This is a genomic window from Paenibacillus sp. MB22_1 (assembly GCF_047200555.1).
Lineage (GTDB): Bacteria > Bacillota > Bacilli > Paenibacillales > Paenibacillaceae > Fontibacillus > Fontibacillus phoenicis.
Genome location: NZ_JBLADV010000002.1, coordinates 577,501 through 633,094, shown reverse-complemented (window position 1 = coordinate 633,094; position 55,594 = coordinate 577,501). Strand labels below are relative to the sequence as shown.

Annotated in this window: 71 protein-coding genes and 1 other annotated feature (2 of these 72 running past the window's edge); of the genes, 68 read left to right on the top strand and 3 right to left on the bottom strand. The window is 51.1% G+C overall.

Translation table 11 applies throughout. The features are described from left to right. A protein-coding gene (gene disA, locus ACL02P_RS14795; RefSeq protein WP_028540159.1) for a DNA integrity scanning diadenylate cyclase DisA crosses the window boundary here: on the top strand, positions 1-242 show its final stretch. 835 nt of this gene lie to the left of the window's left edge; the window shows 242 of its 1,077 coding nt (coding positions 836-1,077); the start codon falls outside the window, past its left edge; its stop codon occupies positions 240-242. Between the two features lie 50 nt (positions 243-292). Beyond that, positions 293-1,027 carry a CDP-diacylglycerol--serine O-phosphatidyltransferase gene (gene pssA / locus ACL02P_RS14790; RefSeq protein WP_412837560.1) on the top strand — a complete coding sequence of 245 codons (735 nt, stop codon included), beginning with the start codon at positions 293-295 and terminating at the stop codon, positions 1,025-1,027. Between the two features lie 124 nt (positions 1,028-1,151). On the opposite strand, the gene ACL02P_RS14785 is transcribed toward pssA, so the two are convergent. Continuing rightward, positions 1,152-1,547 (bottom strand): hypothetical protein, encoded by a 396-nt coding sequence (locus tag ACL02P_RS14785; protein ID WP_009226611.1) that lies wholly within the window; start codon positions 1,545-1,547, stop codon positions 1,152-1,154. Positions 1,548-1,749: 202 nt separating this feature from the next. On the opposite strand from ACL02P_RS14785, the gene ACL02P_RS14780 reads away from it, so the two are divergent. The 65 genes from ACL02P_RS14780 (at position 1,750) to ACL02P_RS14460 (ending at position 53,567) form a co-directional block, all read left to right on the top strand. Continuing rightward, positions 1,750-2,838 (top strand): PIN/TRAM domain-containing protein, encoded by a 1,089-nt coding sequence (locus tag ACL02P_RS14780; RefSeq protein ID WP_009226612.1) that lies wholly within the window; start codon positions 1,750-1,752, stop codon positions 2,836-2,838. A gap of 72 nt (positions 2,839-2,910) precedes the next feature. Next, positions 2,911-3,615: a 2-C-methyl-D-erythritol 4-phosphate cytidylyltransferase gene (gene ispD, locus ACL02P_RS14775; protein WP_412837559.1), complete on the top strand. Its 705-nt coding sequence runs from the start codon at positions 2,911-2,913 to the stop codon at positions 3,613-3,615. Positions 3,616-3,713: 98 nt separating this feature from the next. Then, positions 3,714-4,202 (top strand): 2-C-methyl-D-erythritol 2,4-cyclodiphosphate synthase, encoded by a 489-nt coding sequence (gene ispF / locus ACL02P_RS14770; protein WP_009226614.1) that lies wholly within the window; start codon positions 3,714-3,716, stop codon positions 4,200-4,202. 73 nt (positions 4,203-4,275) lie between these two features. Then, the gene (gltX, locus tag ACL02P_RS14765; protein ID WP_009226615.1) at positions 4,276-5,736 is read left to right on the top strand and encodes a glutamate--tRNA ligase; all 1,461 of its coding nucleotides are present in this window, start codon (positions 4,276-4,278) and stop codon (positions 5,734-5,736) included. 870 nt (positions 5,737-6,606) lie between these two features. Beyond that, a complete protein-coding gene (gene cysE, locus ACL02P_RS14760; protein ID WP_036646399.1) occupies positions 6,607-7,266 on the top strand; it encodes a serine O-acetyltransferase in 660 nt (219 codons plus the stop codon). Positions 7,267-7,589: 323 nt separating this feature from the next. Further along, entirely contained in the window at positions 7,590-8,996 is a 1,407-nt protein-coding gene (cysS, locus tag ACL02P_RS14755; protein ID WP_412837558.1) for a cysteine--tRNA ligase, read from the top strand. Between the two features lie 269 nt (positions 8,997-9,265). Continuing rightward, entirely contained in the window at positions 9,266-9,643 is a 378-nt protein-coding gene (locus tag ACL02P_RS14750; RefSeq protein ID WP_009226618.1) for a Mini-ribonuclease 3, read from the top strand. 31 nt (positions 9,644-9,674) lie between these two features. After that, a complete protein-coding gene (gene rlmB, locus ACL02P_RS14745; protein WP_009226619.1) occupies positions 9,675-10,427 on the top strand; it encodes a 23S rRNA (guanosine(2251)-2'-O)-methyltransferase RlmB in 753 nt (250 codons plus the stop codon). A gap of 4 nt (positions 10,428-10,431) precedes the next feature. After that, on the top strand, positions 10,432-10,953 hold the full coding sequence (locus ACL02P_RS14740) for an NYN domain-containing protein (RefSeq protein WP_016310701.1): 522 nt from the start codon (positions 10,432-10,434) through the stop codon (positions 10,951-10,953). A 158-nt stretch (positions 10,954-11,111) separates the two neighbouring features. After that, the gene (gene sigH / locus ACL02P_RS14735; protein WP_009226621.1) at positions 11,112-11,765 is read left to right on the top strand and encodes an RNA polymerase sporulation sigma factor SigH; all 654 of its coding nucleotides are present in this window, start codon (positions 11,112-11,114) and stop codon (positions 11,763-11,765) included. 404 nt (positions 11,766-12,169) lie between these two features. Further along, the gene (rpmG, locus tag ACL02P_RS14730) at positions 12,170-12,319 is read left to right on the top strand and encodes a 50S ribosomal protein L33 (protein ID WP_009226622.1); all 150 of its coding nucleotides are present in this window, start codon (positions 12,170-12,172) and stop codon (positions 12,317-12,319) included. A gap of 21 nt (positions 12,320-12,340) precedes the next feature. Continuing rightward, positions 12,341-12,532 (top strand): preprotein translocase subunit SecE, encoded by a 192-nt coding sequence (gene secE, locus ACL02P_RS14725; RefSeq protein ID WP_009226623.1) that lies wholly within the window; start codon positions 12,341-12,343, stop codon positions 12,530-12,532. A gap of 23 nt (positions 12,533-12,555) precedes the next feature. Then, positions 12,556-13,089 carry a transcription termination/antitermination protein NusG gene (gene nusG / locus ACL02P_RS14720; RefSeq protein WP_009226624.1) on the top strand — a complete coding sequence of 178 codons (534 nt, stop codon included), beginning with the start codon at positions 12,556-12,558 and terminating at the stop codon, positions 13,087-13,089. Between the two features lie 91 nt (positions 13,090-13,180). Beyond that, positions 13,181-13,606 carry a 50S ribosomal protein L11 gene (gene rplK / locus ACL02P_RS14715; protein WP_036646403.1) on the top strand — a complete coding sequence of 142 codons (426 nt, stop codon included), beginning with the start codon at positions 13,181-13,183 and terminating at the stop codon, positions 13,604-13,606. Positions 13,607-13,755: 149 nt separating this feature from the next. Then, entirely contained in the window at positions 13,756-14,448 is a 693-nt protein-coding gene (rplA, locus tag ACL02P_RS14710) for a 50S ribosomal protein L1 (RefSeq protein WP_009226626.1), read from the top strand. Positions 14,449-14,613: 165 nt separating this feature from the next. Continuing rightward, on the top strand, positions 14,614-15,528 hold the full coding sequence (locus ACL02P_RS14705; protein ID WP_412836711.1) for a DUF4338 domain-containing protein: 915 nt from the start codon (positions 14,614-14,616) through the stop codon (positions 15,526-15,528). Further along, entirely contained in the window at positions 15,521-17,023 is a 1,503-nt protein-coding gene (locus tag ACL02P_RS14700; RefSeq protein WP_412836758.1) for a transposase family protein, read from the top strand. Before ACL02P_RS14705 ends, ACL02P_RS14700 begins: the two co-directional genes overlap by 8 nt. 284 nt (positions 17,024-17,307) lie before the next feature. Next, positions 17,308-17,461, top strand: a sequence feature (ribosomal protein L10 leader region). Between the two features lie 44 nt (positions 17,462-17,505). Further along, positions 17,506-18,009, top strand: a complete 504-nt coding sequence (rplJ, locus tag ACL02P_RS14695) for a 50S ribosomal protein L10 (RefSeq protein WP_016310706.1) — start codon at positions 17,506-17,508, stop codon at positions 18,007-18,009. Positions 18,010-18,076: 67 nt separating this feature from the next. Next, complete coding sequence (rplL, locus tag ACL02P_RS14690) at positions 18,077-18,445, top strand: 50S ribosomal protein L7/L12 (protein WP_009226628.1); 369 nt, start codon at positions 18,077-18,079, stop codon at positions 18,443-18,445. Between the two features lie 145 nt (positions 18,446-18,590). Beyond that, positions 18,591-19,196, top strand: coding sequence for a class I SAM-dependent methyltransferase (locus ACL02P_RS14685; RefSeq protein ID WP_009226629.1), 606 nt, complete (start codon positions 18,591-18,593; stop codon positions 19,194-19,196). A gap of 325 nt (positions 19,197-19,521) precedes the next feature. Beyond that, positions 19,522-23,067 (top strand): DNA-directed RNA polymerase subunit beta, encoded by a 3,546-nt coding sequence (rpoB, locus tag ACL02P_RS14680; protein WP_412837557.1) that lies wholly within the window; start codon positions 19,522-19,524, stop codon positions 23,065-23,067. Positions 23,068-23,112: 45 nt separating this feature from the next. Next, entirely contained in the window at positions 23,113-26,727 is a 3,615-nt protein-coding gene (gene rpoC / locus ACL02P_RS14675) for a DNA-directed RNA polymerase subunit beta' (protein WP_036646409.1), read from the top strand. A gap of 176 nt (positions 26,728-26,903) precedes the next feature. Beyond that, a complete protein-coding gene (locus tag ACL02P_RS14670) occupies positions 26,904-27,155 on the top strand; it encodes a ribosomal L7Ae/L30e/S12e/Gadd45 family protein (RefSeq protein ID WP_028539488.1) in 252 nt (83 codons plus the stop codon). 142 nt (positions 27,156-27,297) lie between these two features. Beyond that, entirely contained in the window at positions 27,298-27,717 is a 420-nt protein-coding gene (rpsL, locus tag ACL02P_RS14665; RefSeq protein ID WP_009226633.1) for a 30S ribosomal protein S12, read from the top strand. Between the two features lie 235 nt (positions 27,718-27,952). After that, complete coding sequence (gene rpsG, locus ACL02P_RS14660; protein WP_009226634.1) at positions 27,953-28,423, top strand: 30S ribosomal protein S7; 471 nt, start codon at positions 27,953-27,955, stop codon at positions 28,421-28,423. A 47-nt stretch (positions 28,424-28,470) separates the two neighbouring features. After that, positions 28,471-30,549 carry an elongation factor G gene (gene fusA, locus ACL02P_RS14655; protein ID WP_260071423.1) on the top strand — a complete coding sequence of 693 codons (2,079 nt, stop codon included), beginning with the start codon at positions 28,471-28,473 and terminating at the stop codon, positions 30,547-30,549. A gap of 83 nt (positions 30,550-30,632) precedes the next feature. Further along, complete coding sequence (gene tuf / locus ACL02P_RS14650; RefSeq protein ID WP_260071424.1) at positions 30,633-31,823, top strand: elongation factor Tu; 1,191 nt, start codon at positions 30,633-30,635, stop codon at positions 31,821-31,823. A 259-nt stretch (positions 31,824-32,082) separates the two neighbouring features. Then, a complete protein-coding gene (gene rpsJ / locus ACL02P_RS14645; RefSeq protein WP_009226637.1) occupies positions 32,083-32,391 on the top strand; it encodes a 30S ribosomal protein S10 in 309 nt (102 codons plus the stop codon). Positions 32,392-32,436: 45 nt separating this feature from the next. After that, positions 32,437-33,060, top strand: a complete 624-nt coding sequence (gene rplC, locus ACL02P_RS14640; RefSeq protein ID WP_009226638.1) for a 50S ribosomal protein L3 — start codon at positions 32,437-32,439, stop codon at positions 33,058-33,060. A gap of 28 nt (positions 33,061-33,088) precedes the next feature. Further along, positions 33,089-33,712, top strand: a complete 624-nt coding sequence (rplD, locus tag ACL02P_RS14635; protein ID WP_016310715.1) for a 50S ribosomal protein L4 — start codon at positions 33,089-33,091, stop codon at positions 33,710-33,712. After that, positions 33,712-34,002, top strand: a complete 291-nt coding sequence (rplW, locus tag ACL02P_RS14630) for a 50S ribosomal protein L23 (protein WP_016310716.1) — start codon at positions 33,712-33,714, stop codon at positions 34,000-34,002. The genes rplD and rplW overlap by 1 nt, the downstream gene beginning before the upstream one ends. 28 nt (positions 34,003-34,030) lie before the next feature. Beyond that, positions 34,031-34,861 carry a 50S ribosomal protein L2 gene (rplB, locus tag ACL02P_RS14625; protein ID WP_016310717.1) on the top strand — a complete coding sequence of 277 codons (831 nt, stop codon included), beginning with the start codon at positions 34,031-34,033 and terminating at the stop codon, positions 34,859-34,861. A 74-nt stretch (positions 34,862-34,935) separates the two neighbouring features. Next, on the top strand, positions 34,936-35,214 hold the full coding sequence (gene rpsS / locus ACL02P_RS14620) for a 30S ribosomal protein S19 (protein ID WP_009226642.1): 279 nt from the start codon (positions 34,936-34,938) through the stop codon (positions 35,212-35,214). 38 nt (positions 35,215-35,252) lie between these two features. Beyond that, positions 35,253-35,585, top strand: a complete 333-nt coding sequence (gene rplV / locus ACL02P_RS14615; RefSeq protein WP_009226643.1) for a 50S ribosomal protein L22 — start codon at positions 35,253-35,255, stop codon at positions 35,583-35,585. A gap of 13 nt (positions 35,586-35,598) precedes the next feature. Continuing rightward, a complete protein-coding gene (gene rpsC, locus ACL02P_RS14610; RefSeq protein ID WP_009226644.1) occupies positions 35,599-36,267 on the top strand; it encodes a 30S ribosomal protein S3 in 669 nt (222 codons plus the stop codon). 2 nt (positions 36,268-36,269) lie between these two features. Next, on the top strand, positions 36,270-36,704 hold the full coding sequence (rplP, locus tag ACL02P_RS14605; protein WP_009226645.1) for a 50S ribosomal protein L16: 435 nt from the start codon (positions 36,270-36,272) through the stop codon (positions 36,702-36,704). Next, complete coding sequence (gene rpmC / locus ACL02P_RS14600; RefSeq protein ID WP_009226646.1) at positions 36,694-36,894, top strand: 50S ribosomal protein L29; 201 nt, start codon at positions 36,694-36,696, stop codon at positions 36,892-36,894. The genes rplP and rpmC overlap by 11 nt, the downstream gene beginning before the upstream one ends. 52 nt (positions 36,895-36,946) lie before the next feature. Beyond that, positions 36,947-37,210 carry a 30S ribosomal protein S17 gene (gene rpsQ, locus ACL02P_RS14595; protein ID WP_009226647.1) on the top strand — a complete coding sequence of 88 codons (264 nt, stop codon included), beginning with the start codon at positions 36,947-36,949 and terminating at the stop codon, positions 37,208-37,210. Positions 37,211-37,246: 36 nt separating this feature from the next. Next, a complete protein-coding gene (gene rplN, locus ACL02P_RS14590) occupies positions 37,247-37,615 on the top strand; it encodes a 50S ribosomal protein L14 (RefSeq protein ID WP_009226648.1) in 369 nt (122 codons plus the stop codon). Between the two features lie 52 nt (positions 37,616-37,667). After that, positions 37,668-38,021, top strand: a complete 354-nt coding sequence (rplX, locus tag ACL02P_RS14585) for a 50S ribosomal protein L24 (RefSeq protein WP_009226649.1) — start codon at positions 37,668-37,670, stop codon at positions 38,019-38,021. Between the two features lie 33 nt (positions 38,022-38,054). Beyond that, complete coding sequence (rplE, locus tag ACL02P_RS14580; RefSeq protein ID WP_009226650.1) at positions 38,055-38,597, top strand: 50S ribosomal protein L5; 543 nt, start codon at positions 38,055-38,057, stop codon at positions 38,595-38,597. Between the two features lie 43 nt (positions 38,598-38,640). After that, positions 38,641-38,826 carry a type Z 30S ribosomal protein S14 gene (locus ACL02P_RS14575; RefSeq protein WP_009226651.1) on the top strand — a complete coding sequence of 62 codons (186 nt, stop codon included), beginning with the start codon at positions 38,641-38,643 and terminating at the stop codon, positions 38,824-38,826. Positions 38,827-38,857: 31 nt separating this feature from the next. Continuing rightward, positions 38,858-39,256, top strand: coding sequence for a 30S ribosomal protein S8 (rpsH, locus tag ACL02P_RS14570; protein WP_009226652.1), 399 nt, complete (start codon positions 38,858-38,860; stop codon positions 39,254-39,256). A gap of 30 nt (positions 39,257-39,286) precedes the next feature. Then, a complete protein-coding gene (gene rplF, locus ACL02P_RS14565) occupies positions 39,287-39,829 on the top strand; it encodes a 50S ribosomal protein L6 (protein ID WP_009226653.1) in 543 nt (180 codons plus the stop codon). A gap of 84 nt (positions 39,830-39,913) precedes the next feature. Then, the gene (gene rplR, locus ACL02P_RS14560) at positions 39,914-40,282 is read left to right on the top strand and encodes a 50S ribosomal protein L18 (RefSeq protein WP_028539490.1); all 369 of its coding nucleotides are present in this window, start codon (positions 39,914-39,916) and stop codon (positions 40,280-40,282) included. Between the two features lie 28 nt (positions 40,283-40,310). Beyond that, entirely contained in the window at positions 40,311-40,808 is a 498-nt protein-coding gene (rpsE, locus tag ACL02P_RS14555) for a 30S ribosomal protein S5 (protein ID WP_009226655.1), read from the top strand. A gap of 12 nt (positions 40,809-40,820) precedes the next feature. Continuing rightward, positions 40,821-41,006, top strand: a complete 186-nt coding sequence (gene rpmD, locus ACL02P_RS14550) for a 50S ribosomal protein L30 (RefSeq protein ID WP_009226656.1) — start codon at positions 40,821-40,823, stop codon at positions 41,004-41,006. Positions 41,007-41,059: 53 nt separating this feature from the next. Next, positions 41,060-41,500 (top strand): 50S ribosomal protein L15, encoded by a 441-nt coding sequence (rplO, locus tag ACL02P_RS14545; RefSeq protein ID WP_009226657.1) that lies wholly within the window; start codon positions 41,060-41,062, stop codon positions 41,498-41,500. Further along, complete coding sequence (gene secY / locus ACL02P_RS14540; protein ID WP_009226658.1) at positions 41,500-42,801, top strand: preprotein translocase subunit SecY; 1,302 nt, start codon at positions 41,500-41,502, stop codon at positions 42,799-42,801. The genes rplO and secY overlap by 1 nt, the downstream gene beginning before the upstream one ends. A gap of 98 nt (positions 42,802-42,899) precedes the next feature. Then, on the top strand, positions 42,900-43,544 hold the full coding sequence (locus ACL02P_RS14535) for an adenylate kinase (protein WP_016310721.1): 645 nt from the start codon (positions 42,900-42,902) through the stop codon (positions 43,542-43,544). A gap of 5 nt (positions 43,545-43,549) precedes the next feature. Further along, positions 43,550-44,302, top strand: a complete 753-nt coding sequence (gene map, locus ACL02P_RS14530) for a type I methionyl aminopeptidase (RefSeq protein ID WP_009226660.1) — start codon at positions 43,550-43,552, stop codon at positions 44,300-44,302. Positions 44,303-44,305: 3 nt separating this feature from the next. Beyond that, positions 44,306-44,620: a KOW domain-containing RNA-binding protein gene (locus tag ACL02P_RS14525; RefSeq protein ID WP_009226661.1), complete on the top strand. Its 315-nt coding sequence runs from the start codon at positions 44,306-44,308 to the stop codon at positions 44,618-44,620. A 2-nt stretch (positions 44,621-44,622) separates the two neighbouring features. Further along, a complete protein-coding gene (infA, locus tag ACL02P_RS14520) occupies positions 44,623-44,838 on the top strand; it encodes a translation initiation factor IF-1 (RefSeq protein WP_007132547.1) in 216 nt (71 codons plus the stop codon). A 165-nt stretch (positions 44,839-45,003) separates the two neighbouring features. After that, positions 45,004-45,117, top strand: coding sequence for a 50S ribosomal protein L36 (gene rpmJ / locus ACL02P_RS14515; protein ID WP_003333770.1), 114 nt, complete (start codon positions 45,004-45,006; stop codon positions 45,115-45,117). 21 nt (positions 45,118-45,138) lie between these two features. Further along, on the top strand, positions 45,139-45,507 hold the full coding sequence (rpsM, locus tag ACL02P_RS14510; RefSeq protein WP_009226662.1) for a 30S ribosomal protein S13: 369 nt from the start codon (positions 45,139-45,141) through the stop codon (positions 45,505-45,507). A gap of 19 nt (positions 45,508-45,526) precedes the next feature. Beyond that, positions 45,527-45,922, top strand: coding sequence for a 30S ribosomal protein S11 (gene rpsK, locus ACL02P_RS14505; protein ID WP_009226663.1), 396 nt, complete (start codon positions 45,527-45,529; stop codon positions 45,920-45,922). 132 nt (positions 45,923-46,054) lie between these two features. After that, positions 46,055-46,999, top strand: coding sequence for a DNA-directed RNA polymerase subunit alpha (locus ACL02P_RS14500; RefSeq protein WP_009226664.1), 945 nt, complete (start codon positions 46,055-46,057; stop codon positions 46,997-46,999). A gap of 37 nt (positions 47,000-47,036) precedes the next feature. Then, complete coding sequence (gene rplQ / locus ACL02P_RS14495) at positions 47,037-47,402, top strand: 50S ribosomal protein L17 (protein WP_009226665.1); 366 nt, start codon at positions 47,037-47,039, stop codon at positions 47,400-47,402. A 116-nt stretch (positions 47,403-47,518) separates the two neighbouring features. Further along, positions 47,519-48,304, top strand: coding sequence for a tRNA pseudouridine(38-40) synthase TruA (gene truA, locus ACL02P_RS14490; RefSeq protein WP_412837556.1), 786 nt, complete (start codon positions 47,519-47,521; stop codon positions 48,302-48,304). Between the two features lie 273 nt (positions 48,305-48,577). Then, the gene (gene rplM, locus ACL02P_RS14485; protein ID WP_009226667.1) at positions 48,578-49,015 is read left to right on the top strand and encodes a 50S ribosomal protein L13; all 438 of its coding nucleotides are present in this window, start codon (positions 48,578-48,580) and stop codon (positions 49,013-49,015) included. Positions 49,016-49,035: 20 nt separating this feature from the next. After that, positions 49,036-49,428, top strand: a complete 393-nt coding sequence (gene rpsI, locus ACL02P_RS14480; protein ID WP_009226668.1) for a 30S ribosomal protein S9 — start codon at positions 49,036-49,038, stop codon at positions 49,426-49,428. Between the two features lie 209 nt (positions 49,429-49,637). Further along, entirely contained in the window at positions 49,638-50,330 is a 693-nt protein-coding gene (locus ACL02P_RS14475) for a phosphoadenylyl-sulfate reductase (protein ID WP_009226669.1), read from the top strand. A 39-nt stretch (positions 50,331-50,369) separates the two neighbouring features. Then, positions 50,370-51,542 carry a sulfate adenylyltransferase gene (gene sat / locus ACL02P_RS14470; RefSeq protein ID WP_412837555.1) on the top strand — a complete coding sequence of 391 codons (1,173 nt, stop codon included), beginning with the start codon at positions 50,370-50,372 and terminating at the stop codon, positions 51,540-51,542. Between the two features lie 94 nt (positions 51,543-51,636). After that, the gene (gene cwlD, locus ACL02P_RS14465; RefSeq protein WP_323077807.1) at positions 51,637-52,407 is read left to right on the top strand and encodes an N-acetylmuramoyl-L-alanine amidase CwlD; all 771 of its coding nucleotides are present in this window, start codon (positions 51,637-51,639) and stop codon (positions 52,405-52,407) included. Between the two features lie 44 nt (positions 52,408-52,451). Further along, a complete protein-coding gene (locus tag ACL02P_RS14460; protein WP_323077806.1) occupies positions 52,452-53,567 on the top strand; it encodes an Mrp/NBP35 family ATP-binding protein in 1,116 nt (371 codons plus the stop codon). Between the two features lie 53 nt (positions 53,568-53,620). On the opposite strand, the gene gerD is transcribed toward ACL02P_RS14460, so the two are convergent. After that, on the bottom strand, positions 53,621-54,415 hold the full coding sequence (gene gerD / locus ACL02P_RS14455) for a spore germination lipoprotein GerD (protein ID WP_339300294.1): 795 nt from the start codon (positions 54,413-54,415) through the stop codon (positions 53,621-53,623). 138 nt (positions 54,416-54,553) lie between these two features. Between gerD and ACL02P_RS14450 the strand changes: the two genes are divergently transcribed. Beyond that, positions 54,554-55,162, top strand: a complete 609-nt coding sequence (locus ACL02P_RS14450) for a KinB-signaling pathway activation protein (RefSeq protein ID WP_009226674.1) — start codon at positions 54,554-54,556, stop codon at positions 55,160-55,162. Positions 55,163-55,184: 22 nt separating this feature from the next. On the opposite strand, the gene pdaB is transcribed toward ACL02P_RS14450, so the two are convergent. Next, on the bottom strand, positions 55,185-55,594 hold the 3' portion of the coding sequence (gene pdaB, locus ACL02P_RS14445; RefSeq protein ID WP_009226675.1) for a polysaccharide deacetylase family sporulation protein PdaB. The gene runs 400 nt beyond the window's last position; the window shows 410 of its 810 coding nt (coding positions 401-810); its start codon lies off the right edge, out of view; it ends in the stop codon at positions 55,185-55,187.

Below are 55,594 nucleotides of genomic sequence, written 5' to 3'. Positions count from 1 at the left end.
CCGCCGCAACTTCAGAGGAGTTGATCTCACCGCGCGGGTATCGGGTGTTGAACAAAATTCCGCGTTTGCCGAATGTCATCATTCACAACCTGGTCGAACGGTTTGGTCGTTTACCCAATGTGATGATGGCCAGCATTGAGGAATTGGATGAAGTTGACGGGATCGGCGAAGTGCGAGCACGCTCCATCAAAGAGGGGCTCAAACGCTTGCAAGAACAGGTATTCATTGACAGACAAATCTAAATCACCTATCATCAATGAATGGTTCAGGAATATCTACTCGAGGTGAAGAGATGATTACAAAATCCCTTCCGAACCTGTTTACCTTAGGTAACATGGTTCTCGGAACGCTGGCGATTCTGCTGGCAATGGAAGGCCGATTTAGCTTGGCCGCCATTATGGTAATTGTCGCGATGCTGCTCGATGGGTTAGACGGACGGGTTGCCCGTGCTCTGAACGCCCAAAGCGAGTTCGGCAAAGAGCTCGATTCCTTATCGGATCTCATTTCATTTGGTTTGGCTCCAGCACTGATTATGTACATGATTTCCTTTCACAGCATTCCTTCCGGCGTCGCTTGGGCAGTGACGATCATCTTCCCGATGTGCGGGGCGTTGCGGCTGGCCCGGTTTAACGTTCAGAAGGGAGCTCCCGGATACTTCATCGGGTTGCCGATTCCGGCTGCAGGCGGGGTTCTGGCAACACTGTCGCTGTTTTACCGGGAAATTTCGGCACCATACTTTGTGGTATCCATGATTCTGTTATCGTATTTGATGATTAGCACGGTAAGATATCCGAATTTCAAAAAGATCGGCTTACCAAAGAGAACCATCGTGTATACGCCGCTGGTTGTAATTTTTGCGGTGGTGATCGCCGTCGTATTTCCGGATCAGACAGCCAAGTTGATTTTTATCCCATTGGTCATTTACGCGGCATACGGTCTTCGGCAGAACATCAACCGGCTGCTTCGCCGCAAACATCAGGACGATGAAGACAATGATGCTCAAGAAGCGTATCGTCCCAAACGATGAGAACAACCAAACAACCCCACCAATAAGAAAAAAGGCATGGATCTCCCGCGGGCGGAAAGGATCGATGCCTTTTTGATTTCCTCTTACGATTGCATTTTCCCCATTACCTAAGTACAAGATACGCTTACGATAAGTTAAAAAACCCCAGCGTGGCGCATTTTTGCGATTCGCGCTCCACGATCTCTTCCATGTTAATATCCAGCAAATTGCAAAGGGCGGACATATAGAAAAGGTTGCGTCCAAGCTCATTAGTAATGACATCCCGGCAATTTTCGCACAGCTCACCATGGACGTGCTTGGCGATTGTTTCTTTCGCTTGCTGCAAATTCATGCCTGGTTCGAAGTCTTGTTTGGTGGCGTGCAGCTCGATGCAACCGCATTCGGTTACGGATTTGGTCACGGAACGGACGGCAGCGGCGTTGGTTTGTCCCATCTTCGACAAGACATCCAACAGGCTGCGGTGACGGAGCAACAGTTCAGAAACTTGGTCTTGAAAAGACTGTAGGCTTGGTGCGCTCATTTTCCATCCACCTCAATATTATGAATTGAATTCATTATATTCCACCTTTTCCTTCAAGATCAACCTGAAATCCCATCGTTATGGGGTGCATTTGGATTTTCGTTGGTACTTTTTTGGAAAAAAGTGAGGGTCCAGGATTAGGTGCTCTGAAATTGGTTCATACTGGCTAAAGAAGATACTTATTCAGGAGGTGAAGAGAGACGTGCTGAAAAAATACTCGATGATTCTAGCTGGTTTATGCGGGGCCTGGTTCGGTTATACGACCGGCGGCTTGTCCGGTGTGTTACCGGGGGCTGCGAGCGACTGGTTTCGCGAAATGAACCCGATCGCAGCTAATTTGATCTGGGCTGCGGCTGGTGCGCTACTGTTCTTGTTCCTGTTCTCTATGGCTGCAGACGTCGTTTCTTCCAAAGTAAAAACATGGATTGCCGCTTTAACGCGGATCCCGATGAATGAAATGGCTGCCGGTGCGGCCGGTTTGACTGCGGGACTTCTTCTTTCCTTAATGGTCTACCCCCTGCTGTCCTGGCTCGGCACGCTGGAGAGCATGGCGCAATTCGCGGTATCGGCGCTGTTTGGCTACATTGGGCTCTACGTTGGGCTGGCGAAGAAGGAAGAGCTGTCCTCGCTTTGGAAGTCCGGTAAATGGGGGGCTCCCGCTCCGGAAGAGGAGCGCTGGGCAGAGGAACACAAAATTTTGGATACGAGCGTGATTATCGACGGACGAATTGCCGACATCTGTAAAACCGGCTTTATCGAAGGAACGATTGTCATTCCGGAGTTCGTACTGGAGGAGCTTCAGCATATCGCCGATTCCTCGGATTTGCTCAAGCGAAACCGCGGGCGGCGGGGGCTGGATATCCTGAACAAAATCCAGAAAGAGCTGGACGTTAAGGTTATGATTTATGAAGGGGATTTCGAGGAAATCTCCGAGGTGGACAGCAAGCTCGTCAAACTGGCCAAGGTCCTGCAGGGGAAGGTCGTGACGAACGATTTTAACTTGAACAAGGTGTGCGAGCTGCAGGGCGTATCTGTGCTGAACATCAACGATTTGGCCAATGCGGTCAAACCGGTCGTGCTGCCTGGTGAAGAAATTATGGTTCAGGTGATCAAGGACGGCAAGGAGCACGGACAAGGGGTCGCTTACTTGGATGACGGGACGATGATCGTCGTCGAAGGCGGACGCGACTACATTGGCACCATTACGGAGGTGCTGGTGACCAGTGTGCTGCAGACCTCGGCGGGACGAATGATTTTTGCCAAACCAAAACTGTTGGAAAAAGCCCAGTAATTCGGTATGATGGAATTAACTGCGCTGCACTAGCTGCGGTGCGGTTGAATTCAGTTAAAGGTGAGGCAGATCATGATAGGGTTGCAAGCAAGCGGCGATACGGGAGTCATCGTGGTGGCGGCAGGCCGCGGCACACGGATGGGGACGGTGGAAAGCAAGCAGTATCTTCTGCTGGACGGGAAGCCGATCTTTATTCATACGCTGGAGGTGTTTCGGCGTCATCCGTTGATCTCGCAAATCGTGCTTGTCACCGGGAAGCAGGATGTGGACCGGTGCCGGTCATGGATTGCCGAATATGGCATAGGCGAACAAATACAAATTATTCCGGGCGGGGCTGAGCGTCAAGACTCGGTGCGCCAAGGCTTGCTGCATCTCAGCACGCCTTGGGTACTGGTGCATGACGGCGTCCGCCCTTTTGTCACGAGTGAGCAAATCACGGCTTGCTGCGAAGCCGTAAGAACGCATGGCGCGGCCGTCCTTGCCGTACCGGTGAAGGATACGATCAAGCAGGCGGACGCGCAGGGCTTTGTCGCAGCGACCCCGGACCGGCGCAGCCTGTGGGCGATACAGACACCGCAGGCTTTTCAGCGTACCGATCTGCTGGCGGCCCATGATCGGGCCGTGGAGGAAGGCTTCGTCGGCACCGACGACGCGATGCTGGTCGAACGGCTGGGCATCCCCGTCAAGCTGGTGGAAGGGGCCTATGACAATATTAAAATCACGACGCCCGAGGACCTGGATTACGCGGAGTTTATCCGGAGGAAGAGGCAGGGGTAAAGTTCATCGCGGAGCGACTGAGTGAATTCAAGATTCAATGTCGAGTTCACCTCCTCGAGCTGCTTCGTGATTAAAAGATGACTGGGAGAGGGTAGAGGATGTTTAGAGTAGGACAAGGCTTTGACGTGCATCAGCTCGTGGAGGGCAGGCCGTGTATTATCGGCGGGGTGCATATCCCATATGAGAAAGGCTTGCTGGGGCACTCGGACGCCGACGTGTTGTTGCATGCGATCAGCGACGCCATTTTGGGGGCGCTGGGGTTAGGTGATATCGGCCGCCATTTCCCGGATACCGATCCGGCGTTTAAAGATGCGGATAGCGTGGTATTGTTGCAGCGAGTATGGGATATGGCTATTGAGAAAGGGTACCGCATCGGCAACCTGGACGCAACGATTATTGCACAAAAACCGAAGATGGCCCCGCACATCCCGCAAATGGTGGAGGTTATTGCCCGCACCCTGGGCGCCGAGCCGGAGCTCATTAACGTAAAGGCTACGACCACCGAGCAGCTCGGGTTTGCTGGACGCGGTGAAGGCATTGCGGCGCAATGCGTTGTCTGTCTGGTTCAGAATGTGTTATCATCATAAGCTTGTGAGGTAGTATTTTCGCTAAAGGATAGAGCCTTGACGGCAACGTCTTAAAACTAGGGAGGGGATTGGAATGGCTGAAGTACGCGTGCGCTATGCGCCGAGTCCAACGGGTCATTTACATATCGGGAACGCCAGAACGGCGTTATTTAATTATTTGTTTGCCAGACATCACGGGGGGAAATTCATCATCCGCATCGAAGATACGGACGTGAAGCGCAACGTGGCCGGCGGTGAGGAGAACCAGCTGACCTACCTCAAGTGGTTGGGCATGGATTGGGACGAAAGCGTAGATGTCGGCGGGAACTACGGACCGTACCGGCAAACGGAGCGTCTGGATTTGTATCGCCCGCTGGTGCAGGATTTGCTGGACCGGGGGCTTGCTTATCGTTGCTACTGTACGGAAGAAGAGCTCGAGAAGGAACGCGAGGAGCAGATGGCTCGCGGCGAGACTCCGCGATACTCCGGGAAATGCCGTCACCTGACGCCGGAGCAACTGGCTGCATACGACGCGGAAGGCCGCCAATACAGCATCCGATTCCGTGTACCGGAAGGCCGTACGTTTACGTTCGACGATTTGGTGAAAGGGCCGATTTCGTTTGAATCCGACGTCAGCGGGGATTTTGTCATTGTGAAAAAAGACGGCATCCCAACCTACAACTTCGCCGTAGTGCTGGACGATCATCTGATGAACATCACGCACGTGCTGCGCGGAGAGGACCACGTGTCCAATACGCCTCGTCAGTTAATGATCTATGATGCGTTTGGTTGGGAACCGCCGGTATTTGGGCATATGACGCTGATCGTCGGGGAGAACCACAAAAAGCTAAGCAAACGCGACGAATCGGTCATTCAATTTATCGAGCAGTACGATCAGCTCGGTTATTTGCCGGAAGCGATGTTTAACTTTATCGCCCTGCTTGGCTGGTCGCCGGAAGGGGAAGAGGAGATTTTCAGCAAGGATGAGCTGATTTCGATCTTCGATGCGAACCGTTTATCGCGCAGCCCGGCGGTGTTTGATACGAACAAGCTGGCGCACCTGAACAATCATTACATCAAGAACGCCGATCCGAAGCGGATCGCTTCGCTGGCTATCCCGCATCTGCAACGGGCTGGACGGCTACCGGCCGAGCTGTCGCCGGAGCAACAAGCATGGGCCGAGGCGCTTGTTGCGTTGTATCAAGAGCAAATGACGGCTGCTTCAGATATCGTGGAGCTGTCGGAGTTGTTCTTCCGCAGCGAGCTGTCGGTGGACGAAGAAGCAGCTGCCGTGCTGGCCGAGCCGCAAGTGCCAAGCGTGCTGTCGACGTTCTTGGCTAAGGTTGAAGGCCTTGCCGACTTCAGCGTGGAGAACATCGGCGCCGCCATCAAAGAGGTGCAGAAAGAGACCGGCAGCAAAGGGAAAGGCCTGTTCATGCCGATCCGCGTGGCGTTGACCGGCCAAATGCATGGCCGTGACTTGAACCAGACGATTTTCCTGCTAGGCCGGGACAAGGTCGTTGATCGGTTGAAGGCGCGGATCGCCGCTTTGTAGGGCGCCGGGCGGCTAGGTCAAAGCTGACTTGGGAGAAGAGTTCACACGGTGCATATCGATATTGCGCTAACGCTTGCCACAGCACTTATTTAGGCGAAACGAACGAGTTTTCTGTTCTAACGCTTGTTAGTGTGCTTATTGTGGCAAATTATGCTCATTTCCTTGCTGAAATCAAGGAATAAGGTGTCTGGCAAGAGTTAGCGCTGAATGTACCCTTTTTTTGCTCGAATAACGTCTGTGATCAGCGTTAGAAGGGATACATTTTTTTCGGGCTACCATTGTCAGTAGGACGTCCATTAGGTAATATTAATGCAGATAGACCTTGCAACTAGAACCATGGCGGCAGACCGCCGTCTTTAGAGCCAAAATGGCATAGATCGGGAGAAGTACGCGATCAGCCGTATCGACCAGAGAGGATAACCGGGACCCTTCAGAGCGGACCACGCAAAGAAGATACCAGGCTGGAAGTTATCCGGATATGTGCTGGCGGAAATGCACCCGGGAGCCGCGAATGCGAACACGCCTTGAATGAGGCGAAGGTAGCTTTCGCCGTTTTGTCCGCGTTAAGGACCTTAAGAGGGAGGAGTCGGCTTAAGACAAAGGCTTGATTGAACCTGTGATGGGCATCAACCGGCCCCTGAGGCTAACTCATCCAAAGCAGAGTGGAACCGCGTCGTCAGGCGTCTCTGCAGCGTAAGCTGCAGGGGCGTTTTTTTTAGATATCAGAAAGTATAAACTTCGGGGGATTGGCATCCTGATATCGCAAGAAAAACTTCCGCTAAACGCGGTCTGTCTACTTTGAATGTACGTCGATAGACGTTTTTCTTATTAGGTATCTGTTTGCGATAGGAAAAGAAGGTGGGGAAGACTATGTTCAAGAGAATCCGATCCGATATCCAGGCGGTGTTCGACAACGACCCGGCGGCACGCAGCTGGTTCGAAGTGATCTTTACCTATTCCGGTCTGCATGCGATTTGGAGCCACCGGATTGCGCACTTTTTCTATCGTCACCGCTGGTATACGACGGCACGCATCATTTCGCAGGTCAGTCGCTTTTTTACCGGCATTGAAATCCATCCTGGAGCGCGAATTGGCAATCGGCTGTTCATTGACCATGGCATGGGCGTCGTCATTGGGGAAACTTGCGAAATCGGGGACGATGTGGTTATCTATCAGGGAGTCACGCTGGGCGGCAGCGGGAAGGAAAAAGGCAAACGGCATCCAACCGTCGGCAACAATGTTGTGATCGGTTCCGGGGCGAAGGTGCTTGGTTCGTTTAAGATCGGAGATCAGGCGAACATTGGAGCGAACTCGGTTGTCCTGAAGGAGGTACCTGCCGGCAGCACCGTGGTTGGCATCCCGGGGAAAGTGGTTCGCCAGGACGGAAAACGTCTGGACCGGCTCAGCCATCAACTGCCGGACCCGGTGGTCGACGCGATGCGCGAAATGCAGCGTGAGATTGAGCAATTGCGCAGCGAAGTTCGAGAGCTCAAGCAACAGCTGCGCGAGAAGCAGCCGACGGAGATGTGAACGGGTGCTGGCGGTCGAGCTTCCCGCGTCTAGCGGACTCTAGAGACGTTAATGTACTGGAATACGGGCTGTCTCAAACCTAACGGACAGAGATGACGTTATTTGCCCAAGATTGCTCGCTCTGTATGGGATTTTGGCGGAATAAGGCCGCTGGAGTCCGTTAAACCGGGAAATCCCCGGGAAATGAGACAATAAGGTCTCTGAGGTCCGTTAGCGATGGGGACCGATTCGACGCCGAGCCCACCCTTTGAGATACATCGTGATGGGAAGCCGATTGGAAAACTACCACAAGAAATCAACCTTACAGGGAAGGAAAGTGTAGTATGGGATTGCAGATCTATAACACCCTCACCCGGGCGAAGGAAGAGTTCGTCAGCCTGACGCCGGGGAAAGTGAAGATGTATGTTTGCGGACCTACCGTATACGGTTATATTCATATTGGAAATGCGCGGCCGATGATCTTTTTTGATGTGGTGCGCAGCTACCTGGAGAATCAGCGATACGACGTGAACTACGTCGTGAACTTTACGGATGTAGATGACAAGCTGATTCGCAAAGCAGAAGAGATGAACCTCACCGTGCCGGAAGTCGCCGAGATGTTCATTAAAGCCTATTACGAGGATCTGGACGGGCTGGGGATTCCGCGCGCCACAGCAAATCCGCGGGTTACGGAGAACATGGATGTGATCATCAACTTTATCCGCGACCTGGAGCAAAAAGGATTTGCCTATGAAAGCGGCGGGGACGTATTTTTCCGTACGCACAAATTCCCGGAATACGGCAAGCTGTCCGGTCAAAATATCGGCGAGCTGCAGTTCGGCATCCGCATCGACGTGGACGAACGCAAGGAACATCCGGAGGATTTCGTGCTCTGGAAAGCGGCCAAGCCCGGCGAAATCCATTGGAGCAGCCCATGGGGCGAAGGCCGTCCCGGCTGGCATATCGAATGCTCGGCGATGTCCCGGCAGCTGCTAGGGGACACGCTGGATATTCACGGCGGGGGCCAGGACCTGCAGTTCCCTCACCATGAATGCGAAGTCGCGCAGTCGGAAGCCGCCACTGGCAAGCCGTTGGCCAGATACTGGATGCATAACGGATATATCAATATCGACGGGGAAAAAATGTCCAAATCCCTGGGCAACGGCGTACTTGTCAAGGATTTGCGCGCACAATATAAACGGGAAGCGATCCGTTACTTCATGCTGTCGACCCACTATCGCAATCCGCTGAATTTCTCGGAAGAGACGATGCGGCAAGCTGAGCGCAGCGTGGAACGGATCAGCAACGCCGCGAACAACCTTCGTCATCGGCTGAATACGGCACCGCAGGGCGGCGAAACGAAGGTTACGCCGGAGTGGGCAGAGAAGCTGGAAACGATCCGCAATTTGTTCCATGCCAAAATGCAGGACGACTTCAACACCCCGGACGCGATTACGGCGGTGTTTGAGTGGGTGAGCGAGGTGAATGCGCTGCTGCAGCAGCCGGTGACGGCACGCGGCGATCTGGAAGCGGCGCTGCAGTTGTTCGAGGAGATGAACGGCGTGCTGCGCATCGCTTTGCCGCCGGAGACCGAACTGCCCGGCGAAGAGATCGAGGCGCTGATCGCGGAGCGGGCCGAAGCGCGGAAGGCCAAAAACTGGGCGCGCGCGGACGAAATCCGCGACCTGTTGGATGCCCGCGGCATCGTGCTCGAAGATACGCCGCAGGGCATGAGATGGCGGCGCAAATGAGCGGGCCGCATGAGCCAAGGGCCGGCGCAGGCGACCGGCATGGCCTAGGCACAGACGCCTGGCCGGGCCAAGACGCCGCCGCAGCGGCGCGGCCAGACCTAGCGGCCGCCGCGCCCAGCGCCGCCGCGCAATCCGCGGCGCCCAGCGCCGCCGCGCAATCCGCGGCTCCCGAGCCGCCGCGCGCCCCAGAGGGCGGTCCTGCGGCCCCCGAGCTCGGCGCACCCGCCGCGCTCTGGTTCCCGGATCCGCCCGCCAAGCCGGCTCGGCTGCTGCCGCCGCTCGCCCTCGCCTACATCGGCGACGCCGTCTACGAGGTCGCCGTCCGCCAGCACGTGATGGCCCGCCCGAACTTGCGGCCCCATCACCTGCATGGCCAATCGACGAAGTACGTCTCGGCCAAGGCCCAGGCGCGGCTGCTGGAGCGAATCGAGCCGCTGCTCACAGAAGAAGAGAAAGACGTTGTCCGCCAAGGGCGCAACGCCAAATCCGGCACGGTGCCGAAGAACGCCAACGTGCAGGATTACCGCCTTGCCACCGCTTTTGAGAGCTTGGTCGGTTATCTGTATTACACCGGAGCGCATGACCGCCTCCGCGAGTTGATCGCCCACGGGTTTGCCGATTTGGAGGACAATCGGGACCGTGACTAACAACGCGTTACCATTGCATAGGAGGATTCCGATGGAGGAACAAGAATGGATTGGCGGCAAGCATTCGCTGCTTGAAGCGCTGCATGCCGGCCGCACAATCAATAAAATATGGGTAGCCGAAGGCGCCCAGAAGCATCTCACCCAGCCGATCGTGGCTGAAGCGAAAAAACACGGCATTGTCGTGCAATTTGTGGACAAGCGCAAGCTGGACCAAATGGCGCCGGGCTTGCAGCATCAGGGCGTGGTCGCTCAAGTTGCCCCTTACGCCTACGCGGAAGTGGACGATTTGCTAGCCCGTGCGCAGGAACGCGGGGAACCGCCTTTCTTGCTGATTCTGGACGAGATCGAAGACCCGCATAATCTGGGCTCGATTCTCCGGACGGCAGAGTGTACCGGGGTGCATGGAGTGATCATTCCTAAACGCCGCTCGGCGGCGGTGACTGCCACCGTATCGAAAACCTCGGCCGGAGCGGTGGAGTACGTTCCCGTGGCACGAGTAACGAATTTGGTTCAGACCATGGAGCAATTGAAGGAAGCAGGCGTATGGATCGTTGGTACAGACGTAGGCGCAAAAGAAGAGATGTACCGCAGCGGCAACGTGCTGACTGGGCCGGTGGCGATCGTCATCGGCAATGAGAACAAAGGTATGGGACGCCTCGTTCGGGAAACGTGCGACGTCCTGGTCAAGCTCCCGATGAACGGACGGCTCAATTCCCTGAACGCCTCGGTTGCCGCCGGGGTCATTATGTACGAAGTGCTGCGCAGACGACGCGCTGAAGGATAAAGGCATGCGCGATGTGCGCGATGTGCTATTGGTTGACGGATACAATATGATCGGCGGCTGGCCCGAGCTGGCGGAACTGTCCAAGCGGGATCTGCAAGCCGCAAGGGACAGGCTGCTTGAGCGGCTCGCCGATTATCAAGCTTTTTCCGGGAGAAAGGTGATCGTCGTCTTTGATGCTTATCGGGTTCCGGGGCTGGGAAAGTCCTATACCCAAAACAAGGTGGAGCTGGTATTCACCAAGGAGAAGGAAACGGCGGACGAATGCATTGAACGGCTGGTCGGCGAGCTGAGCCACCGTCGCCGGCAAATCTATGTTGCCACGAGCGATATGGTGGAGCAGCATGTGATTTTTGGACAGGGCGCACTGCGGATTTCGGCCAGGGAACTCTTGATCCAGGTGGAGCAAAGCGAGAAGGAAATCCAGGCCAAAATCGCTGAGCGCAGCGCCAATTCCAGCCGCAATACGCTGGATGCCAAGCTAAGTCCGGAGCTGAGACAGTTGTTTGAACGATGGCGTAGGGAATGAAAGGGCATTCTCGAGTTCTACTACCATATACCCTTGACAAAGTTCGACTTTACATCTTTTGGTACTTTTGCGGTTGACGCTAGTATGCACCTTCATATATACTGTTCGTATTACTTGAATGAGTGACGGGGAACCGTGCGTTGCGGCCGGAGGGATTTGTGGTGAGTGTCAAACTCGATACATGGGTAAGGTTTGACTATGAGATCCAAAGTGACGAAGACATTGTCGAGGCGGTTCGGGAAGGCGACAGTGAAGCGTTGGAATACTTGATCAACAAGTATCGGAGCTTCGTGCGCGCTAAGGCTAGGTCTTATTTTCTCATCGGTGCCGACCGCGAAGATATCATACAGGAAGGCATGATCGGACTCTACAAATCGATCCGGGACTTTCGGGGGGATAAGCTTGCTTCGTTCAAAGCGTTCGCGGAGCTGTGCATTACGCGCCAGATCATTACCGCGATCAAGACGGCAACGAGGCAGAAGCATATTCCGCTGAATTCGTACGTTTCCTTGGACAAGCCGATCTACGATGAGGAATCGGACCGAACGTTGCTCGACGTCATTTGCGGCTCTCAGGTGAGCGATCCGGAAGAATTGATCATCAACCAGGAAGAGTTTACCGGCCTGGAGGACAAGATGTCCGAGATCCTCAGCGATTTGGAGCGCAAAGTGCTTATGCTGTATTTGGACGGAAGGTCCTATCAGGAGATCGCGGTGGATTTGAATCGCCACGTCAAATCGATCGACAACGCCCTGCAGCGCGTCAAGCGCAAGCTGGAGCGTTATCTGGAAGTTCGCGACGGCGGTATCTGAACTTATTCTTTTCATCGTAACGCTACATACCATTCAATAAGCAGACCCAAGGGTGACCTGGTTGCAGGGAACCCTTTTTTTACCACGACGACACGGTTCTTTACTTCCCCCACCAGAGGCGAAGCCGCACGGATTCGCTTGATACATCTGCTTTTTCTCCTTCACTTTGCTGAAGGGTTGTCCCCATCGATTTCTCTCCCCAGGGTTTATCTTCCAAAATCGTGAGCTATACTGTAAATAATCGTAGAGCATTAGCAGGATGCCTCGTTGACACGGGTTGTGCCATATGATAAAGTGTTTTAGGTAGGCCTAATTTTGTGTTTCCCTTTTTTAGGTGGCGAACATTCGATTTTAGGTCAATATAGAGACAGCTCATTAAAGAATGTCTTCGGGAGGTGCACATCATGCGGGTAATAATTACGTTGGCTTGTACGAATTGCAAACAAAGAAACTACACGACAACGAAAAACAAGCGTAACCACCCCGACCGCATGGAGATGAAGAAATATTGCAAGTTCTGCAACGAGCAAGTTCCTCATCGCGAAACCAGATAGTCCTTGGAGGTGTAGTCGCGCATGAAACGTAGTTTCAAGTCGTTGTTTTCTTTTTTCTCTGAGAGCTGGGCTGAGCTTAAAAAGGTTCGCTGGCCTAATCGTAAAGAGCTGACTAATTATACGCTGATTGTGCTCGGTACAATTACCGTTGTCGCGATTTATTTTTGGGTTCTGGACATCGGCATTTCTGCTGTGATCGAAGCGATAATTTAAGAAGGGTCCCTAGGTGGCTTGATATGGAAAAAAGATGGTACGTCGTTCATACCTATTCCGGGTATGAGAACAAAGTCAAAGCCAATTTGGAAAAACGCGTCGAGTCCATGGGCATGGAAGACAAGATATTCCGCGTTCTTGTTCCAATGGAAGAAGAAGTGGTGAACAAAGACGGTAAGAAGAAGACTGTCATGCGTAAAGTTTACCCCGGTTACGTCTTGGTGGAAATGATCCAAACCGACGATTCTTGGTATGTTGTTCGCAACACGCCGGGAGTCACCGGGTTCGTCGGCTCTACGGGTTCCGGTTCCAAGCCAACGCCGTTGCTCCCTGAAGAAGTGGATCAGATTCTGGCGCATATGGGCATGGAGGAACCAAAGCCGGTCATCGAATTTGAGCTCAAGGAAAATGTGCGCATCAAAGTTGGTCCATTTGCCAATTTTGTAGGCTCAATTGAGGAAATTCTGACCGACAAGAGCAAGGTTAAGGTTCACGTCAACATGTTTGGACGAGAAACCCCGCTTGAGCTGGATTACTCTCAGGTGGAGAAGATATAATTTTGCAGCTTCTAAAGGTTTCTTAGGGTTTCAAAGTGGGAGGGGCCGCAAGGCTTCCGTTTACCACTATTAGGGCAAGGAGGTGTTTTACATGGCGAAAAAAGTTATCAAAGTGGTAAAACTGCAAATTCCTGCGGGGAAAGCGAACCCTGCACCTCCGGTAGGTCCGGCGCTGGGTCAAGCAGGTGTCAACATCATGGCATTCTGTAAGGAATTCAACGCACGTACTGCCGATCAAGCAGGTTTGATCATTCCGGTTGAAATTTCGGTGTTTGAAGACCGCTCTTTTACATTCATCACCAAAACTCCACCGGCGGCCGTTCTGCTTCGTGTTGCAGCGAAGATCGAGAAAGGTTCTGGCGAACCGAACAAGAAGAAAGTGGCTACCGTGAAACGCGACACCGTTCGTCAAATCGCGGAGCAAAAAATGCCTGATCTTAACGCAGCATCCGTTGAAGCGGCTATGCGTATGGTTGAAGGTACTGCCCGCAGCATGGGCATCGCGATCCAAGACTAATCTTGGTCGAATGGATGAAATTTCTTAATCTGAATTCACGTGATTAAATTTCATCCTCGGATGGAGTTTTATAGATGAGCGAAGCTTGTTTATATGACCCATCAACAGTGGGAGGAATTTCCGCTAATACCACATAGGAGGACGAATTCATGGCTAAACACGGTAAGAAATACCTGGAAGCCGCTAAGCTGATTGACAGCGAAGCGACGTATGAGCCTTTGGAAGCCGTTGAACTGGTGAAGAAGGCAGCGACTGCAAAATTCGACGAAACCGTTGAAGCTGCAGTTCGTTTGGGCGTAGACCCTCGTAAACAAGACCAAGCCGTTCGTGGTGTCGTTGTTCTGCCGCATGGCACGGGCAAAACCCAACGCGTATTGGTATTCGCCAAAGGCGACAAAGCGAAGGAAGCAGAAGCAGCCGGAGCAGATTTCGTCGGCGATCAAGACATGATCAACAAAATCCAACAAGGCTGGTTCGAGTTCGATGTCTGCGTAGCTACACCGGACATGATGAGCGAAGTTGGTAAACTCGGCCGTCTGCTCGGTGGTAAAGGCCTTATGCCTAACCCGAAAGCAGGCACAGTTACGTTTGACGTAGCGAAAGCCGTTCAAGAAATCAAAGCCGGTAAAATCGAGTACCGTCTGGACAAAGCGGGTCAAATTCATGCGCCAATCGGTAAAGTATCCTTTACTGCCGAACAATTGAATGAGAACCTCAAGGCTCTCATCGACGCATTGAACCGGGCTAAACCGGCCGCTGCGAAGGGCGTTTACTTGAAGAATATCGCGATTTCTTCGACCATGGGCCCAAGCGCTCGCGTAAATACAGCTGCTTACAGATAATACCTTTCGTTCTTGACGGCAGTACTGACGCATGAAACTGAGATGTAACATTTGACGCGGGTTTTCATAGATCGTCGAAAAAACTTTTTCGCAATCCCGTGCTGGACAAGGCAAAAACACTATGCGATAATAGTGTGGGAACCTGTGGGGGGGGGCGAAATCTTTATGACTCAGGACTCGGAGCTGTTAGCTGGACGGATATTTACCAAGCAAGAGTTGGAAGATATCAAGTACATCGTACGCCGGTTCAAGCACTTAACCCGAACAGAGTTGGCACATACCATCTGTGAGGGGCTTGAATGGTTCGCTCCTAACGGAAAGTATAAGCGAGATGCCTGTATGGCATTGCTTGAGAAGTTGGAAGCCAAGGGTGAGATTGTTCTTCCGGCAAAGCGGAAGACGGTCGTTCGTAATCCTTATGTTCCTTTCGCGCAAAGTGATGAACTTCAGGAGCAAGCAGTTCTTTCCGGCACTGTATCTCAATATGCCCCAATCGCTTTGGAACCCGTTCAAGACCAAGCCGATGTTCGCCTTTGGAACAGTTTCATTGAACGTTACCACATGCTGGGCTACAAACGCCCGTTTGGCGCCCATCAGCGCTACTTTATCTGGTCAAGCGCCGAACCGAAGCGTCGGCTCGGATGTCTGCTGTTTTCTGCGTCGGCATGGGCCTTGGCTGAACGCGACAACTGGATTGGCTGGAGCAGGGAAGACCGCAGCCAGCGTTTGCATCTGGTCGTGAACAATACTCGGTTTCTCATCTTTCCATGGGTGAAGATCAAGAACCTGGCGAGCAAAGCGCTGGCGATAGCATCATGCCAAATCGTCGTCGATTGGCAGGAGCGATACGGCTATGCACCCGTACTGCTGGAGACATTCGTGGACACGGCGCATTACGCAGGGACGTGTTACCGGGCGGCCAATTGGATCGATCTTGGTCTTACCGCCGGACGGGGGCGCATGGACCGAACACACGAGCATGCGCTAAGCCGGAAACGCATCTTTGTCTATCCGCTGCGGCGGGATTTTCGAGCGCAGCTGTGTTCGCTGCCCGTATCCGGGGGTGAGCGGGATGAGTAAACCGGTGTCCGCAGCCCAGTTACGCCGCAAAGCCAAAAGAAGAAGCCAGAAGATGCTCCGAGTCCGTCAGCAGAAGCAGGGCATAGCCATGCCGCGTAAAGCAACGCTTCCGAATCGCAACAGCATATGGAAGACGCCGGAAGAGGAAAAGGCGGGAAGACAGCAGGCGGTGGAGGGAACCCTGAACGTATTCCGGCAACTGCTGCCGGGGCTGCTGCATGACCTGGGGAAGATCGAGGATCCGCGCCATCCCAACAAAGTCAAGCACAAGCTCACCGTGCTGATGCTGTACGGGATACTGGCGTTTGTGTTTCAATATGCGTCGCGGCGGGAAGCCGGACGCGAGATGAGCCGTCCTGTGCTGTACGAGAATCTAAAGGCGTTGTTTCCCGAACTGGAAAGTTTGCCGCATCACGATACGCTGTGCCGGTTGCTGGAGCGGATCGAAGTACAGGAGATTGAGCAGGCGCACCTGAAGCTGCTTCGGCGGCTCATCCGAAGCAAAAAGTTTCGAAACGATCTGGTGAAGAAACGATATCTGATCGCGGTAGACGGCACACAAAAATTGGTGACGCAAACGTGTTTGTCCGAAGAGCAACTGCACCGGAAACCGGGCGGCAAAGAAGAGCCGGAATACTATGTGTATCTGCTGGAAGCGAAGCTGGTGTTTCCCAGCGGGTTGGTGTTGCCGCTGATGAGCGAATTTCTGGATAACACGGTCGATGAAGGGAGCAGCAAACAGGATTGTGAATTAAAGGCGTTTTACCGGCTGGCGGCACGACTGAAAGCGGCGTTTCCCCGCTTGCCCGTGACGCTTCTGCTGGATGGCTTGTATGCCAACGGTCCGGTGATGGCGCTTTGCCGCAAAAACCGGTGGGAATTTATGATCGTGCTGCAGAACGATTCGCTGCTGAGCGTATGGAAGGAAGCACATGCGCTCATGAAGCTCCATCCGGAGCAGACCGTCACCCGCACTTGGAAGGGGAGAGCCCAGACATTCCGGTATACGAATGACATCGAATACGTTTATGGCTCCAATGAACGGTTGAAGCAGACCGTACACGTCGTCGTCTGTGAAGAAACGTGGGAAGAAGCAGATGAGCAGGCCAAGATCGTCACGAAAACCTCCCGCCATGCCTGGCTTTCCAGCGAACCGCTCCATGAGCGCAACCTGCATGTGCGTTGCAACGTGATGGCCCGGAGCCGCTGGGGACTGGAGAACGACATCCTGCAAGAGAAACGGCAAGGGTACCAGTACGAGCATGTTTTCGCCTATGATTGGAACGCGATGAGAGGATACCACTACCTTATGCATCTGGCCCATTTGATGAATGAACTGGCCGGACTGGTTGAAGTTGTGGCGGCATTAACTTCTCAGTTCGGCATTCGCGGATTTCTTCGGCTGCTGCGGGAAACGATTGCGAGTCCGTGGTTAGACCTCGTACGGATGCGGGAACTTCAGGAACAGAAGAGGTACCTGCGTTTTGCTTCATGACCTGCAAATGTGCATAAAGAATCCAAGAGTGCGACGCAACACGTCTGTCCATTATAAGGAAAAAAAGTACGCTCAAAGAAGAAAGTACATCACGAGAAGGTGGTGATGCAGCCGTACAGCCGGATATTTTCCGGAAAAGTTCATAGGATACCCCGTAAAAACGGCATTTTAGCCATTCGCAAGACCTACAAACATTTTCATGCGTCAGCTGTGTCTTGACGGAACGGGGATTGACACCACGGTGTCGCCTTGGTATACTGAAACAGTTGTTTTGAAGTGAGACTTAAATATGAATATGCTTACCGTAGACAGTAGGTGCCGTGAGGCTTAATTTCCTACCGAGGTGTTGTGATAGAACGTCGCTGTACACAGCTGGGCTGTGTGCGGATGATCCATCAAAGCCTTCGTGATTCTGCGGAGGCTTTTTTCAATGCCTTGCGGAAGTAGCAAGAGGCTCATGAATCTAATAGGAGGTGTGCAGTTTGGCAAACGCAAAAGTCATTCAAGCAAAACAAGAAGCCGTTGAAGCTGTAACGTCCAAATTGCGCGAAAGCGCAACGACCGTCGTTGCGGATTATCGCGGATTGAATGTTGCTCAAGTTACCGAACTCCGCAAACAGCTTCGTGAAGCTGGCGTGGAATTCCAAGTGCTGAAGAACACGCTCATTCGCCGCGCTACGGCTGCTGCAGAATTGACCGAGCTGGACGAAGTGTTGACCGGTCCTACGGCCATCGCGTTCAGTAAGGAAGATGCAGTAGCTCCAGCGAAAATCTTGAGCGAATTCGCCAAGAAGAACGATGCTCTGAAAGTTAAAGGTGGCGTGGTTGAAGGCCGTGTTGTTGGCGTCGACCAAATCAAAGCGCTCGCGGATCTTCCTTCCCGCGAAGGTCTGCTTTCGATGCTCCTCAGCGTACTTCAAGCACCTGTTCGCAACTTCGCACTGGCTGTCAAAGCCGTTGCCGAGAAAGAAGAAGCAAGCGCGTAAGTTAGCCTTGCGGATGCAAGTTATCTGATTCGCAACAAACAAACTATTATATAATGGAGGTTCTACCATGAGTAAAGAAGCAATCTTGGAAGCAATCAAAGGTATGACCGTTCTTGAACTGAACGATCTCGTTAAAGCAATCGAAGAAGAATTCGGCGTAACTGCAGCAGCTCCGGTTGTTGTAGCTGGCGGCGGTGCAGCTGGCGGCGGCGCAGCTGAAGAACAATCCGAATTCGACGTAATCCTGACTAACGCTGGTGCTTCCAAAATCAACGTTATCAAAGTGGTTCGCGAAATCACTGGCCTCGGCTTGAAAGAAGCCAAAGACCTGGTTGACAACGCTCCAAAACCGCTGAAAGAAAAAGTAGGCAAAGAAGAAGCAGACAGCATCAAAGCAAAACTGGAAGAAGCAGGCGCAACTGTAGAACTGAAGTAGTAGCTTGTTTCTCGATCACAAACCCCTTGAATTTGATTCAAGGGGTTTGTTGCCTTTCTCCCCTTACATGAATATGTGGAAATGGATATAATAGGGGACGAGTACAGATAGATGACTAGATGCTAATGGAGGGAAACAAGAAAACATGGCGGATCACTACTACGCAAGCCAACCGACTGCGGCGCATGATCGGAAAACCTGGGATACAGTGTTGCGGGGGCAAAGCTACCGCTTCGTCAGCGATGCCGGCGTTTTTGCTAAGGGAGGCGTTGACTTCGGCAGTCGTACCTTAATTGAAGCCATGGATATTCCAGAGGATGCGGAGGTACTGGATGTAGGCTGCGGATATGGACCGATCGGACTGGCAGCGGCGAGGCTGGCGACCAAGGGTCATGTGACGATGATCGATGTGAACTCCCGAGCTGTTGAATTAGCGAAAGAGAATGCTGCTGCGAACGGTGTGAACAACGTCACCGTGTTGGAAAGCGATTTGTTCTCGGCGATAGAGAATCGGAAGTTCGACGTGGTGTTGACCAATCCGCCGATTCGGGCTGGTAAAGCTACGGTGCATGCCATTTTTGAAGGTGCCTATGAACGGTTGCGTTCTGGAGGATCGTTATGGGTGGTTATTCAGAAGAAACAAGGGGCGCCGTCGGCGAAGGAGAAGTTGGAGTCGCTGTTTTCCCGAGTGGTGGAAGTGACCAAGGACAAGGGGTACCGCATTTATCGGGCGGTTAAAGACGAAGGTTGACTTGACAAATCCGATATGTTATTATTATAAAATGTCAGCATTAGGATGCCCTCTGTGGCTTTAGTTTGCTGAAATGTCAATAGTTTTACGGGAACAATGCATAAAAATGTGTCGTTCTACGTATAATATGCACATTTTGGATAAACTAATGATTATGAGGACATCAGAGCAGAAACAGACACGGATAAATGATGCTCTTTTTTCGAAAGCATTCGATAAGGGCTTTTCTTTATTTGTGGATGAATCCGTATGGGTCTATTATAAGGGCACAAACACGGGTTCGCAATGTATTTTTAAGTGAGTAGACATGAGGGGTGAGTTTAAGTTGGCAGGACATCTTGTTCAATATGGTCGACGCACTCGGCGTAGTTATGCGCGAATTAACGAGATACTCGAAGTACCGAACCTGATCGAAATCCAACAGAAATCCTATGAGTGGTTCTTGGAAGAAGGTCTTCGGGAAATGTTCCAAGATATCTCGCCAATTCAGGATTTCACCGGAAATCTGGTGTTGGAGTTTATCGATTACAGCCTGGGCGAACCGAAGTATACGGTGGATGACGCGAAAGAACGCGACGTTACCTATGCGGCGCCGCTTCGGGTAAAAGTCCGGCTCATTAATAAGGAAACCGGCGAAGTCAAAGAGCAGGAAGTGTTCATGGGAGATTTCCCGCTGATGACCGAAACCGGTACGTTTATTATTAACGGTGCGGAACGGGTTATTGTCAGCCAGTTGGTTCGCTCTCCTAGCGTCTATTTCAGTACGAAAGTGGATAAGAACGGTAAGAAAATGTACACCGCAACCGTTATCCCTAACCGCGGCGCTTGGCTCGAGTTGGAGACGGATGCGAAAGATATTATCTACGTGCGGATCGACCGCACCCGCAAAATTCCGGTAACCGTGTTGCTGCGTGCGCTTGGCTTCGGAACCGATGCGGAAATTTTGGATTTGCTCGGCAACGACGAGTATATCCGCAATACGCTGGATAAAGACAATACGGATTCGACAGAGAAAGCCTTGATCGAGATCTATGAACGTTTGCGTCCGGGTGAACCGCCGACGCTTGAGAATGCGAAGAGCTTGCTGGTAGCGCGCTTCTTCGATCCAAAACGTTACGATCTGGCGAATGTTGGTCGTTATAAAATCAATAAAAAGCTGCACATCAAGAATCGCTTATTCAACCAACGTCTTGCTGAGACGCTGATTGATACGACGACGGGTGAAATTATCGCCGAAGCCGGTCAAATGGTTGACCGCCGCTTGCTGGATGAAATTTTACCGTACCTTGAGAACGGCGTTGGCTTCAAGAACTACCATGTTGCCGGCGGCGTCCTTGACGTTGATGATGTGCCGCTGCAAACTATCGACGTATTCTCCCCGATTGAAGACGGTAAAGTGGTTAAGGTAATCGCGAACCGCAATATCGATAAATCGGTGAAGCATATTACACCTGCTGATATTATTTCTTCGATCAGCTATTTTATCAATCTGCTGCACGGCATCGGCAGCACGGACGATATCGATCATCTGGGTAACCGTCGTCTGCGCTCCGTTGGTGAGCTTCTGCAGAACCAATTCCGCATCGGCTTGTCCCGGATGGAACGTGTCGTGCGCGAAAGAATGTCGATTCAGGATGCGAACGTGATTACGCCGCAGGCGCTCATAAATATCCGTCCTGTCATCGCATCGATCAAAGAGTTCTTCGGCAGCTCGCAGCTGTCTCAGTTTATGGACCAAACGAACCCGCTCGCTGAACTGACGCACAAACGCCGTTTGTCTGCGCTCGGTCCAGGCGGTTTGACTCGGGAACGTGCCGGCATGGAAGTGCGTGACGTTCACCCGTCCCACTATGGCCGGATGTGTCCGATCGAAACGCCGGAAGGTCCGAACATCGGTTTGATCAACTCCCTGTCTACTTATGCGCGAATCAATGAGTATGGCTTCATCGAAGCGCCGTATCGATGGGTTGATCCGAAGACGGGAACCGTTACGGATCAAGTGACCTACCTGACGGCCGACGAAGAAGACAACTATGTCATTGCGCAAGCGAACGCGAAGCTGACGCCAGACAACAAGTTCGAAGACGAGTTCGTCATCGTTCGTTACAACAAGCAATCGGATAACATCTTGACGATGCCAAGCAGCCGCGTAGACTACATGGATATTTCGCCGAAACAGGTTGTATCCGTCGCTACAGCGCTGATTCCATTCTTGGAGAACGACGACTCTAACCGTGCGCTCATGGGTTCGAACATGCAGCGTCAAGCGGTGCCGTTGCTTGTTCCTAAAGCTCCGCTTGTTGGTACGGGGATGGAACACAAGGCTGCGAAAGACTCCGGCGTCTGCATCGTGTCGAAATATGACGGGATCATCGAACGGTCGGAAGCGAACCAAATTTGGCTTCGCCGTATCGAAGTCGTAGACGGGAAAGAAGTCAAAGGCGACCTTGTGAAATATAAGTTGCACAAATTTATGCGTTCTAACCAAGGAACCTGTATTAACCAACGTCCGATCGTCAAACGGGGCGACATTGTTAAGAAGGGTGACATCCTGGCGGACGGTCCATCGACGGAACTGGGCGAATTGGCACTGGGCCGCAACGTGGTCGTTGCCTTTATGACTTGGGAAGGTTACAACTACGAGGATGCGATCCTGCTGAGCGAGAAGCTGGTGAAGGAAGACGTATATACTTCGATCCATATCGAGGAATACGAATCCGAAGCCCGCGACACGAAGCTGGGACCGGAAGAAATTACTCGCGACATCCCGAACGTCGGCGAAGAAGCGCTGCGTAATCTGGATGAACGCGGTATTATCCGCGTTGGTGCGGAAATTGCTGCCGGCGACATCCTGGTTGGTAAAGTAACGCCTAAAGGCGTAACGGAACTGACGGCAGAAGAACGCTTGCTGCACGCCATCTTTGGTGAGAAAGCTCGCGAAGTTCGTGATACTTCCCTGCGTGTACCTCACGGTACAGACGGGATTGTTGTTGACGTGAAGGTGTTTACCCGCGAGAACGGCGACGAATTGCCGCCAGGCGTTAATCAGCTCGTTCGGGTGTACATTGCGCAGAAACGGAAAATCTCCGAAGGCGATAAGATGGCCGGACGCCATGGTAACAAAGGGGTCGTGGCTCGGATTTTGCCGGAAGAAGATATGCCATTTATGCCAGACGGAACGCCGGTACAGGTTGTCCTGAATCCGCTGGGCGTACCTTCGCGGATGAACATCGGGCAGGTGCTGGAGATTCACTTGGGTATGGCCGCCCTGCAGATGGGGATTCACGTGGCAACGCCAGTATTCGACGGCGCCAATGAAGAAGACGTATTCGATACGATGGAAGAAGCCGGCATGCAGCGGAACGGTAAAACGATCTTGTACGATGGCCGCACAGGTGAACCGTTTGAACGTGAAGTTACCGTTGGTGTCATGCACATGATCAAGCTGGCGCACATGGTTGACGATAAGATCCATGCTCGCTCGACAGGTCCTTACTCGCTCGTTACGCAGCAGCCGCTGGGTGGTAAAGCTCAGTTCGGCGGTCAGCGTTTCGGGGAGATGGAAGTATGGGCGCTCGAAGCTTACGGTGCTGCTTATACGCTGCAAGAGATTCTTACCGTCAAATCGGATGACGTGGTGGGTCGGGTGAAAACCTACGAATCCATCGTTAAAGGGGAAAACGTGCCTGAACCGGGCGTGCCTGAATCGTTTAAGGTCTTGATCAAAGAGCTGCAAAGCTTGGGTATGGACGTCAAGATCCTGACCGAAAACGAAGAAGAGATCGAGATGAAAGAGATCGACGACGAGGACGATGCGTCGAGCGACAAGCTCAGTCTCAATCTGGAAGGCGCGGAAGTCGGCGTAGAATAGAGCGTTATACAGTCAAATCAGGACTTGGTTAAGGAGGGATGCTCCTTGTTGGACGTCAACAACTTCGAGTTTATGAAAATTGGGCTTGCTTCCCCAGATAAAATTCGTTCTTGGTCCCGCGGAGAAGTAAAGAAACCGGAAACGATCAACTACCGCACGTTGAAGCCAGAGAAGGAAGGGCTGTTCTGCGAAAAGATTTTTGGCCCGACCAAAGACTGGGAATGTCATTGCGGTAAATATAAACGCGTTCGCTACAAAGGCGTTGTCTGTGATCGCTGCGGCGTTGAGGTCACTCGCGCGAAAGTGCGCCGCGAACGGATGGGGCATATCGAGTTGGCAGCTCCGGTATCTCACATTTGGTACTTCAAAGGGATCCCGAGCCGGATGGGCCTTGCGCTCGACATGTCTCCGCGTTCCCTGGAAGAGATCATTTATTTTGCATCTTATGTCGTAACCGATCCAGGCGAAACACCGCTGGAGAAAAAGCAGCTTTTGTCCGAGAAAGAATACCGCAGCTACCGTGAGAAATACGGATATGGATTCCAAGCCGGCATGGGTGCGGAAGCTGTGAAGAAGCTGCTTCAGGATCTCGACATCGACAAAGAGCTGGAATTCCTGAAAGAAGAATTGCGCACGGCTCAAGGCCAACGCCGCAACCGTGCGATCAAACGTTTGGAAGTCATCGAAGCGTTCAAAAGCTCCGGCAACCAGCCGGAGTGGATGATCCTCGACGTGCTTCCGGTCATTCCGCCGGAGCTGCGTCCGATGGTTCAACTCGATGGCGGCCGTTTTGCGACGTCCGACTTGAACGATCTGTACCGCCGCGTCATCAACCGGAACAACCGGTTGAAACGTCTGCTTGACCTTGGCGCGCCGGACATCATCGTACAGAACGAGAAACGGATGCTGCAAGAAGCCGTTGACGCCTTGATCGACAACGGTCGCCGCGGCCGTCCTGTTACGGGTCCGGGCAACCGTCCGTTGAAATCCTTGAGCCACATGCTCAAAGGGAAACAAGGTCGTTTCCGGCAGAACCTGCTCGGTAAACGGGTTGACTACTCCGGTCGTTCTGTTATCGTCGTAGGTCCGTACTTGAAAATGTACCAATGCGGTTTGCCGAAAGAAATGGCGCTGGAGTTGTTCAAGCCTTTCGTCATGAAAGAGTTGGTGAACAAAGGTCTGGCACATAACATTAAGAGTGCAAAACGCAAAGTAGAACGCGTGAGTCCGGAAGTTTGGGACGTGCTCGAGGAAGTTATTAAAGAGCATCCGGTTCTGTTGAACCGTGCTCCTACGCTTCACCGTCTCGGGATCCAGGCGTTCGAACCGATCCTGGTGGAAGGCCGCGCTATCCGTCTGCATCCGCTCGTATGTACGGCGTACAACGCTGACTTCGACGGTGACCAGATGGCCGTGCACGTACCGTTGTCCGCGGAAGCTCAGGCGGAAGCCCGCATCCTGATGCTGGCGTCCGGTAACATCCTGAACCCGAAAGACGGTAAACCGGTCGTTACGCCTTCTCAGGATATGGTCCTCGGCTCCTACTATCTGACCATGGATAACAAGGAAGCCAAAGGTACCGGTATGATCCTGTCTTCGGTTAATGAAGCCGTATCGGCTTATCAACGCGGCACCGCTTCGTTGCATGCACGGGTAGCCATTCCGGCGAAAGCGCTGGGCAAAACCAGCTTTACGGAAGCACAGCAAAACGCTTTGCTGATTACGACCGTTGGTAAAATTATTTTCAACGAGATTTTCCCGGCCAGCTTCCCATATATTAATGAACCAACACGTGCGAACCTGTTCCAAGGCACTCCGGATCATTACTTTATTTATGAGAAGGGCGCCAATGTTGTGGAACGGATCATGGCTGCACCGCAACCAGGCGGTGTGGGCAAAGAATACCTCGGCGAAATCATCGGCCGCTGCTTCGAAATCTACCAAACGACGGAAACCTCCGTTATTCTGGACAGAATCAAGCAAACCGGCTTTACTTACTCCACGCGTGCCGGCGTAAGTATTGCGGTGGCGGACGTTATTGTTCCGAAGGAAAAGCAAGAAATCCTTCGCGAATCCGAGGAGAAGGTACGGGTTGTTACCAACCAATACCGCCGCGGTCTGATCACCAACGAAGAGCGTTACGACCGCGTTATCGATATCTGGTCCAAGTGTAAGGATCAAATTACCGACATCCTGATGAAGTCGATGGATCGCTACAATTCCATCATGATGATGGTCGACTCTAAAGCGCGGGGTAACAAATCGCAGATCACCCAGCTGGGCGGTATGCGCGGCCTGATGGCGAACCCGGCGGGCCGGATCATCGAATTGCCGATCAAATCGAACTTCCGCGAAGGCCTCACGGTCTTGGAATACTTTATTTCGACGCACGGTGCCCGGAAAGGTCTGGCGGATACCGCGTTGCGGACTGCGGACTCCGGTTACTTGACCCGTCGTCTCGTCGACGTGGCGCAAGACGTCATCGTACGCGAAGAGGATTGCGGTACGGATAAAGGCTTTACCGTTGGCGTTATCCAAGACGGTAAAGAAGTGATCGAAAATCTGTACGACCGGATTGAAGGCCGTTACTCGTTCGAAACGGTGCGCCATCCGGAAACCGGCGAGATCATCATTCACCGGAACGAGCTGATCGATTCCGACAAAGCGCATGAAATCGTCAACGCGGGAATTACGAAGCTGCAAATCCGCTCCGTGCTCAGCTGCCGCGCTCGTCACGGCGTGTGCAAGAAGTGCTACGGACGTAACCTGGCTACTGGGAAACACGTGGAGATCGGGGAAGCTGTCGGCATCATCGCGGCTCAATCGATCGGTGAACCAGGGACCCAGCTCACCATGCGTACGTTCCATACCGGGGGCGTTGCGGGTGACGATATTACCCAAGGTCTTCCGCGGATTCAGGAGCTGTTCGAAGCTCGGAATCCGAAAGGTCAAGCAACGATCAGTGAGATTGACGGCGTGATCAAAGAAATCCGCGAAGCGAAGGACCGTCGCGAAATCGAGGTTCAAGGCGAAGCGGAAACGAAAGTATACTCCGTTACTTACGGTTCTCGTCTGCGCGTCAGCGAAGGCGACGAGATCGAGGCCGGCGACGAACTGACGGATGGTTCCATCGACCCGAAAGAAATTTTGCGCATCAAAGGGATTCGCGGCGTACAGAACTATATTTTGCAGGAAGTACAACGCGTATACCGGAACCAAGGCGTAGAAATCAACGACAAGCACGTTGAGGTTATGATTCGTCAAATGCTGCGCAAGATCCGGATCGTGGATGCCGGCGATACACCGCTTCTGCCAGGGTCTTTCGTCGACTTGCATGAGTATGAAACTGCCAACAAAGAAGCGATTCTGTCTGGCAAAGAGCCGGCAGTGGCTAAACCGGTCCTGCTCGGGATTACGAAAGCGTCGCTGGAAACCGACTCCTTCTTGTCCGCCGCTTCCTTCCAGGAAACAACGCGGGTGCTTACCGACGCTGCGATCAAAGGCAAAGTCGACAAGCTGCTCGGCTTGAAAGAGAATGTCATCATCGGTAAGCTGATTCCGGCCGGTACCGGCATGAGTCGCTACCGCAACATTCAATTCGAAGAGCCGGAACAAGACGAAGTTACGGAAGAAAGCTTGGAGCCTGTTTCGATCGAATAACGACGAAGGTGAAGATAAGCCGGCGCGACCCTGAAGCGAGTTTGATCCGGGGCGCGCCGGACTTGTTTTTTCTATGAAAATTCCGCTGAATATTTCGCTTGACACCTACTATAGCGGAGTGATACTATATCATAGTGCGTGAGTACGGATAACCCTGTGCTTTGGAGGACGTTATGATGTCTAATGATAAAGGACTACGGGACGCACCAATTAAGGTCGGCACCAAGCAGACCATGCGAATGGTTGAACTTGGACGGGCCGAGGAAGTTTATGTTGCTGAGAATGCAGATCCACGCCTTACGTCAAGGATCGTCGCCTTATGCAACCAACATGCCGTGAAAGTCACCTTTGTAGATACGATGGCGAATCTCGGCAAGGCTTGTGGGATTGAAGTAGGAGCGGCGATGGCTGTGATCGTAAAGTCATAGTTGATCGAAAATGTTTTTGCTAATGAGGAGGACTCTTTGGCAAAAACATTTCCTTTGTTCTTTTATGAGCCGCCTGGGTCTGTGGGCTTAAACAAGTGGTTTGTAAATGGATTTGAACTCTGAGGAAGGGGGTGGCAACAACATGCCAACAATTAACCAATTAGTACGTAAAGGACGCCAAGATAAGGTGTACAAATCCAAATCGCCAGCGCTGCAAAGAGGGTTTAACGCTCTGAAACGCGAAGCTACGGATTTGAGCTCTCCGCAAAAACGCGGCGTCTGCACTCGTGTAGGTACGATGACTCCGAAGAAACCGAACTCCGCGCTTCGTAAATATGCCCGTGTTCGCTTGACGAACCGTGTAGAGGTGACGGCTTACATTCCGGGTATCGGACACAACCTGCAAGAGCACAGCGTTGTACTGATTCGCGGCGGCCGGGTCAAAGACCTTCCGGGTGTCCGTTACCATATCGTGCGCGGAGCATTGGATACGGCTGGGGTTAACAACCGGATGCAAGCTCGTTCCAAATACGGCGCGAAACGTCCAAAAGCGAAGAAATAAGATCGCTTGGAATTTTAAATGGGAGTTCAAAAATCGGGTTTTCAGCACCGAGGAGGTTGGATGAAGCTAGGGACTGGGTAGCGGAGCGTAGACAGATCTACGTGAGCAACGGAAGGTCCGGCTGAATTCAAGATTCGAAGTCGAACCAGCATCATGATGTGCATGGTGATCAAAAGACGGTTTTTGAACAACTACTACTAGGATTGAATTTTTACTGAAAGGGGGATAACAAACTATGCCACGCAAAGGTCCAGTTGCTAAGAGAGACGTGTTGCCAGATCCAGTGTATAACAGCAAATTGGTTACTCGCTTGATCAACCGCATCATGCTCGACGGTAAACGCGGCGTTGCTCAAAGCATCCTTTACAATGCGTTCGACATCATCCGTGAACGTACGGGGAATGACCCAATGGAAGTATTTGAAGCAGCGATCAAAAATATTATGCCTGTACTGGAAGTTAAAGCTCGTCGTGTCGGCGGTGCAAACTACCAGGTTCCGATTGAGGTTAAACCTGAGAGACGTACATCCTTGGGATTACGTTGGCTCGTAAACTACTCCCGCACTCGCGGTGAGAAGACGATGGAAGAGCGTTTGGCTGCCGAGATCATCGACGCATCCAACAACACAGGCGCTTCCGTTAAGAAACGTGAAGATACGCATAAAATGGCGGAAGCGAACAAAGCGTTCGCGCACTACCGTTGGTAGGATAACGCCCGTATTTCAAAATTTATATTTTGAAGGGAGACAGATTCATGGCAAGAGAGTTCTCCTTGAAAAATACACGTAATATCGGGATCATGGCGCATATTGACGCCGGTAAGACAACCACGACGGAACGGATCTTGTTCTACACAGGCCGTACGCACAAAATCGGGGAAGTTCACGAGGGTGCGGCAACGATGGACTGGATGGAACAAGAACAAGAGCGCGGAATCACGATTACATCCGCAGCGACGACCGCTCAATGGAAAGGTCACCGCGTAAATATCATCGATACCCCGGGACACGTCGACTTCACGGTTGAAGTCGAACGTTCCCTGCGTGTATTGGACGGGGCTGTAGGCGTGTTCAGTGCGAAGGAAGGCGTTGAGCCGCAGTCTGAAACCGTTTGGAGACAGGCTGACCGCTATGGTGTTCCTCGGATTGCCTACGTCAACAAAATGGATATCATCGGTGCGGATTTCCTGAACGTCGTTAAAGATATGCGCGATCGTCTGCAAGCGAATGCAGTGGCTATCCAACTGCCAATCGGTGCGGAAAATGATTTTGTCGGGATTATCGACATCATCTCTCAAAAAGCGTATATCTACAGAGACGATCTGGGACAACAAATCGATGAAGTAGAAATTCCTGCTGAATATGCTGCACAAGTTGAAGAACTTCGTGCGGAATTGGTAGAGAAGGTTGCTGAACTGGACGAAGACTTGACGATGAAATACCTCGAAGGCGAGGAAATCACCGTTGAAGAACTGAAAGCAGCGCTTCGTAAGGGCGTTTGTGAAGTTAAAATCTTCCCGGTTATCTGCGGTTCTTCCTACCGTAACAAAGGGGTTCAGCTGATGCTGGATGCCGTCATCGATTACTTGCCATCCCCAGTTGATGTACCAAGCATCAAAGGTCATCTGGAAGATGGTACAGAAGTAGAACGTCACTCTTCTGACGAAGAGCCGTTCGCGGCACTGGCATTTAAAATCATGACCGACCCTTACGTGGGTAAACTGACGTTCTTCCGCGTATACTCCGGTATTTTGCAATCCGGTTCCTACGTGCTGAATGCAACGAAAGGTAAACGCGAACGGATCGGCCGGATCCTGCAAATGCATGCGAACCACCGTCAAGAAATCAACGAAGTATACGCTGGTGACATTGCTGCAGCTGTAGGTTTGAAAGACACCGGTACAGGTGATACACTGTGTGATGAGAAGGCACCGGTTATTCTTGAATCGATGAACTTCCCAGAGCCGGTTATCGAAATCGCGGTTGAACCGAAGACGAAAGCCGACCAAGACAAAATGGGCGTTGCACTTGCAAAACTGACGGAAGAAGACCCAACGCTTCGTGCGCATACAGATGAAGAAACGGGACAAACGATCCTTGCAGGTATGGGTGAGCTTCACCTGGATATCATCATCGATCGGATGCGCCGTGAATTCAAAGTAGAAACGAACGTAGGTAAACCTCAGGTTGCTTATCGTGAAACGTTCCGTGTTCCGGCTCGCGTTGAAGGTAAGTTCGTACGTCAGTCCGGTGGTCGTGGTCAATACGGTCACGTCTGGGTTGAATTTGAACCGCTCGAACCAGGTACAGGTAACCAATTCGACAGCAGAATCGTCGGCGGTGCTGTTCCTAAAGAATACATCGGACCTGCTCAACAAGGTATCGAAGAAGCAATGCAGAACGGTGTTCTTGCTGGCTTCCCGGTTGTTGACGTAAAAGCGACGATCGTCGATGGTTCCTACCATGACGTCGACTCCAGTGAAATGGCGTTTAAGATCGCTGGTTCGATGGCTCTGAAAGCAGCTAAAGACAAATGTCAACCTGTTCTGCTTGAGCCAATCATGAAAGTTGAAGTAACGGTACCTGAGGAGTACATGGGTGACGTTATGGGTATGCTGAACTCTCGCCGTGGCCGTATCGAAGGTATGGATTCCCGTGGTGGTGCGCAAATTATCCGTGCGAAAGTGCCTCTCTCCGAAATGTTCGGTTACTCGACGACCCTTCGCTCCGGTACACAAGGACGCGGCGTGTTCTCGATGGAACTCTCCCACTATGAAGAAGTTCCGAAGAACATCGCTGAAGAAATCGTGTCCAAGCATAAAGGGGCCGAATAATTTAATGTATTTGCCGATCGAAGGGCATGCTCCTTTGATCGGTCACACATAACAATCCATATTTTAAGGAGGAACTGTTTAAAATGGCAAAGGCTAAATACGAACGTACAAAACCGCACGTTAATATCGGTACGATTGGTCACGTCGACCATGGTAAAACAACTCTGACTGCGGCCATCACGACTGTATTGTCCAAAAAATACGGCGGTGCAGCCGTAGCTTTCGACCAAATCGACAAAGCTCCAGAAGAACGCGAACGCGGTATCACAATCTCGACGGCACACGTTGAGTACGAAACGAACAACCGCCACTACGCACACGTTGACTGCCCAGGGCACGCCGACTATGTTAAAAACATGATCACCGGTGCTGCTCAAATGGACGGCGCTATCCTGGTTGTATCCGCAGCTGACGGCCCAATGCCGCAAACTCGCGAACACATCCTGCTGTCCCGTAACGTAGGTGTTCCTTACATCGTTGTATTCTTGAACAAATGCGACATGGTTGAAGACGAAGAGTTGCTTGAACTGGTTGAAATGGAAGTTCGCGACCTGCTGAACGAATACGAGTTCCCAGGCGACGACACTCCAATCATCCGCGGTTCCGCTCGTGAAGCTCTGCAAAACCCAGAAGGCGAATGGGCTCAAAAGATCATCGAAATGTTCGAAGTGATCGACGAGTACATTCCGCTGCCTGAGCGCCCAATCGACAAACCGTTCCTGATGCCTGTCGAGGACGTATTCTCGATCACTGGCCGCGGTACAGTTGCTACTGGCCGTGTAGAACGCGGTACGGTTAAAGTCGGCGACGAAGTTGAAATCGTGGGTATCGTTGAAGAAACGAAAAAATCCGTCGTTACCGGCGTTGAAATGTTCCGTAAGTTGCTCGACTCCGCTCAAGCGGGCGACAACATCGGTGCTCTGCTTCGCGGTATTGACCGTAAAGAAATCGAACGCGGTCAAGTATTGGCTAAACCAGCTACCGTTAACCCGCATACTGAGTTCACCGCTCAAGTATACGTATTGACGAAAGAAGAAGGCGGACGCCATAAGCCGTTCTTCTCCGGCTACCGTCCTCAGTTCTACTTCCGTACAACGGACGTAACTGGCATCATCAACCTGCCAGAAGGAACTGAAATGGTTATGCCTGGCGACAACATCGAAGTTACCGTTCAACTGATCTCCCCGATCGCGATCGAAGAAGGTACTCGCTTCTCCATCCGTGAAGGCGGCCGTACAGTTGGATCCGGTGCCGTTGTTTCCATCAACAAATAATTAGGCTTAACCGCCTGATAGAAGGAGCTGCTCTCCGATTTCGGAGCGCAGCTCTTTTACTTTATTTAGGGAATGAAAAATTACGAATTATACTTGCATTCCGCCTACCTTTTCTATATAATAGTGAATGTTGTTCTGTGACGTTGCGATGATGTGGGAGGTTACTGACACACCCGGCCCCTTTGCCATGGGAGGGTGTCCAGAAAATTTCCACGGAGTATGTCCGATACTAAATTGGGCGATAGAAGGAGGGACTAAAATGGCAAAGCAAAAAATTCGTATTCGTTTGAAAGCTTACGACCACAGAATTCTTGATCAATCCGCAGAGAAAATCGTTGAAACGGCAAAACGTTCGGGTGCAGGCGTATCCGGGCCAATCCCGTTGCCAACTGAGAAACAAGTGATTACTATTCTCCGTGCGGTGCACAAGTACAAGGATTCCCGGGAACAATTCGAACAACGTACGCATAAGCGTCTGATCGACATTGTGAACCCGACTCCACAAACTGTGGATGCCTTGATGCGCTTGGACCTGCCGTCCGGTGTAGATATCGAAATTAAATTGTAATACCTACTATTGTAAGGTAACCAGGAAAGGAAAAGAGGTGTCAACATGAAAGGTATCTTAGGGAAGAAACTTGGTATGACTCAAGTGTTTACTCCGGAAGGGAATGTCATTCCTGTAACGGTCATTGAGGCTAGCTCTAACGTAGTTCTGCAGAAGAAAGACCTGGAGAACGACGGTTACGAAGCGATTCAGCTTGGCTACTCCGATAAGAAGGAAGCTAGAGCGAATAAGCCTGAAGTTGGGCATGCAAAGAAAGCAGGCACAACGCCTAAGCGCTACGTTCGCGAAATTCGCGGTGTTGATTTGGCAGGATACGAGGTTGGCCAAGAGGTCAAAGTCGATATTTTTGCTGAAGGCGAATTTGTTGACGTAACAGGTATTTCGAAAGGCAAAGGGTTCCAAGGCGTAATCAAACGCTGGGGACAAAGCCGCGGCCCGATGGCTCACGGTTCCCGTTACCATCGTAGACCTGGTTCCATGGGTTCCATCGCAGCAAACCGCGTATTTAAAGGTAAAAACCTGCCTGGACATATGGGACATGAAACTGTAACGATTCAAAACCTTGAAGTTGTTAAAGTCGATGCAGAACGCAATGTCTTGCTCGTGAAAGGTTCCATTCCTGGACCGAAAAACAGCTTCGTTAAAGTGAAACAAACTACTAAGAAATAATTAACCCTCAGGAAAGGAGGAACAACAAATGCCAAAAGTAGCACTTTTCAATATTAGCGGTAGCCAAGTGGGCGAAGTAGAATTGAACGATGCCGTATTCGGAATTGAGCCGAACACTCATGTTCTTCATGAAGCTGTTGTAATGCAGCGTGCTTCCCTGCGTTTCGGTACGCACAAAGTTAAAGGACGCTCCGAAGTTCGTGGCGGCGGCCGTAAGCCTTGGAAACAAAAAGGTACAGGTCGTGCGCGCCAAGGTTCGATCCGCGCTCCTCAATGGAAAGGCGGCGGTACGGTATTCGGACCAACTCCGCGCAGCTATTCCTACAAACTGCCTAAGAAAGTTCGTCGTTTGGCGATCAAATCGGCGCTTTCGTCGAAAGTAATCGATCAGGACATCATCGTATTGGATGCACTTGCGATGAACGCTCCGAAAACGAAAGAATTTGCAGCGATCTTGAACAACCTGAAAGTGGAACGTAAAGCTCTGGTTGTAGCTCCTAGCTATGACGACAACATTGCGCTTTCCGCTCGTAACATTCCAGGCGTGAAGTTCGTGGCAGCAGACGGCATTAATGTTCTTGACGTGCTGACGCACGACAAACTGATCATTACGAAAGAAGCAGTTCAGAAGGTAGAGGAGGTGCTCGCGTAATGAAGGATCCTCGCGATATTATCAAACGCCCGGTGATTACGGAACGTTCCACGGAATATATGAACGACCTGAAATATGTCTTTGAAGTAGACATTCGCGCGAACAAAACGGAAATCAAACAAGCTGTTGAGTCCATTTTCGGCGTGAAGGTGAAGAACGTAAACACCCTGCGTGTTCCCGGGAAGCTGAAACGTTACGGACGCTACTCCGGATACACTCCAGAATGGAAAAAAGCGTTTGTTACATTAACACCTGAAAGCAAGCCGCTCCAATTTTTTGAATCGGTATAAAATCGCTTAAAGTAAGGAGGGAAATCTCGTGCCAATCAAAAAGTACAAACCGACTTCCCCGGCTAGACGTGCGATGAGCGTGTCGACCTTCGAAGAAATTACGACGGATCAGCCGGAGAAATCTTTGCTTGCGCCGCTGAGCAAAACTGCCGGCCGCAACAACCAAGGTAAAATCACTGTTCGTCACCATGGCGGCGGACATAAACGTAAATATCGGATCATCGACTTCAAACGGAACAAAGATGGAATTCCAGGCCGCGTTGCTACGATCGAATACGATCCAAACCGGACTTCGAACATCGCTTTGATCCACTATGCCGATGGTGAGAAACGCTATATCATCGCTCCTAAAGGTTTGAAAGTGGGCGACGTGATCGAATCTGGCGCAGGTTCCGACATCAAAATCGGTAACGCATTGCCGCTGGAGAACATCCCGGTAGGTACCGTGATCCACAACATCGAGCTGAAACCAGGTAAAGGCGGACAACTTGTTCGTGCTGCTGGTACAGAAGCTCAATTGCTCGGTAAAGAGGACAAATACGTAACGATCCGCCTGTCTTCCGGCGAAGTTCGTAAAGTTCTGAAAGTTTGCCGCGCAACGATCGGTTCCGTAGGTAACGGTGACCACGAGCTCGTGAAAATCGGTAAAGCCGGACGCAGCCGTTGGCTGGGCAAACGTCCAGAAGTCCGCGGTGTCGTCATGAACCCGAACGATCACCCACACGGTGGTGGTGAAGGTCGCGCTCCGATCGGCCGTAAATCTCCGTTGTCTCCTTGGGGCAAACCAACCCTTGGTTACAAAACGCGTAAAAAAGGCAAAGCTTCTGATAAATATATCGTTCGCCGTCGCACGAAGTAATCCGCATCCTGCGGATCACTTCGCGGCATGAACGAAGCGTAACTTGCAGCGCATTGTGAAGGGAGGATAAATGAATGAGTCGCAGTCTGAAAAAGGGACCTTTTGTCGACGGGTACCTGCTTAAGAAAGTGGAAGAAGCGAGCGCTTCGAACAAGAAGGTCGTGATCAAAACTTGGTCCCGTCGCTCCACGATCTATCCGCAATTCATTGGTCATACGTTTGGTGTCTATGACGGCCGCAAGCACGTACCGGTGTACGTAACCGAGGATATGGTCGGACATAAACTGGGCGAATTTGCTCCAACCCGGACCTACAAAGGTCATACGGATGACGATAAGAAAACGAGACGTTAATAACGATAAGTTCTTCGTTTGAGAGGAGGTAATACTACATGGAAGCTAAAGCACATGCAAGATCGATTCGTATTGCTCCCCGCAAAGCTCAACTCGTGGTTGATCTGATCCGCGGTAAGCAAGTTGGCGACGCGATTGCAATTCTGCGCCATACGCCAAAAGCAGCATCCCCGATCGTGGAGAAGCTGTTGAACTCGGCGATTGCCAATGCTGAACATAACTATTCTATGGATGTAAATAAATTGGTGATTACGCAAGCCTACGTTAACCAAGGCCCGACGATGAAACGTTTCCGTCCGCGGGCAATGGGACGTGCTAGCCGGATCAACAAACGCACCAGCCACATTACTTTGGTGGTATCCGAAAAATAAGGAGGGAAAACGTGTGGGCCAAAAGGTAAATCCGGTCGGATTACGAGTAGGGATTATCCGTGATTGGGAATCCAAATGGTACGCAGGCAAAGATTTCGGTGATCTTTTGCTGGAAGACGTAAAAATTCGTGAACACCTGAAAAATAAACTGAAAGACTCCGCGGTATCTCGGATTGAGATCGAGAGAGCGGCAAATCGTGTGAACGTGACGATCCACACTGCTAAACCGGGCATGGTTATCGGTAAAGGCGGTTCGGAAGTTGAAAACCTGCGCGGTGAAATTACGAAAATCGCAGGCGGCAAAAAGGTTCACATCAACATTTCTGAAATCAAACACCCTGATCTTGACGCAATCTTGGTTGCTGAAAGCATTGCACAACAATTGGAACGTCGTGTTTCTTTCCGTCGTGCGTTGAAACAAGCAATTCAAAGAACGATGCGTTCGGGAGCGAAAGGGATTAAAACGGCAGTCAGCGGTCGTCTCGGCGGTGCTGAAATTGCTCGTACGGAAGGCTACAGTGAAGGAACTGTTCCACTTCATACGCTCCGCGCCGACATCGATTACGGTACGGCAGAAGCGCATACGACTTATGGCCGCATCGGCGTAAAAGTATGGATTTATCGTGGAGAGGTTCTTCCTACGGCTAAGAAACAACAAGCTGCTCAGGAAGGAGGCAACTAATCATGTTGGTACCAAAACGCGTAAAACACCGCAAGCAACAACGCGGTAATATGAGAGGCCAAGCAAAAGGCGGCACCGAACTGAACTTCGGTGAATACGGCCTGCAGGCTCTGGAGCCGACTTGGATCACGAACCGTCAAATCGAAGCAGCGCGTATCGCGATGACTCGTTACATCAAACGTGGCGGTAAAGTATGGATTAAGATTTTCCCTGACAAGCCGATTACTCAGAAGCCTCTTGAAGTCCGGATGGGTAGCGGTAAAGGTAACGTCGAAAAATGGGTCGCAGTTGTGAAGCCGGGCAAAATCATGTTTGAGCTTGCCGGGGTATCGGAGGAAGTTGCACGCGAAGCTATGCGTCTTGCTGCCCACAAACTGCCGATCAAAACGAAGTTTGTGAAACGTGAAGAATTGGGTGGTGAAGCAAATGAAAGCTAATGAACTTCGCAACTTAACCACTGCAGAAATCGAACAAAAAATCGCAGGTTTTAAAGAAGAACTCTTTAACCTCCGTTTTCAGTTGGCTACCGGCCAACTCGATAATCCGACTCGGATCCGCGATGTGCGTAAGGAAATAGCTCGTGCTAAAACCGTTATCCGTGAAAGAGAACTTGGGATTACTAGTTAAGAAGCGCTGAGCGAATCTAGCAAAGCGCCTAAGTCCAGGAAGGAGGCAAACCATGAGCGAACGTAACAGCCGTAAAGTGCAAATTGGTAAAGTTGTCAGCGACAAGATGGACAAAACGATCGTTGTAGCTGTTGAAACTTACAAGAAGCATGACTTGTACCATAAGCGCATTAAATACACGAAGAAATTTAAAGCGCATGATGAGAACAACACCGCGAAAATCGGTGACATCGTTAAAATCGCCGAAACTCGCCCGCTGTCCAAAGACAAACGCTGGAGACTCGTTGAAGTCGTTGAAGAAGCGGTTATCATTTAATAGCACGGTAGCTTAGACCGAAAGGAGGAAATATCCATGATTCAACCATTTACACGTTTGCAGGTTGCTGACAACTCCGGCGCGAAGGAACTGATGTGTATCCGCGTTTTGGGTGGTACGGGTCGTCGTACGGCACAAATCGGAGATCTGATCGTTTGCTCCGTTAAACAAGCAACACCAGGCGGCGTTGTCAAAAAAGGTGATGTAGTTAGAGCGGTAGTCGTTCGTACGAAACGTTCGGTTCGTCGTAAAGACGGTTCCTACATCGCATTCGACGAAAACGCAGCAGTTGTTGTTAAAGAAGATAAGAGCCCACGCGGAACGCGTATCTTCGGACCTGTTGCCCGTGAACTTCGCGACAAGGACTTTATGAAGATCGTTTCCTTGGCTCCGGAAGTTATCTAAGAACACCCCATAAGCCAACGGGGAGCCCGATTTAACAGGAGGTGTAAACCAAGTGCCTAGACTGAAGAAGATTCTTGAATCTCATAACAATAAGCTGCACGTCAAAAAGGACGACACGGTTATCGTGATTTCCGGTAAAGACAAAGGCAAAAAAGGCCGCGTCATCGCCGCATATCCTCGTGAAAACCGCGTGCTTGTGGAAGGCGTGAACATGGTTAAGAAACATCAAAAACCAAACCAACTGAACCCACAAGGCGGCATCATCGAGAAGGAAGCTCCGATTCACGTTTCGAACGTTATGCACGTTGATCCGAAGAGCGGAAAAGTAACCCGTATCGGTTACAAAGTATTGGACAACGGCAAAAAAGTTCGCGTAGCGAAGAGATCCGGAGAAGTAATCGACTAATCGAGAAACGTTAAGAAAGGAGGTCCATGATTCATGGCAGCAAGATTGAAAGAACGCTTTTTGAACGAAGTAACACCTGCTTTGATTCAAAAATTCAACTATACAACCGTAATGCAAGTGCCGAAGATCGAGAAAGTGGTTATCAACATGGGTGTTGGTGACGCTGTAGCGAACTCGAAGGTACTTGATTCCGCAGTAAACGATATGCAGCTGATCGCTGGTCAAAAGCCGGTTATCACCCGCGCAAAGAAATCTATCGCTGGTTTCAAACTGCGTGAGAACATGCCGATCGGTGTGAAGGTAACTCTTCGCGGAGACCGCATGTATCATTTCCTTGACAAACTGTTTAACGTAACGCTTCCGCGTGTCCGTGACTTCCACGGTGTATCGACGAAAGCATTTGACGGTCGCGGTAACTATACGCTGGGCCTGAAAGAGCAACTGATCTTCCCTGAGATCGAATACGATCAAGTGGATAAAGTACGCGGTATGGATATCGTCATCGTAACGACGGCGAAAACCGACGAAGAATCCCGCGAGCTCTTGAGCGGGCTCGGTATGCCGTTTGCTAAGTAATCCGTCCATTTTCTCCGAAACTATTTAGGAGGTGTCAGGCTAAGTGGCTAAAACTTCGATGAAAGTTAAACAACAACGTACACCTAAATTCAAAGTTCGGGCTTACACCCGGTGTGAACGTTGTGGTCGCCCACATTCGGTATTGCAAAAGTACAAAATTTGCAGAATTTGCTTCCGTGAATTAGCTTATAAAGGCCAGATTCCTGGCGTGAAAAAAGCAAGCTGGTAATTAATCAACAACGGGAAGGAGGTTTACACGTATGACTATGTCAGATCCAATTGCAGATATGCTTACTCGTATTCGTAACGCCAACACGGTGCGTCACGAGACGGTTGAACTGCCTGCGTCCACGATCAAGAAACAAATCGCTGAGATCCTGAAGCGTGAAGGTTTCATCCGTGACGCTGAATATATCGATGATAACAAACAAGGGATCATCCGTATTTTCCTGAAATACGGCCCGAACAACGAACGCGTTATCTCTGGACTTAAGAGAATCAGTAAACCAGGCCTTCGCGTGTACACGAAAAGCAATGAAATTCCTCGTGTCCTCGGCGGCTTGGGTATCGCGATTATCTCCACTTCCAAAGGTGTCATGACTGACAAGGAAGCTCGTCAGTCCAAAGCCGGCGGCGAAGTCCTCTGCTACGTTTGGTAATTTACGTCTTATAACAAGGAGGTGCAATACATGTCTCGTATTGGTCGCAAACCAATCACAGTACCAAGTGGTGTGGATGTCACACTTGATAATAGCGTCATTACAGTTAAAGGTCCGAAAGGGACTTTGACTCGTGAGCTTCACAAGGACATCAAGGTAACGGTTGAAGGTAACGTCATTACCGTTGAACGTCCTTCTGACAATAAATTACATCGTTCCCTGCATGGCACGACCCGTTCCGTTGTCAGCAACATGGTCAGCGGGGTAACGGAAGGTTTCTCCAAATCGCTCGAGCTGGTTGGTGTCGGTTACCGCGCAAGCTTGTCCGGCAAAAAACTGGTTCTGAACGTTGGTTACTCCCATCCGGTAGAAATTACGCCGGAAGAGGGCATCGAATTCGAAGTACCTTCGAATACGAAGATCATCGTTAAAGGGATCAATAAAGAACGCGTAGGCGAATATGCCGCTAAAATTCGTTCTGTCCGTGAGCCTGAGCCATATAAAGGCAAAGGGATCAAGTATGAAGGCGAACGCATTATTCGCAAGGAAGGTAAAGCCGGTAAGAAGAAATAAGTTTCTTCTTAACGTGCCTAGCCTTCTGGCGTCTTGAAACGAAATGTCCGATAGCGGTAAACCGAAGGGAGTGAAATGGAAGTCATGATTACAAAAGCTGATAAGAACAAAGCACGTCTGAAAAGACATCTGCGTGTACGTAAGAAAGTCCAAGGAACGGCAGCTCGTCCAAGACTGAACGTATACCGTTCTTCCAAACATATCTACGCTCAACTGATCGACGACGTAGCAGGCGTAACGGTGGCTAGCGCATCGACGGTCGATAAAGAACTGAGCGGTTCGATCGGTAACGGCGGCAACGTGGAATCCGCTCGTAAAGTGGGCGAATTGATCGCAAAACGCGCACAAGCGAAAGGATACAAGAGCGTTGTTTTTGACCGTGGAGGATATCTGTACCATGGACGGATTCAGGCGCTGGCTGACGCAGCCCGCGAAGCAGGCCTGGAATTCTAAAAATCATCACTAAAAGGAGGTTAACGACTTGCGTGTAGATCCGAACACTTTAGAACTGACAGAAAGAGTTGTAAACATTAACCGCGTAGCTAAAGTAGTTAAAGGCGGACGCCGTTTCAGCTTCAGTGCACTCGTGGTTGTCGGCGACGGCAAAGGCTGGGTTGGCGCTGGGATCGGTAAGGCAGGCGAAGTACCTGACGCGATCCGTAAAGGCATTGAAGATGCGAAGAAAAATCTTGTGCATGTTCCGCTCGTAGGTACTACGATCCCTCACCAAGTAATCGGGCATTTCGGAGCTGGCCGCGTTCTGTTGAAACCGGCATCCGAAGGTACCGGGGTTATCGCCGGCGGTCCAGTTCGTGCGGTTCTTGAACTGGCTGGCGTAGGCGACATTTTGACTAAATCTTTGGGTTCTTCGAATTCCATCAACATGGTCAACGCGACTTTGGAGGGCTTGTCCCGTCTGAAACGTGCTGAGGATGTTGCGAAATTGCGCGGTAAAACCGTCGAAGAACTTCTCGGTTAAGGAGGGAATCTCATGGCTAAACTGCAAATTACCCTCGTGCGTAGTTTGATCGGTCGTCCGGAGAACCAACGTACTACCGTGAAAACCTTGGGTCTTCGCAAAATTAACCAATCCGTTGTTCACAACGATAACCCAGCCATTCGCGGCATGGTGAATCAAGTGAGCCACCTGGTTTCGGTTAAAGAAATCGAAGGCTAAGGATAGCGTAAGCTTATTAATTGCCAACAATAAATAAGGAGGTGCAACGAACGATGAAGTTACATGAGCTTTCCCCAGCTCCTGGTTCCCGCCACACGCGCAAACGTGTCGGCCGCGGTACAGGCAGCGGTATGGGTAAAACATCTACTCGCGGTCACAAAGGTCAAAACGCTCGTTCCGGCGGTGGTGTGCGTCCGGGCTTCGAAGGCGGTCAAAACCCGCTGTATCGTCGCTTGCCAAAACGCGGGTTCATCAATCCGACGCGGAAAGAGTATGCGATTGTGAACATCGAAGATTTGAATAACTTTGCGGCGGATACGGAAGTAACTCCTGAGCTGTTGTTTGAACAAGGAATCGTGAAAGACGCGAAGAGCGGCATCAAGATTCTCGGCAACGGTGAAGTTACTGTCAAACTGACAGTTAAAGCGAATAAGTTCTCCCAATCTGCGGTAGAGAAAATCGAGGCTGCCGGCGGTAAAACCGAGGTGATCTAATGTTTAAAACCATTAAGAACATATGGCATGTTCAAGACCTTCGCAACCGCATCTTGTTTACGTTGTTTATCTTCCTCATTTACCGGATCGGTTCCTTCGTTCCGGTTCCGGGCGTTAATAAAGAGGTCTTTGAGGCGACAAACAACGCAGCAGGAAACAACTTGTTAGGGCTCTTGAACACCTTCTCGGGCGGCGCCCTGAAGAACTTCTCGATCTTTGCCCTCGGGATCATGCCTTATATCACGGCTTCCATCATCGTACAGCTCTTGTCGATGGACGTCATTCCGAAATTTGCGGAATGGGCTAAGCAAGGGGAACACGGTAAGAAGAAAATGGCCCAAGTGACCCGTTACGGAACGGTCATTTTGGCCCTCATTCAGGCGTTTGCTACGTCGATTGGTTTTAACCGTTTGTACGGAACGGAAATGGTGCCGAATGCAACTTTTGGTGACTATCTCGTCATCGCCATCGTGTTGACAGCCGGTACTTCTTTCCTGATGTGGTTAGGTGAGCAGATTACCGAAAGAGGGATTGGTAACGGGATCTCGCTGATTATCTTTGCCGGGATCGTTGCCTCCATCCCTACGCACATTACGACGATTGCGCAATCGGATTTTATCATTGAAGGCCAGCCTTTCATCAATGTGGTGAAATCCATCGCGATTCTCTTGGTGTGCATCTTGATCGTCATCGGTGTTATCTACGTACAACAAGCGATCCGGAAAATCCCGGTCCAATACGCAAAGCGTGTGGTAGGTAACAAAATGTATGGCGGGCAGAATACGCATATTCCGCTCAAGATCAACGCTGCCGGCGTGATTCCGGTCATTTTTGCAGTTTCCTTGCTGCAATTCCCGGTCGTGATCGCCAGCTTCTGGTCGACGCACGCTTGGGCGCAGTGGATTACGACCCATTTGTCTACCAACCGTCCGCTTGGGATGGTGCTTTATGTGATCATGATCATCGGCTTTACGTTCTTCTATACGTTCGTGCAGATGAACCCGCAGCAGATGGCTGAGAACATGAAGAAAAACGGCGGCTACATTCCAGGGATCCGTCCTGGTAAAGCGACGGAAACCTATTTGACTCGGGTGTTAACCCGTTTGACGATGACCGGTGCGCTTTTCCTTGCTGCCATCTCCATTCTCCCTATGGGATTGGGGGCTATCGCAGGGTTGCCAAGCACGGTCTTGATCGGCGGTACATCGATCCTCATCGTGATCGGCGTTGCGCTGGATACGATGAAGACGATTGAAGGCCAATTGATCAAACGTCACTATAAAGGTTTTATCAATAAATAGTCGGTAGGTACCAGGAACAGAGGACGTGCAAACGTCCTTGCCTGGCACCTAACTGAGCTATTTCTTGTTGTAGAGAAGTGTTGGAGGGAGTGAGAAACATGAACCTACTATTCATGGGGCCTCCCGGAGCAGGAAAAGGAACACAAGCCGAGACAATCGTTAACGAATTCGGTATTCCTCATATCTCTACCGGCGACGCATTTCGCCTGGCAATCAAACAGGGAACACCTGTGGGGATGAAAGCGAAGGAATATATGGATCAGGGACTGCTCGTGCCTGATGATGTGACAGTGGGGATCGTTCGCGAACGCTTGCAGCAGCCCGATTGCGAAAAAGGTTTCTTATTGGACGGTTTTCCAAGAACCCTTTCGCAAGCGGAATCGCTGGATGAGCTGCTTGATAGCATGGGTCGCAAGCTGGACCACGTCATCAACCTGAAAGTGGACCGGAACAAGCTGCTGGCGCGGCTGACGGGACGCCGGATTTGCAAATCCTGCGGCGCCACTTATCATGTGATCTTTAATCCTCCGGGGCAGGAAGGTGTTTGTGATAAATGCGGCGGCGAGTTATACCAACGCTCGGATGATAACGAAGAGAGCGTAGGAACTCGTTTGGACGAATATATCAACAAAACCGCACCGCTTCTGAAGTTCTATGAAGATAAAGGCCTGTTGCGTCAGGTAGATGGTGAACAGGAAATCGATGCGGTTTCGAAGGAAATCGTGTCACTACTGCGAGGTTAGGTGTAATGATCATTTGTAAATCCGAAACGGAACTAGGCTTTATGCGAGAAGCTGGGCGGATCGTCGCGGAAACGCACAGGCTCATGGCCCAAGCGATTGAGCCTGGAATTACGACGGGAGAACTCGATCAACTCGCCGATAAATACATTCGCAGTCAGGGCGCCGTGCCGTCCTTTAAAGGTTACAACGGTTTTCCTTACAGCATTTGCGCTTCGGTCAACGAAGAATTGGTACACGGATTTCCCGGCAAACGCAAATTGAACGAAGGCGATATCATTACATTGGATATCGGCGCGGAGTACCGTGGTTTCCATGGGGACTCGGCGTGGACGTATCCGGTAGGTAAAATTTCGGAGGAAGCCAAGCGACTCTTGGAGGTCACCGAAGGTTCCTTGTATGCGGGCCTTGCGCTCGTTAAACCGGATGTTCGATTGTACACGATCTCGCATGCAATTCAGCAATTCATCGAAGCTGCCGGTTTTTCCGTCGTTCGGGAATATGTGGGTCATGGCATTGGCGCGAGCTTACATGAAGAACCGCAAATTCCGAATTATGGTTTGCCCGACCGGGGCCCGCGGCTTAAGCCGGGGATGGTCCTGGCGATCGAACCGATGGTTAACATGGGGAAGCGATATGTTAAAACGCTGGAAGACAACTGGACAGTGGTTACGGTGGATGGCTCGTTGTGCGCTCACTTTGAGCATACGGTAGCTGTTACACCGGACGGGATGGAAATTTTCACGAAGCTGGATGCGTAGGTGATGAACGTGAAAGAGCGCTCAGCGCCGCAAATCGGTCAGTTGGTGAAAGTTCTCAAAGGCAGGGATGCCGGTGCGATTTATGTGATTGTCGGGATTCTGGACGACAAATTCGTCTGGATCGCGGACGGAAACAAACGGAAGTTTGATGGACCCAAACGTAAAAATGCCCAGCATCTTGAACTACTGCCCATAGTTAGCAGCGAGGTTGTTCATAGTTTGCAGGAAAGCGGACGGGTGACGAACGGGAAACTGCGGCATGCAGTTCTTGCTTATCAGAAGTCCGCCAATTCTATGGCTGAAGAGAAAGGAGACTGACTGTGGCTAAAGAAGATGTCATTGAAGTCGAAGGTACGGTCATTGAACCGTTGCCGAATGCAACCTTTAGAGTAGAGTTGGAGAATGGTCATCAAATTCTCGCTCACGTTTCCGGGAAGTTGCGGATGCACTTTATCCGCATTTTGACGGGAGACAAAGTGGTCGTTCAGCTTTCGCCATATGATTTGACGAAAGGCCGGATCACTTACCGCAAATAGACTATACCCATTACGGTAAAGTTGTGGTACAATATTCAGGTTGAGTTGTTTCAGAGAGTAGTTTATGATTAGAATGCGTGCGATTGGATTTTTGCTTTCGCAAAATAAGAACGTATGCTTTCGATCCCAGTTTTACTTCTGTAAAACTTTTAGGAGGTAATCAGCATGAAGGTAAGACCTTCTGTAAAGCCGATTTGCGAAAAATGCAAAGTCATTCGTCGCAAAGGCAATGTCATGGTGATTTGCGAAAATCCGAAACACAAACAAAAACAAGGTTAATTGAAGGGGGTGTAGCGTAAAATGGCACGTATTGCTGGTGTGGATTTGCCACGTGATAAACGCGTTGAGATCGCCTTAACTTACATTTTCGGAATCGGTAAAACGACTTCCCAGAAAATCCTGAAAACAACAGGCATCAATCCGGACACTCGTGTTCGTGATTTGACGGAAGATGAGGTTAGCAAACTACGCGAAACGATCGACAAAACGGTCAAGGTTGAAGGTGACCTGCGTCGTGAAATTTCCTTAAATATTAAACGTTTGATCGAAATTGGCTGCTACCGCGGAGTGCGTCATCGTCGCGGCTTGCCGGTTCGCGGACAACGTACGAAAACGAATGCCCGTACTCGTAAGGGTCCTCGTCGTACTGTAGCGAACAAGAAGAAATAAGAAGGGGGGATAACAGACAATGGCTAAACCAAAGAAAGTCGTACGTACGAAACGTCGTGACCGGAAAAATATTGAATCTGGTGTGGCTCATATCCGCTCCACGTTCAATAACACGATCGTCACCATTACGGATCCACACGGTAACGCGATTTCCTGGGCGAGCTCCGGCGGTCTTGGATTCAAAGGTTCCCGTAAGTCGACTCCGTTTGCTGCGCAAATGGCTGCTGAATCTGCTGCCAAAGCTGCGATGGAACATGGCATGAAAACCGTTGAGGTTATGGTTAAAGGCCCTGGTGCCGGCCGTGAGGCCGCTATCCGCTCCTTGCAAGCGGCAGGCCTTGAAGTCAACATGATCAAAGACGTTACTCCAATTCCTCATAACGGCTGCCGTCCTCCAAAACGCCGCCGCGTTTAATGAAGCCGCGCTGAAGCCGTGGTATAACACCAGCGTCAATTGGGAACAATGGATGTTTAGGCATACTACGTTACGAACTTCAGCACCTTAGGCAGATTGAAAGGAACGACGTTTTGAAGGAGGGGTACTTTCGTGATAGAAATCGAAAAGCCAAAAATCGAGACCGTAGAAGTTAACGATGAAGGCACCTATGGGAAATTTGTAGTAGAACCACTTGAACGTGGGTATGGCACCACACTGGGCAACTCGCTTCGCCGGATTTTGCTCTCTTCTCTGCCGGGTGCTGCGGTAACCTCGGTCCAAATCGATGGAGTTCTGCATGAATTCGCGACCGTACCGGGCGTTATGGAGGACGTTACGGAGATCATCCTGAACCTGAAAGCACTCTCGCTGAAAATTCATTCGGATGAGGAGAAGATCCTCGAAATCGATGCAGAAGGCGAAGGTGTTGTTACGGCAGGAGATATCCGTGCGGACAGCGATGTGGAAATTTTGAATACGGATCTGCATATTGCTACGCTTGAACCGGGTTCGAGACTTCACATGCGCATCTACGCAGGCCGCGGACGTGGTTACGTTCAGGCAGATCGAAATAAACGAGATGATCAACCGATCGGTGTCATTCCCGTCGATTCGATCTATACCCCGATTACTCGGGTCAATTACGTGGTAGAGAATACCCGGGTTGGCCAAGTGACCAACTACGACAAGCTTACGCTTGAAGTGTGGACCGATGGCAGTATCAGACCTGAAGAAGCGGTAAGCCTCGGCGCGAAAATTTTGACCGAGCATCTCTTCTTGTTCGTAGGCCTTACGGACGAAGCGAAAGACGCGGAAATCATGGTCGAGAAGGAAGAAGACAAGAAAGAAAAAGTGCTTGAAATGACGATTGAAGAGCTTGATCTCTCCGTTCGTTCCTATAACTGCCTCAAACGTGCCGGTATCAATACGGTACAAGAGCTTACGACGAAAACCGAAGAAGATATGATGAAGGTACGTAACCTTGGTCGCAAATCTTTGGAGGAAGTTCAAGAGAAGCTCCAAGAGTTAGGTTTGGGATTGCGCACTGAAGAATAAGTTGACTTGAATCGTTTTAGCGAAGGAGGGAAAACTCATGGCATACCAAAAGTTGGGCCGCGATTCCAGCGCACGTAAAGCATTGTTCCGTGACCTGGTAACCGACCTGTTCTTATACGAACGCATCCAAACGACGGAAGCGAAAGCGAAAGAAGTTCGTTCGATCGCTGAGAAGCTGATCACCAAGGCAAAACGTGGTGACCTGCATGCCCGTCGTCAAGTGGCAGCTTACGTTCGTCGCGAATCGATCGACGGCGAGCAGGATGCAATCCAAAAGCTGTTCACCGAACTGGCAACTCGTTATTCCAGCCGTCCAGGCGGATACACTCGTATCCTGAAGCTGGGACCTCGCCGCGGCGACGCTGCTCCTATGGTTTATCTGGAACTGGTAGATCGCGCGTAATTCGGGGGTTCCCCATTTCTTGCGTGTAAAACTCTCTGTCGGCTCGCCTTACGGCTAAGCTTTCGGAGAGTTTTTTTATTGAACTGAAGGTGTGGCCTTGAGAAAGGAAGGAACCGATGCGCAACTTGCTGATGACCGTCAGCTATGACGGAACCAACTATTTCGGCTTTCAGACCCAACCGGGCGGAAATACGGTTCAGGATCATATCGAGGGAGCCATCCGCCATTTAACGGGAGAAACGGTGAAAATTCATGGCTCGGGACGAACCGATGCCGGGGTGCATGCGAGACAGCAGCCTTTTCATTTTCACACCGATTCGCGAATTCCTGTGGAACGTTGGTGTTTGGCGCTTAACGCGCGGCTCCCTTCTGATATCCGCGTGTTGACGGCTCGGGAGGTCCCTCTGACCTTCCATTCACGGCATTCGGCCAAACGGAAAACCTACCGCTACTCCATTAATACCAACCGATTCCCGGATGTGTTCCAACGGAACTATCAGTTTCATCATCCCGGACAACTCAATGTTGATGCTATGCAGGCAAGTCTGCCGTATTTGGTTGGTACCCACGACTTCACTTCGTTCGCCTCGCGTCAGTCCACGAAGCTAAGCCATGTTCGTACGATATATGATGCCCGGATCGTGGTGGATTCATTAGCAAAAATACCTGGAACAACGGGCCAGGGGATTGTCCATTTTTATGTCACGGGGAGCGGATTCCTGCAGCATATGGTCCGAATCATCGTTGGCACCTTAATCGAGATCGGTGAAGGCAAACGTACGCCTGAATCGATCCAGGCGATTTTGGAGGCGAAAGACCGGACTGCCGCAGGCCCAACGGCCGAGAGCAAAGGGCTGATGCTCTGGAGTGTGGAATACGAAGAAGAAGATTTGTGTGATTGAAGCGGTTGCGGCTGGAAGCTTGATTTTTTCGGGATAACCTTTGAAAAAGGCTTGCGTATTAACTAGGCTTCCTGTAAAATAAAAGTTGTGTTTTCTTGATGGCTATCCCACAGCCCCCAGTCAAGAAAGCCGCTTAAACAAGAATTTTATGCTTGCTAAACATGAATGAAACGATCGAAGATAAATCTGCTGACTTTGGTCAAGCGACCCGAAGAGCATGATCGTGTTCAGCAGGATGAACCATTTCGGACGAATTTGAAGGAGGATCTTTACATGCGTACCACTTATATGGCGAAGCCAGGCGAAGTAGAGCGCAAATGGCACATCATCGATGCCGAAGGCAAAACGCTGGGCCGCTTGGCTAGCGAAGCTGCAGCTCTTATCCGCGGTAAACACAAACCACAATTTACTCCACATGTTGACTGCGGCGACTTTGTGATCGTCATCAACGCGGAGAAAATCGCCCTGACCGGCAAAAAGCTCGATAACAAAAAATATTATCGTCATTCCCTGCATCCGGGCGGTTTGAAAGTGACTGTTGCCAAGGATTTGCTGAGAACGAAACCTGAACGTGTAATTGAGTCCGCCGTTCACGGCATGCTGCCTAAAACTCGCCTTGGCGAGAAAATGAAGCTGAGACTGAAAGCTTACGCGGGCACTGAGCATCCACATGCGGCACAAAAACCTGAAGTTTACGAACTTCGCGGATAATTAAAAGGGAGGACAGTTTCATGGCACAAGTACAATACTATGGGACAGGTCGTCGTAAACATTCGGTAGCTCGTGTTCGCCTTGTACCGGGTGAAGGACGCATTGTCATCAATAAACGCGACATCAACGATTATTTTGGTCTGGAAACGCTGAAGCTGATCGTAAAACAACCGCTGACTTTGACGGAAACGCTGGGTAACTACGACGTGATCGTCATCGCTCATGGCGGCGGTATCTCCGGTCAAGCTGGCGCAATCCGTCACGGGATTTCCCGCGCACTGCTCAAAGCAGATCCGGAACTCCGTCCTGCATTGAAGAAAGCAGGCTTCTTGACGCGTGACCCACGGATGAAAGAACGGAAGAAATACGGCCTCAAAGCAGCTCGCCGTGCTCCTCAGTTCTCGAAACGTTAATCTTTATATTGCATACGAAAGTCCCTTTCCGTTTTGGAAAGGGGCTTTTTTGCGTTTATATTGAAGGTTTCTTCGGACTTTTTTTCATTTTGGATTTTTTAGTATTGACTTCTAGGGGGAATGCCATATACTTTTAAATATAATTCAAATCTGATTAGTTGGAATAATCGTATGCCTTGTTTAACCTGATGCGGGAGGTCTGAAGAAAAGTGAATTTATTGGAAAAAGAGCAGTTAATTGCGGCCAGGGCCGAGGAATTTGAGTCGTTATCCCCCCAAGAAATCCTCGCCTGGGCGGTAGAGACGTTTCCGAATATCGCCTTTGCCTGCAGCTTTGGGGCTGAGGATGTCGTTTTGGTCGATATGCTGCAGCAAATCAGCCCGTCTACCGACATTTTTTACTTAGACACGGATTTTCATTTTAAAGAGACTTATGAGACGCGGGACGCGATTGCGGCCAAATACGGACTGGAATTTGTACGGGTATCCCCTACGTTAACGCCGGAGGAACAGGCGCAGAAGTATGGGGAGGAACTGTGGAAGTCGGATCCTAACGCTTGCTGCAACCTGCGTAAGGTTGAGCCGCTGACGCGGGTGTTGGGCCGCTACGAGGCATGGATCACAGGGATTCGCCGCGACCAGGCGCCAACCCGGGCAAATGCGAAGAAAATTGAATACGACACTAAGTTTGGTCTGGTGAAGTTTAATCCTATCGCCAACTGGACCTCGGACGATGTATGGAACTACATTCGCGAGCATCAGCTCATTTATAATCCTTTGCACGACCGCAATTATCCTAGCATTGGCTGCGAACATTGTACCCGTCCGGTAATGCCAGGAGAAGATCCACGCGCAGGACGCTGGTCTGGAACGGAAAAGACGGAATGCGGACTACATCAATAAACGGTGAGGAGAAAAAAATCAGAAGTGGGGGAGATACGGGTGACGTCAATATTACCGCATGGTGGGAGCCTGATTAACCGGGTTGTGACCGGACCACAACGAGAAAGCCTCCTGGAACAGGCGAAGGGCCTTTCGGCCATTCTCATTAATAACTGGACGATTTCGGACCTGGACCTCATTGGGGTGGGGGCATTTTCGCCATTAACCGGGTTTATGAACGAAGACGATTATCGGTCGGTTGTCGATCGCATGAGGCTGGCTGACGGAACGGTATGGAGCATCCCGATTACCCTCTCCGTAGCCCGGGTACAAGCGGAAAGCCTGGAAATTGGAGAACAGGTCGCGTTGGTTGGTGAGCAGGACGGCGTTGTTTACGGTCTGCTTGAGATTGGCAGTATCTATTCCGTTGATCAGGCAGAGGAAGCACGCAAAGTGTTCAAAACCGATGATCCTGCACATCCCGGAGTGAAGAAGCTGCTGGAACGTTCGCCTTACTACGTTGGCGGTTCGATTCAGGTGTTGAACCGGCCCGAACCGGCGCGGTTTAAGGAGTTTTATTTTGATCCGGCGGAGACGCGGCGGATCTTTGCAGAGAAGGGTTGGAGAACGGTGGTAGGGTTCCAGACCCGCAATCCGGTTCACCGGGCGCATGAATATATTCAGAAGAGTGCGATGGAAATCGTGGATGCGCTATTCCTTAATCCGCTGGTCGGCGAGACCAAATCCGACGATGTACCAGCCGATGTTCGGATGAAGAGCTATTTAACGCTGCTGAAACACTATTATCCGGCAAATCGTACTTTTCTAGGGGTGTTCCCGGCAGCAATGCGTTATGCTGGACCACGTGAAGCGATTTTTCATGCGATGGTGCGCAAAAACTACGGATGCACGCATTTTATCGTGGGTCGCGACCATGCAGGGGTTGGCGATTACTACGGAACGTATGAGGCCCAAGAGATCTTCTCGAACTTCACCTCGGAGGAGTTGGGCATCACGCCGCTGTTCTTTGAACATAGCTTTTTCTGCACGAAATGCGGGAATATGGCTTCCAGCAAGACCTGTCCGCATCCGAAAGAAGATCACCTAACCTTGTCCGGAACGAAGGTGCGCGGTTTGCTGCGCGATGGGGTTTGTCCGCCGCCGGAATTTACCCGGCCGGAGGTTGCCGAGGTCCTGATCGAAGGGATGAAGCAGCAGGTTCAACCAACTTAATTCACGGGGGTTAGCTTAGCCCTGCATGAGTCATATTTGTCCACCTTGTCCCATATCATGAGTAATGTCATGAAGGGAGAAAGGTGGCTTTTTTATGCGCGATCGAGATAAGGTGACGTTATGGATTTCTCTGAACCACATCAAAATAGCGCTGATCGGCGTGGGTCTGGCTGCCGTGATCCTTGGGTTGGCCTTCTACCGAGTGCCGGCGCAGAAAGCTTGGAATTATTGGAGCCTCCCGCTGGCGGGTCAAGTGATCGCCCTGGATGCTGGCCATGGCGGACCGGATGGCGGAGCCAGCAGTAAACAGGGGCTGATCGAGAAAGACATCAATCTCGCCGTCTCTTTATATCTGCGCGATTATTTGCAGCAGGCGGGTGCGGTTGTCGTCATGACCCGCGAGGAGGACAAGGACTTGGCAGCGGCGGACACGAAGGGCTACAGCAAACGGAAGACCGAGGATTTAATGACCCGGGTCCGTTTTATTGAGGAACAGCAGGCCGATCTGCTCGTGAGTATACACATGAACAGCATTCCTTCTCCGCGCTGGCGAGGCGCGCAAACGTTCTATTACCCTAATCATGCGGATAACGCAAATCTGGCTGCGCTCGTACAGGAAGAGCTTCGACGGAATCTGGAGAACACTGACCGGGTTGCGAACCGTGCGGATAAGAAGGTGTATCTGATTGAAGCGATGAAGATTCCAGCTGTCCTGGTGGAGGTGGGGTTCTTGTCGAATCCAGAGGAAGCGGGGCTGCTTGGGACGGAATCGTACCAGCGGAAAGTAGCCGCTTCCATTTATCAGGGGATCTTGCGATATTATTCTGGAGAAAAAGTACAAACCCCGGCAGAGGATGTCAGGTAATGTTATAATAGACCTAACTATCTGATGAAGTCGAGGTGCTGTCAGTGATTACGAAGGAGCAGCTTCAGGCAACGTTACGCCCGGTTGCAGAACCAACCACAGGTCTCAGTCTAGTCGACCTCCAGTGGATTCGCGATATCATGATTAAGGAAGACCGCGTCTCATTAACCGTTGTCGGCTTTGAGAAAGGCAGTGCGGCACAGGTGGAAGCCGAACGGGAGATCCGCTTCCGCTTATCCGAAGCGGGGATGAAGGATGTTCATCTTCGCTTCCGTGAAGCTTCGGAGCAGGAACGCGAGGCAGCGTTTAGCGCGGCTCGTCAACCTTCGGATTCATCCCATAGTGAACGCAGCGAACTGAAGGGGCATGGGGCAGGTCTGGAAGGGGTACCGATTCTTGACCCTAGATCTGGCGTTCAATTTATTGCTGTTGCCAGCGGCAAGGGCGGAGTGGGCAAGTCTACCGTCACGGTAAATTTGGCGGCGGCCCTGGCGCGTCAAGGCAAGAAGGTGGGCTTAATTGATGCCGACATCTATGGCTTTAGCGTTCCCGATATGATGGGGATCGAAGAGGCACCGCTGGTAGAGAACGGCCAAATCTTGCCCGTAGAACGCTTTGGTGTCAAGGTCATGTCGATGGGCTTCTTTATCCAGGACAATAACCCTGTGATTTGGCGGGGACCGATGCTGGGGAAAATGCTTCGGCAATTTTTCAGCGATGTCCAGTGGGGCGATTTGGATTATATGCTGCTTGATTTTCCGCCGGGTACAGGGGATATCGCTCTAGACGTACACCAGATGATTCCGCATAGCAAGGAGATTATCGTCACCACCCCGCATGCCACTGCAGCTTTTGTTGCTGCCCGGGCCGGGGCAATGGCGCTGCGCACGGAACATGAAGTGCTGGGCGTCGTCGAAAACATGGCTTACTACGAGTGCTCCAAATGCGGCGAGAAGGATTATGTCTTCGGACGCGGCGGCGGCGCTCGTTTGGCGGAGTCCTTACATACCGAATTGCTGGCGCAATTCCCGCTGGGAGCGCCGGATAACCATCCGTCCGAGCCGGACTTTTCTCCGTCGGTGTACAAAGCGGAGACCCCGGTTGGTCGGCTGTATGACGAGCTGGCACAGCGCATCGTGCTGAAATGCAAAAAAGACTGACCCTTAACGGGTCGGTCTTTTTTTGGGGGGGGGGATGAGCGTTAGCTTGCGGCTTAAGAAGATCCACCGCTGCCTTCGCCCTCTTTGCTTTGGCCGCCTTCATCACCGCTGCCTTCGTTACCGCCGCCTTCGTCCTGCTTAGGCTCTTTTTCCACCTTCGGCTGCAGTTGCTCTTGAACGACGGTTTTCAACAGCTCAAGCACTTCCAATTTGAACAACGGACTTTGCATCGCTTCCTGCATGACCGTCATGGATTGCTTGCGGTAGTCCGGCGTCTTGGTTAAATCGAGGAACATCTTCATGACTTCCGGCGATTTCAGGATTTCGCTGATCGATTTCTGATAAGTAGGGTCTTTGATCAGCTGCATATGGAGCTCTTTGCTTTGGGCGTTGATCGCCTTCGCAAAATCCCCGGCAAACTGCGGATCGGTCATGATCTTCTCGATTTCCTTCTTGTATTCCGGGGAAGTAATCGTCTCCTTGACAGCCATACGCACCTCATTGGAGGTTTGGGACGGGAGAATCATCTTCACCCCAAACGTTCCGCCTCCGCTGCTTCCTCCGGATCCGCCCGACCCGGAACCGGAATCAGAACCGGACTCCGAACCGGATTCTGAGCCGCTGCTTCCGCTTCCACTTTCGCTGCTGCTTGGAGGATTGCTTAACGCCTCATATATAGCCTTTTTACCTTCGTCAGTCTTAAGAATATCGATAACCATCGATTTCGTTTCTTTATATCCCCCACCCTGGGAAGAGGAGGGGGAGCTTTGTTCAGAACCGCAGGCTGCAAGCGGAAGAGTGAATGTACATAAGAAGCATAAAATCCAACGGGTACCCCGCCATTTCATGGTTCCCTTCCTCCTTATCATCATTGCTAAAGTTAGTATGCGGCTTAAAAACGGAAATATCCCAACGAAAAGCTTAAAAACAATGGTTTTTTACCGGGATCGTTGGTAAAATATTTCGTTAGTGGAGGTGGAAGGGGCTTGAACTTAAAAAAGTGGCTTTACTTATTTGGGACAACCTTAGCCGTAGGGGCGGCGGGGTCGCTGATGGTCGGGCTGTTGCTGCAATGGACCGATACCCTGCAATATAAAGGCCTGACCGATATTTTGGTCAATGTCGGGATATTACTTGGCGTTGGCATTATGGTTAGCGTGTATTCCCAAATGGGCTTTTTCGCATATTTAATGATCAATTATATGGGGAACGGTGTCTTCTCCAGAAGAACATGGCAATATGTGCAGCTGGTCTTAACCGCTTTAGCGCTGCTGGAGCTGATGTTCCTGCGGATATTCGTGGGCGGCGAGAAGAACGGGTTTTCCGACCTGATCCTTGGCATTATCATTCTTATTGTGGCTGTGGGAACTGCGTTTTATAAGGCCAAATTGACGAATGCAACCGCCTGGATTCCCACGTTGTTCTTTATGATTGCAGTTACGATCGTGGAAACTGTCGGCGTATTGAAGATTGGTGTCAATTCCGCGACGGCTTGGATTGTTGCGCCATTAATCGCATGTAATGCTTACCAGATCTTAATTCTACAGCGAGTGTTGAACTCTGGAAATTCAGAAACACAAAAAAGCCCAGCCTAAACTGGGCTTTTTTGCTACAAATTCACAAACCGACAGCGTATTCCAACTGCTTCTTCAGCCACGCTTGATCGCGGACTTCGTTGCCTTGAACGCTGGCTTCCTGCAGCAGATCCGTTACGGTCACAAACTCATAGCCTTGCTTCCGCAGCTCATCGATGATGATCGGCAACGCCTCGTGCGTCTGCTTCACCGAATCGCTGGCATGCAGGAGAACGATATCTCCGGGATGGGCTTTCTTAACGACGCGGTCAACGATGGTTTGAACCCCTTTGTTCATCCAATCCTGGGAGTCAGTATCCCATTGGATGACTTTGTAGCCTTGGCTTGCAGCAATTCTAAGCACGCGCTTATCGAAGTCGCCGTTCGGAAGCCGCAGCAGCTTGGGAGGTTGGCCTGTCACTTCGGTCAAAATCGTATGAGAGGTAGAAATTT

What these genes read in the sequence shown, in the direction of transcription:
- pssA (WP_412837560.1), top strand. Translation starts at nt 293, where the DNA reads ATGATTACAAAATCCCTTCCGAACCTGTTTACCTTAGGTAACATGGTT.
- ACL02P_RS14785 (WP_009226611.1), bottom strand. Translation starts at nt 1,547, where the DNA reads ATGAGCGCACCAAGCCTACAGTCTTTTCAAGACCAAGTTTCTGAACTG.
- ispD (WP_412837559.1), top strand. Translation starts at nt 2,911, where the DNA reads ATGATAGGGTTGCAAGCAAGCGGCGATACGGGAGTCATCGTGGTGGCG.
- ispF (WP_009226614.1), top strand. Translation starts at nt 3,714, where the DNA reads ATGTTTAGAGTAGGACAAGGCTTTGACGTGCATCAGCTCGTGGAGGGC.
- gltX (WP_009226615.1), top strand. Translation starts at nt 4,276, where the DNA reads ATGGCTGAAGTACGCGTGCGCTATGCGCCGAGTCCAACGGGTCATTTA.
- cysE (WP_036646399.1), top strand. Translation starts at nt 6,607, where the DNA reads ATGTTCAAGAGAATCCGATCCGATATCCAGGCGGTGTTCGACAACGAC.
- cysS (WP_412837558.1), top strand. Translation starts at nt 7,590, where the DNA reads ATGGGATTGCAGATCTATAACACCCTCACCCGGGCGAAGGAAGAGTTC.
- rlmB (WP_009226619.1), top strand. Translation starts at nt 9,675, where the DNA reads ATGGAGGAACAAGAATGGATTGGCGGCAAGCATTCGCTGCTTGAAGCG.
- ACL02P_RS14740 (WP_016310701.1), top strand. Translation starts at nt 10,432, where the DNA reads ATGCGCGATGTGCGCGATGTGCTATTGGTTGACGGATACAATATGATC.
- rpmG (WP_009226622.1), top strand. Translation starts at nt 12,170, where the DNA reads ATGCGGGTAATAATTACGTTGGCTTGTACGAATTGCAAACAAAGAAAC.
- secE (WP_009226623.1), top strand. Translation starts at nt 12,341, where the DNA reads ATGAAACGTAGTTTCAAGTCGTTGTTTTCTTTTTTCTCTGAGAGCTGG.
- nusG (WP_009226624.1), top strand. Translation starts at nt 12,556, where the DNA reads ATGGAAAAAAGATGGTACGTCGTTCATACCTATTCCGGGTATGAGAAC.
- rplK (WP_036646403.1), top strand. Translation starts at nt 13,181, where the DNA reads ATGGCGAAAAAAGTTATCAAAGTGGTAAAACTGCAAATTCCTGCGGGG.
- rplA (WP_009226626.1), top strand. Translation starts at nt 13,756, where the DNA reads ATGGCTAAACACGGTAAGAAATACCTGGAAGCCGCTAAGCTGATTGAC.
- ACL02P_RS14705 (WP_412836711.1), top strand. Translation starts at nt 14,614, where the DNA reads ATGACTCAGGACTCGGAGCTGTTAGCTGGACGGATATTTACCAAGCAA.
- ACL02P_RS14700 (WP_412836758.1), top strand. Translation starts at nt 15,521, where the DNA reads ATGAGTAAACCGGTGTCCGCAGCCCAGTTACGCCGCAAAGCCAAAAGA.
- rplL (WP_009226628.1), top strand. Translation starts at nt 18,077, where the DNA reads ATGAGTAAAGAAGCAATCTTGGAAGCAATCAAAGGTATGACCGTTCTT.
- ACL02P_RS14685 (WP_009226629.1), top strand. Translation starts at nt 18,591, where the DNA reads ATGGCGGATCACTACTACGCAAGCCAACCGACTGCGGCGCATGATCGG.
- ACL02P_RS14670 (WP_028539488.1), top strand. Translation starts at nt 26,904, where the DNA reads ATGTCTAATGATAAAGGACTACGGGACGCACCAATTAAGGTCGGCACC.
- rpsL (WP_009226633.1), top strand. Translation starts at nt 27,298, where the DNA reads ATGCCAACAATTAACCAATTAGTACGTAAAGGACGCCAAGATAAGGTG.
- rpsG (WP_009226634.1), top strand. Translation starts at nt 27,953, where the DNA reads ATGCCACGCAAAGGTCCAGTTGCTAAGAGAGACGTGTTGCCAGATCCA.
- fusA (WP_260071423.1), top strand. Translation starts at nt 28,471, where the DNA reads ATGGCAAGAGAGTTCTCCTTGAAAAATACACGTAATATCGGGATCATG.
- tuf (WP_260071424.1), top strand. Translation starts at nt 30,633, where the DNA reads ATGGCAAAGGCTAAATACGAACGTACAAAACCGCACGTTAATATCGGT.
- rpsJ (WP_009226637.1), top strand. Translation starts at nt 32,083, where the DNA reads ATGGCAAAGCAAAAAATTCGTATTCGTTTGAAAGCTTACGACCACAGA.
- rplC (WP_009226638.1), top strand. Translation starts at nt 32,437, where the DNA reads ATGAAAGGTATCTTAGGGAAGAAACTTGGTATGACTCAAGTGTTTACT.
- rplD (WP_016310715.1), top strand. Translation starts at nt 33,089, where the DNA reads ATGCCAAAAGTAGCACTTTTCAATATTAGCGGTAGCCAAGTGGGCGAA.
- rplW (WP_016310716.1), top strand. Translation starts at nt 33,712, where the DNA reads ATGAAGGATCCTCGCGATATTATCAAACGCCCGGTGATTACGGAACGT.
- rpsS (WP_009226642.1), top strand. Translation starts at nt 34,936, where the DNA reads ATGAGTCGCAGTCTGAAAAAGGGACCTTTTGTCGACGGGTACCTGCTT.
- rplV (WP_009226643.1), top strand. Translation starts at nt 35,253, where the DNA reads ATGGAAGCTAAAGCACATGCAAGATCGATTCGTATTGCTCCCCGCAAA.
- rplP (WP_009226645.1), top strand. Translation starts at nt 36,270, where the DNA reads ATGTTGGTACCAAAACGCGTAAAACACCGCAAGCAACAACGCGGTAAT.
- rpmC (WP_009226646.1), top strand. Translation starts at nt 36,694, where the DNA reads ATGAAAGCTAATGAACTTCGCAACTTAACCACTGCAGAAATCGAACAA.
- rpsQ (WP_009226647.1), top strand. Translation starts at nt 36,947, where the DNA reads ATGAGCGAACGTAACAGCCGTAAAGTGCAAATTGGTAAAGTTGTCAGC.
- rplN (WP_009226648.1), top strand. Translation starts at nt 37,247, where the DNA reads ATGATTCAACCATTTACACGTTTGCAGGTTGCTGACAACTCCGGCGCG.
- rplE (WP_009226650.1), top strand. Translation starts at nt 38,055, where the DNA reads ATGGCAGCAAGATTGAAAGAACGCTTTTTGAACGAAGTAACACCTGCT.
- rpsH (WP_009226652.1), top strand. Translation starts at nt 38,858, where the DNA reads ATGACTATGTCAGATCCAATTGCAGATATGCTTACTCGTATTCGTAAC.
- rplF (WP_009226653.1), top strand. Translation starts at nt 39,287, where the DNA reads ATGTCTCGTATTGGTCGCAAACCAATCACAGTACCAAGTGGTGTGGAT.
- rplR (WP_028539490.1), top strand. Translation starts at nt 39,914, where the DNA reads ATGATTACAAAAGCTGATAAGAACAAAGCACGTCTGAAAAGACATCTG.
- rpmD (WP_009226656.1), top strand. Translation starts at nt 40,821, where the DNA reads ATGGCTAAACTGCAAATTACCCTCGTGCGTAGTTTGATCGGTCGTCCG.
- rplO (WP_009226657.1), top strand. Translation starts at nt 41,060, where the DNA reads ATGAAGTTACATGAGCTTTCCCCAGCTCCTGGTTCCCGCCACACGCGC.
- secY (WP_009226658.1), top strand. Translation starts at nt 41,500, where the DNA reads ATGTTTAAAACCATTAAGAACATATGGCATGTTCAAGACCTTCGCAAC.
- ACL02P_RS14535 (WP_016310721.1), top strand. Translation starts at nt 42,900, where the DNA reads ATGAACCTACTATTCATGGGGCCTCCCGGAGCAGGAAAAGGAACACAA.
- map (WP_009226660.1), top strand. Translation starts at nt 43,550, where the DNA reads ATGATCATTTGTAAATCCGAAACGGAACTAGGCTTTATGCGAGAAGCT.
- ACL02P_RS14525 (WP_009226661.1), top strand. Translation starts at nt 44,306, where the DNA reads ATGAACGTGAAAGAGCGCTCAGCGCCGCAAATCGGTCAGTTGGTGAAA.
- rpmJ (WP_003333770.1), top strand. Translation starts at nt 45,004, where the DNA reads ATGAAGGTAAGACCTTCTGTAAAGCCGATTTGCGAAAAATGCAAAGTC.
- rpsM (WP_009226662.1), top strand. Translation starts at nt 45,139, where the DNA reads ATGGCACGTATTGCTGGTGTGGATTTGCCACGTGATAAACGCGTTGAG.
- rpsK (WP_009226663.1), top strand. Translation starts at nt 45,527, where the DNA reads ATGGCTAAACCAAAGAAAGTCGTACGTACGAAACGTCGTGACCGGAAA.
- rplQ (WP_009226665.1), top strand. Translation starts at nt 47,037, where the DNA reads ATGGCATACCAAAAGTTGGGCCGCGATTCCAGCGCACGTAAAGCATTG.
- truA (WP_412837556.1), top strand. Translation starts at nt 47,519, where the DNA reads ATGCGCAACTTGCTGATGACCGTCAGCTATGACGGAACCAACTATTTC.
- rplM (WP_009226667.1), top strand. Translation starts at nt 48,578, where the DNA reads ATGCGTACCACTTATATGGCGAAGCCAGGCGAAGTAGAGCGCAAATGG.
- rpsI (WP_009226668.1), top strand. Translation starts at nt 49,036, where the DNA reads ATGGCACAAGTACAATACTATGGGACAGGTCGTCGTAAACATTCGGTA.
- cwlD (WP_323077807.1), top strand. Translation starts at nt 51,637, where the DNA reads ATGCGCGATCGAGATAAGGTGACGTTATGGATTTCTCTGAACCACATC.
- gerD (WP_339300294.1), bottom strand. Translation starts at nt 54,415, where the DNA reads ATGAAATGGCGGGGTACCCGTTGGATTTTATGCTTCTTATGTACATTC.